The 57,671-nt window shown below is 37.0% G+C and carries 48 protein-coding genes (2 of these 48 cut by a window edge); 18 read left to right on the plus strand and 30 right to left on the minus strand.

Annotation, left to right across the window (positions count from 1 at the left end; genetic code table 11):
• Positions 1-972, plus strand: partial view of an MATE family efflux transporter gene (locus JKA74_RS17380; RefSeq protein ID WP_201432503.1) — the 3' portion only. Its footprint begins 426 nt before the window's first position; 972 of the gene's 1,398 nt are visible here — the last part of the coding sequence; the start codon falls outside the window, past its left edge; its stop codon occupies positions 970-972.
• On the opposite strand, the gene JKA74_RS17385 is transcribed toward JKA74_RS17380, so the two are convergent.
• Complete coding sequence (locus JKA74_RS17385) at positions 969-2,660, minus strand: sensor histidine kinase (protein ID WP_201432504.1); 1,692 nt, start codon at positions 2,658-2,660, stop codon at positions 969-971. The genes JKA74_RS17380 and JKA74_RS17385 overlap by 4 nt on opposite strands.
• A 214-nt stretch (positions 2,661-2,874) precedes the next feature.
• Here JKA74_RS17385 and JKA74_RS17390 point away from each other — a divergent pair, with 214 nt between their 5' ends.
• On the plus strand, positions 2,875-5,283 hold the full coding sequence (locus JKA74_RS17390) for a TonB-dependent receptor (protein WP_201432505.1): 2,409 nt from the start codon (positions 2,875-2,877) through the stop codon (positions 5,281-5,283).
• 34 nt (positions 5,284-5,317) lie between these two features.
• On the opposite strand, the gene JKA74_RS17395 is transcribed toward JKA74_RS17390, so the two are convergent.
• Positions 5,318-7,570 carry a WG repeat-containing protein gene (locus JKA74_RS17395; RefSeq protein WP_201432506.1) on the minus strand — a complete coding sequence of 751 codons (2,253 nt, stop codon included), beginning with the start codon at positions 7,568-7,570 and terminating at the stop codon, positions 5,318-5,320.
• Positions 7,571-7,613: 43 nt separating this feature from the next.
• Here JKA74_RS17395 and JKA74_RS17400 point away from each other — a divergent pair, with 43 nt between their 5' ends.
• The gene (locus tag JKA74_RS17400; protein WP_201432507.1) at positions 7,614-7,949 is read left to right on the plus strand and encodes an MGMT family protein; all 336 of its coding nucleotides are present in this window, start codon (positions 7,614-7,616) and stop codon (positions 7,947-7,949) included.
• A 184-nt stretch (positions 7,950-8,133) separates the two neighbouring features.
• Here JKA74_RS17400 and JKA74_RS17405 read toward each other — a convergent pair whose 3' ends face one another.
• Entirely contained in the window at positions 8,134-9,591 is a 1,458-nt protein-coding gene (locus JKA74_RS17405; protein ID WP_201432508.1) for a sodium:solute symporter, read from the minus strand.
• 124 nt (positions 9,592-9,715) lie between these two features.
• Here JKA74_RS17405 and JKA74_RS17410 point away from each other — a divergent pair, with 124 nt between their 5' ends.
• The 4 genes from JKA74_RS17410 (at position 9,716) to JKA74_RS17425 (ending at position 14,526) form a co-directional block, all read left to right on the plus strand.
• On the plus strand, positions 9,716-10,000 hold the full coding sequence (locus JKA74_RS17410) for an ATP-dependent Clp protease adaptor ClpS (RefSeq protein ID WP_201432509.1): 285 nt from the start codon (positions 9,716-9,718) through the stop codon (positions 9,998-10,000).
• 1 nt (position 10,001) lies between these two features.
• Positions 10,002-10,619, plus strand: coding sequence for a recombination mediator RecR (recR, locus tag JKA74_RS17415; protein WP_201432510.1), 618 nt, complete (start codon positions 10,002-10,004; stop codon positions 10,617-10,619).
• A gap of 297 nt (positions 10,620-10,916) precedes the next feature.
• Positions 10,917-11,891 carry a hypothetical protein gene (locus JKA74_RS17420; RefSeq protein ID WP_201432511.1) on the plus strand — a complete coding sequence of 325 codons (975 nt, stop codon included), beginning with the start codon at positions 10,917-10,919 and terminating at the stop codon, positions 11,889-11,891.
• A gap of 139 nt (positions 11,892-12,030) precedes the next feature.
• Positions 12,031-14,526 carry a M14 family metallopeptidase gene (locus JKA74_RS17425; protein ID WP_201432512.1) on the plus strand — a complete coding sequence of 832 codons (2,496 nt, stop codon included), beginning with the start codon at positions 12,031-12,033 and terminating at the stop codon, positions 14,524-14,526.
• Positions 14,527-14,539: 13 nt separating this feature from the next.
• Here the strand turns inward: JKA74_RS17425 and JKA74_RS17430 are convergent, their stop codons facing one another.
• The 3 genes from JKA74_RS17430 to JKA74_RS17440 form a co-directional block, all read right to left on the minus strand.
• The gene (locus JKA74_RS17430; protein ID WP_201432513.1) at positions 14,540-14,995 is read right to left on the minus strand and encodes a DUF1801 domain-containing protein; all 456 of its coding nucleotides are present in this window, start codon (positions 14,993-14,995) and stop codon (positions 14,540-14,542) included.
• 71 nt (positions 14,996-15,066) lie between these two features.
• Positions 15,067-15,822, minus strand: coding sequence for a LytR/AlgR family response regulator transcription factor (locus JKA74_RS17435; RefSeq protein WP_201432514.1), 756 nt, complete (start codon positions 15,820-15,822; stop codon positions 15,067-15,069).
• Complete coding sequence (locus tag JKA74_RS17440; protein WP_201432515.1) at positions 15,819-16,871, minus strand: sensor histidine kinase; 1,053 nt, start codon at positions 16,869-16,871, stop codon at positions 15,819-15,821. Before JKA74_RS17440 ends, JKA74_RS17435 begins: the two co-directional genes overlap by 4 nt.
• Before the next feature lie 170 nt (positions 16,872-17,041).
• Between JKA74_RS17440 and JKA74_RS17445 the strand changes: the two genes are divergently transcribed.
• Together JKA74_RS17445 and JKA74_RS17450 are read left to right on the plus strand one after the other, a co-directional pair.
• A complete protein-coding gene (locus JKA74_RS17445; RefSeq protein ID WP_201432516.1) occupies positions 17,042-19,450 on the plus strand; it encodes an outer membrane beta-barrel family protein in 2,409 nt (802 codons plus the stop codon).
• A gap of 140 nt (positions 19,451-19,590) precedes the next feature.
• Complete coding sequence (locus JKA74_RS17450) at positions 19,591-19,779, plus strand: hypothetical protein (protein ID WP_201432517.1); 189 nt, start codon at positions 19,591-19,593, stop codon at positions 19,777-19,779.
• 122 nt (positions 19,780-19,901) lie between these two features.
• On the opposite strand, the gene JKA74_RS17455 is transcribed toward JKA74_RS17450, so the two are convergent.
• Entirely contained in the window at positions 19,902-20,096 is a 195-nt protein-coding gene (locus tag JKA74_RS17455) for a PspC domain-containing protein (RefSeq protein ID WP_201432518.1), read from the minus strand.
• 168 nt (positions 20,097-20,264) lie between these two features.
• On the opposite strand from JKA74_RS17455, the gene JKA74_RS17460 reads away from it, so the two are divergent.
• A complete protein-coding gene (locus JKA74_RS17460; protein ID WP_236587884.1) occupies positions 20,265-21,569 on the plus strand; it encodes a 1-acyl-sn-glycerol-3-phosphate acyltransferase in 1,305 nt (434 codons plus the stop codon).
• A gap of 563 nt (positions 21,570-22,132) precedes the next feature.
• Here JKA74_RS17460 and JKA74_RS17465 read toward each other — a convergent pair.
• Complete coding sequence (locus tag JKA74_RS17465; RefSeq protein WP_201432520.1) at positions 22,133-23,035, minus strand: bile acid:sodium symporter family protein; 903 nt, start codon at positions 23,033-23,035, stop codon at positions 22,133-22,135.
• An 82-nt stretch (positions 23,036-23,117) separates the two neighbouring features.
• Here JKA74_RS17465 and JKA74_RS17470 point away from each other — a divergent pair, with 82 nt between their 5' ends.
• Positions 23,118-23,363: a cytochrome b5 domain-containing protein gene (locus JKA74_RS17470; protein ID WP_201432521.1), complete on the plus strand. Its 246-nt coding sequence runs from the start codon at positions 23,118-23,120 to the stop codon at positions 23,361-23,363.
• Here JKA74_RS17470 and JKA74_RS17475 read toward each other — a convergent pair.
• Positions 23,347-24,828, minus strand: a complete 1,482-nt coding sequence (locus JKA74_RS17475; protein WP_236587886.1) for a Na/Pi symporter — start codon at positions 24,826-24,828, stop codon at positions 23,347-23,349. The genes JKA74_RS17470 and JKA74_RS17475 overlap by 17 nt on opposite strands.
• Before the next feature lie 375 nt (positions 24,829-25,203).
• On the opposite strand from JKA74_RS17475, the gene JKA74_RS17480 reads away from it, so the two are divergent.
• Positions 25,204-26,346 carry a hypothetical protein gene (locus JKA74_RS17480; RefSeq protein ID WP_201432522.1) on the plus strand — a complete coding sequence of 381 codons (1,143 nt, stop codon included), beginning with the start codon at positions 25,204-25,206 and terminating at the stop codon, positions 26,344-26,346.
• Positions 26,347-26,383: 37 nt separating this feature from the next.
• Here the strand turns inward: JKA74_RS17480 and JKA74_RS17485 are convergent, their stop codons facing one another.
• The 9 genes from JKA74_RS17485 to JKA74_RS17525 all read right to left on the minus strand — a co-directional run bounded on the left by JKA74_RS17485 (position 26,384) and on the right by JKA74_RS17525 (position 38,287).
• On the minus strand, positions 26,384-27,574 hold the full coding sequence (locus JKA74_RS17485) for a M20 metallopeptidase family protein (protein ID WP_201432523.1): 1,191 nt from the start codon (positions 27,572-27,574) through the stop codon (positions 26,384-26,386).
• Between the two features lies 1 nt (position 27,575).
• Positions 27,576-28,088 (minus strand): SPOR domain-containing protein, encoded by a 513-nt coding sequence (locus JKA74_RS17490; protein ID WP_201432524.1) that lies wholly within the window; start codon positions 28,086-28,088, stop codon positions 27,576-27,578.
• Positions 28,081-31,434, minus strand: coding sequence for a preprotein translocase subunit SecA (gene secA / locus JKA74_RS17495; RefSeq protein ID WP_201432525.1), 3,354 nt, complete (start codon positions 31,432-31,434; stop codon positions 28,081-28,083). The genes JKA74_RS17490 and secA overlap by 8 nt, the downstream gene beginning before the upstream one ends.
• A gap of 66 nt (positions 31,435-31,500) precedes the next feature.
• Positions 31,501-32,280, minus strand: coding sequence for a diaminopimelate epimerase (gene dapF / locus JKA74_RS17500; RefSeq protein WP_236587887.1), 780 nt, complete (start codon positions 32,278-32,280; stop codon positions 31,501-31,503).
• Between the two features lie 123 nt (positions 32,281-32,403).
• Complete coding sequence (locus tag JKA74_RS17505; RefSeq protein ID WP_201432526.1) at positions 32,404-34,227, minus strand: TrkH family potassium uptake protein; 1,824 nt, start codon at positions 34,225-34,227, stop codon at positions 32,404-32,406.
• On the minus strand, positions 34,224-35,219 hold the full coding sequence (locus JKA74_RS17510; RefSeq protein ID WP_201432527.1) for a bifunctional heptose 7-phosphate kinase/heptose 1-phosphate adenyltransferase: 996 nt from the start codon (positions 35,217-35,219) through the stop codon (positions 34,224-34,226). The genes JKA74_RS17505 and JKA74_RS17510 overlap by 4 nt, the downstream gene beginning before the upstream one ends.
• Positions 35,220-35,454: 235 nt before the next feature.
• Positions 35,455-36,657 (minus strand): pyridoxal phosphate-dependent aminotransferase, encoded by a 1,203-nt coding sequence (locus JKA74_RS17515; protein ID WP_201432528.1) that lies wholly within the window; start codon positions 36,655-36,657, stop codon positions 35,455-35,457.
• A 131-nt stretch (positions 36,658-36,788) separates the two neighbouring features.
• Complete coding sequence (locus tag JKA74_RS17520) at positions 36,789-37,505, minus strand: YebC/PmpR family DNA-binding transcriptional regulator (RefSeq protein ID WP_201432529.1); 717 nt, start codon at positions 37,503-37,505, stop codon at positions 36,789-36,791.
• A 206-nt stretch (positions 37,506-37,711) separates the two neighbouring features.
• A complete protein-coding gene (locus JKA74_RS17525; protein WP_236587889.1) occupies positions 37,712-38,287 on the minus strand; it encodes a hypothetical protein in 576 nt (191 codons plus the stop codon).
• Between the two features lie 356 nt (positions 38,288-38,643).
• Here JKA74_RS17525 and hemN point away from each other — a divergent pair, with 356 nt between their 5' ends.
• The 3 genes from hemN to JKA74_RS17540 all read left to right on the plus strand — a co-directional run bounded on the left by hemN (position 38,644) and on the right by JKA74_RS17540 (position 45,252).
• Complete coding sequence (gene hemN, locus JKA74_RS17530; RefSeq protein ID WP_236587891.1) at positions 38,644-40,002, plus strand: oxygen-independent coproporphyrinogen III oxidase; 1,359 nt, start codon at positions 38,644-38,646, stop codon at positions 40,000-40,002.
• Between the two features lie 676 nt (positions 40,003-40,678).
• On the plus strand, positions 40,679-41,497 hold the full coding sequence (locus JKA74_RS17535; protein ID WP_201432531.1) for a 5'-nucleotidase, lipoprotein e(P4) family: 819 nt from the start codon (positions 40,679-40,681) through the stop codon (positions 41,495-41,497).
• A gap of 647 nt (positions 41,498-42,144) precedes the next feature.
• Complete coding sequence (locus JKA74_RS17540; protein WP_201432532.1) at positions 42,145-45,252, plus strand: WD40/YVTN/BNR-like repeat-containing protein; 3,108 nt, start codon at positions 42,145-42,147, stop codon at positions 45,250-45,252.
• Positions 45,253-45,400: 148 nt separating this feature from the next.
• On the opposite strand, the gene JKA74_RS17545 is transcribed toward JKA74_RS17540, so the two are convergent.
• The 9 genes from JKA74_RS17545 to JKA74_RS17585 form a co-directional block, all read right to left on the minus strand.
• Positions 45,401-46,102, minus strand: a complete 702-nt coding sequence (locus JKA74_RS17545) for a sulfite exporter TauE/SafE family protein (protein ID WP_201432533.1) — start codon at positions 46,100-46,102, stop codon at positions 45,401-45,403.
• A complete protein-coding gene (locus JKA74_RS17550) occupies positions 46,099-46,521 on the minus strand; it encodes a FixH family protein (protein WP_201432534.1) in 423 nt (140 codons plus the stop codon). Before JKA74_RS17550 ends, JKA74_RS17545 begins: the two co-directional genes overlap by 4 nt.
• Before the next feature lie 24 nt (positions 46,522-46,545).
• Complete coding sequence (ccoG, locus tag JKA74_RS17555) at positions 46,546-47,952, minus strand: cytochrome c oxidase accessory protein CcoG (protein ID WP_201432535.1); 1,407 nt, start codon at positions 47,950-47,952, stop codon at positions 46,546-46,548.
• 3 nt (positions 47,953-47,955) lie between these two features.
• Complete coding sequence (locus JKA74_RS17560; RefSeq protein WP_201432536.1) at positions 47,956-48,948, minus strand: cbb3-type cytochrome c oxidase N-terminal domain-containing protein; 993 nt, start codon at positions 48,946-48,948, stop codon at positions 47,956-47,958.
• Positions 48,941-49,135, minus strand: coding sequence for a cytochrome C oxidase Cbb3 (locus tag JKA74_RS17565; RefSeq protein WP_201432537.1), 195 nt, complete (start codon positions 49,133-49,135; stop codon positions 48,941-48,943). Before JKA74_RS17565 ends, JKA74_RS17560 begins: the two co-directional genes overlap by 8 nt.
• Before the next feature lie 8 nt (positions 49,136-49,143).
• On the minus strand, positions 49,144-51,270 hold the full coding sequence (ccoN, locus tag JKA74_RS17570; RefSeq protein WP_201432538.1) for a cytochrome-c oxidase, cbb3-type subunit I: 2,127 nt from the start codon (positions 51,268-51,270) through the stop codon (positions 49,144-49,146).
• A 7-nt stretch (positions 51,271-51,277) separates the two neighbouring features.
• A complete protein-coding gene (gene ccoS / locus JKA74_RS17575) occupies positions 51,278-51,472 on the minus strand; it encodes a cbb3-type cytochrome oxidase assembly protein CcoS (protein WP_201432539.1) in 195 nt (64 codons plus the stop codon).
• On the minus strand, positions 51,469-53,901 hold the full coding sequence (locus JKA74_RS17580) for a heavy metal translocating P-type ATPase (RefSeq protein ID WP_201432540.1): 2,433 nt from the start codon (positions 53,899-53,901) through the stop codon (positions 51,469-51,471). The genes ccoS and JKA74_RS17580 overlap by 4 nt, the downstream gene beginning before the upstream one ends.
• A gap of 93 nt (positions 53,902-53,994) precedes the next feature.
• Positions 53,995-54,600: a hypothetical protein gene (locus tag JKA74_RS17585; protein ID WP_201432541.1), complete on the minus strand. Its 606-nt coding sequence runs from the start codon at positions 54,598-54,600 to the stop codon at positions 53,995-53,997.
• Between the two features lie 136 nt (positions 54,601-54,736).
• Between JKA74_RS17585 and JKA74_RS17590 the strand changes: the two genes are divergently transcribed.
• Positions 54,737-55,381, plus strand: coding sequence for a DsbA family protein (locus JKA74_RS17590; RefSeq protein ID WP_201432542.1), 645 nt, complete (start codon positions 54,737-54,739; stop codon positions 55,379-55,381).
• Positions 55,382-55,417: 36 nt separating this feature from the next.
• Here JKA74_RS17590 and JKA74_RS17595 read toward each other — a convergent pair whose 3' ends face one another.
• Both JKA74_RS17595 and JKA74_RS17600 read right to left on the minus strand, forming a co-directional pair.
• On the minus strand, positions 55,418-55,903 hold the full coding sequence (locus tag JKA74_RS17595) for a Dps family protein (protein WP_201432543.1): 486 nt from the start codon (positions 55,901-55,903) through the stop codon (positions 55,418-55,420).
• Between the two features lie 71 nt (positions 55,904-55,974).
• Complete coding sequence (locus tag JKA74_RS17600) at positions 55,975-56,232, minus strand: YtxH domain-containing protein (RefSeq protein WP_201432544.1); 258 nt, start codon at positions 56,230-56,232, stop codon at positions 55,975-55,977.
• Between the two features lie 113 nt (positions 56,233-56,345).
• On the opposite strand from JKA74_RS17600, the gene JKA74_RS17605 reads away from it, so the two are divergent.
• Positions 56,346-56,873: a helix-turn-helix domain-containing protein gene (locus JKA74_RS17605; RefSeq protein ID WP_201432545.1), complete on the plus strand. Its 528-nt coding sequence runs from the start codon at positions 56,346-56,348 to the stop codon at positions 56,871-56,873.
• Positions 56,874-56,878: 5 nt separating this feature from the next.
• Here JKA74_RS17605 and JKA74_RS17610 read toward each other — a convergent pair whose 3' ends face one another.
• Entirely contained in the window at positions 56,879-57,349 is a 471-nt protein-coding gene (locus JKA74_RS17610) for a DUF6438 domain-containing protein (RefSeq protein ID WP_201432546.1), read from the minus strand.
• A 190-nt stretch (positions 57,350-57,539) separates the two neighbouring features.
• Between JKA74_RS17610 and JKA74_RS17615 the strand changes: the two genes are divergently transcribed.
• A protein-coding gene (locus JKA74_RS17615; protein WP_201432547.1) for a T9SS type A sorting domain-containing protein crosses the window boundary here: on the plus strand, positions 57,540-57,671 show its 5' portion. 132 nt of this gene lie beyond the right edge of the window; only the first 132 of its 264 coding nucleotides appear in the window; it begins with the start codon at positions 57,540-57,542; the stop codon falls past the right edge of the window.

Here is a 57,671-nt window from a genome sequence, read left to right on the forward strand (position 1 = left end):
GATCTTATTGCAGAGGGAAAATGGTACACTAAAATTTTATTCGCCAGTAGCGGATCTATTATGTTGCTCTTCCTTATTAATGGGATTTTCAGGGGAGCAGGAAATGCAGCCATAGCCATGCGAGCCCTTTGGATCAGTAATATCCTGAATATGCTTCTTGACCCTTTATTTATATTTGGCTGGGGCTTTATTCCGGAAATGGGTGTGGCCGGAGCTGCCGTTGCCACCACTATTGGTCGCTCAACGGGTGTTATGTATCAATTATATCATCTGTTAAAAGGAACAGGGATTATCCGTATTAGCTTGAATCAGTTAAAGCCTGATTTCTCCATTATTATCCGCTTAATAAAAATTGCATCAGGCGGGGTAGGACAGTTCCTGATTGAATCTGCAAGTTGGATTTTTCTTACCCGTATTATTTCCCAATTTGGCAGCGAAGCTTTAGCAGGTTATACCATTGCTTTGCGCATTATTATATTTACCATACTTCCATCTTTTGGTATTAGTAATGCAGCAGCTACTTTGGTAGGGCAAAATTTAGGTGCAAAGCTACCGGAACGTGCGGAGAAATCTGTTTGGTTGGCTGCCAGATATAATGTGATTTTTTTGTTCTCCGTTTCCCTGATCTTCTACATTTTTGCCCATGAGATAGTAGGAATATTCACTGATGTGGCGTCAGTAAAGGCCGAAGCTATTAAAGCAATACGTTATATTTGCTTTGGCTACATATTTTTTGCTTACGGAATGGTTGTCAGTCATGCATTTAATGGTGCCGGGGATACCAAAACCCCTACAATCATAAATTTTATATGCTTTTGGGTTATTCAGATTCCTCTTTCCTACTATCTGGCTACTAATCTGGGCTGGGAAACAGATGGGGTTTATGCAGCTATTATTACGGCATTCTCCTTACTTGCCATCATTTCAATCATTTGGTTCAGGAAAGGTCGATGGAAATTAAAAGAAGTTTAAGTTTGTGAAGAAAAAAATGAAACAATAAAATTGGATCCTTTACCATGTTCGCTTTCGACCCAAATTTTTCCACCCATTTTATCCACCATACTTTTTACTATATACAAACCTAATCCGGTAGATTCGTCAGTCCCTATTGGCTTGGCCGAAAGCTGTTGATACTTCTTGAACAATCTATTTTTGTCATCTTCAGTAAGGCCCGGCCCCTGATCTTTTACCGAAAATATGATATTATCCCCCTCTCTTGTAACTGTATAGTTGATCTGCGTTCCGAAAGGAGAGAATTTAATGGCATTTGATACTAAGTTATCTATTATGCGCTTCAGATAAGTTCTGTCTACCTCCAACTGCATATTCTTTCCTAAAATCTGGGTAATGAAAATGATGTTTTTCCTGGCAGATAAAAGTTCATATGGCACCAGACATTCATCTATTAAGGAATGGAGATCAACAGTTTCAGGTTTATATTTTTGTTCATCCAATACCATATTCCCGGTATCCAGAAATCCTTTAACAATTTGCAAACCATCTGCAACCACTTGTTTAATCAAATTGATTCTTTCAACTTGTTGTTCCGATAAATTCTCCTGGTGATCTGTCAGAAGCAACTGAACAATAGTGTAGACTTTTGCAAAAGGTGTTCTTAAATCATGGGTTACTTTACCAAAAATATCATTGTTATCGTACTGTTGAATAATCCTGGATTCTTCAGCTTCCAAATCAGTAATACTCTTTTTGCCTGTTGATTTGGATTGGAATTCTGATAAGTTGGCATTTATCTCATCGTAAGCCACATTCAATGTTCTGAACAATGCATTTAATCGTTCATTGGCATAATAAAGTTCGCTTACATTATCAAAGACCCATAAATCACCTTTTTTTCCATTGATCCTGGCGTTTTTACGGATGACTTTAAGTACTTTATTCTCAAACTTCCATATCCAGTCTTCACCAAAGCTGGAAGGAAAAGCACCTCCCAGGCTGAACATATTTTTCCCCATCAAATCAACTTCCGCCTTATTGATGACCTTATCCTTAAGGTGTGCAAATTTTTGGGAAAAGAGTTCAAAACTAATAACAGATTGACCCGAAGACAACTCAAAAAGTTTTAATGCTTCCTTATTTAATAAGGTCGGTCCATTTTCCTCCTCGGAAAAAACAATAGATTGAGGCATTTGATCAAAAATTGTCTCAAACCTCATGCTTTCTTCTTTCCTGCTTGTCATTTGCAAATAACAAGTGCACAATTCCCTAAGTCTTTCAGCAATTAATTCCCAATACAATTTAGCACCATTGTCCAACTCAATGGGCTTGGGGGCTGAGAACCCTACCCAAATATTTATTCCATTATACTCGAAAGGGAAAACCAGATGGTGTTGGTGGATCAAGAAAGGTTTTTCAATTTCAATATGGAAAAAAGTCTTATCAATTTTTTTACAAATCTTGTCTCCAAGAAGTACTTCTTCTTTAACTAATGGATTATCCAGATTCCATAACAGACTTAAGTCATCTTTGTCTTGTTGAATGATCCAACTTTCTTTGGAATTAAATGATTCTTCCAAAAACTTTAAAAGACTTTTTAATGCTAGCCCTATCTCCCCATGATACAAGGCAGGTGAACTTAACTGTATCATTTGTAGCAATTTATGCATGTCATTTTCTGCTACAATATCTGACGCATGATTCATTTTATACCCCATGAACTGGAATTGATTATTTTGTTTGTCCCCTAAAACAATCTAAATATAAGGGAAAATTCAGTCTTTATCGAAAATAAACTAAGGGAAAATTACAAATGTAAGATAAATTACAAAAAAAATAAACTGACCGTTTAAACCAATTTATATTGTCAAATCACCATTCTAATGCCATATTTGCATAAAACCACCTTAACCAATTGAATTGAAAAAAATAATCATATTTTTTATTTTTATTTGTGCTTTTCACTGCCCAATCCTGGCACAAATCATACAAGTTCAGGTATTATCTGAGAAGAATCAACCCCTTCCTTATTCTCAGGTTTATCAGAAAAAATCAGGATTATCGGTGTTGACGGATGTGAATGGCATGGCTGACATTAGTCAATTTGATAAAAATGAATCTTTGGAAATTAGGCAACTAGGCTATAATAAAAAGAAAATATCTTTTACTGAATTGGCAGCATTAAACTTCAAAGTGGTTTTGATCCTGGCTGACCAAATGATGAACGAGTTGGTGGTTTCCGGCAATAGGTGGGAACAGCAATCCAAAGAAATTCCCGCCAAAATAGAATCTATAAAAGCTGCAGAGATCAATTTTCAGAATCCTCAGACAGCAGCAGATCTACTACAGTTGGCTAATCATGTATATATTCAGAAAAGCCAAATGGGTGGTGGAAGCCCCATGATTAGAGGGTTTGCCACAAATCGCTTACTATTAGTGGTAGATGGTGTAAGGATGAACAATGCTATTTTCAGAAGTGGCAATATTCAGAATGTTATTTCTATAGATGCTCAAAACATTGAAGAAACAGAAGTGCTTTTTGGCCCTGGCTCTGTCCTTTATGGAAGTGATGCCATAGGCGGAGTAATGGATTTCCATACTTTAAGTCCTCATTTTAACGAAGAATTTAAGGTAGAAGGACTTGTGAACACAAGGTTTTCTTCAGCCAATCAAGAAAAATCCGGACATGCTGATGTACAGTTATCCTGGAAGAAATGGGCATCCATCAGCAGCTTTAGTTATAGCAATTATTCGGATTTGAAAATGGGCAAAAACGGACCTCAGGAATATCTGAGGGATTCTTTCCAAACTACCCTTAATGGAATAGATACCACTTTGATTAATCCCGAGCCGGAATTACAAAAAAGAACAGCTTATTCCCAATTCAATATGATGCAGAAAATTGCCTATCAGCCTAATAAAAGTAACACCATTCAGTATGCATTCCACTATGGCAAAAGCTCAGATATTCCCAGGTATGACAGGCTAACGGAAAAAAGCAATGATCAGTATAAAAATGCTGAATGGTACTATGGCCCACAAATATGGCAAATGCAGCAACTGAAATGGACTCTTACAGATACAACTCAGCTCTATGATCACCTAAAATTAAACCTATCCTATCAATATTTTGAAGAAAGCAGAAATGACAGAAGGTATCAATCCAATATTTTAAGAAACAGAACCGAAAGGGTAAACGCCTATACAGCCACCATCGATTTTGACAAGAAACTGTCTAAAAAAACCGATTTGTTTTACGGGGCGGAATATTGGCTAAACAAAGTAAATTCAAAAGGAATAGAAAAGAATATCAACAACGAAAATTCCAGTCCGATTCAATCCAGATATCCTAATAATTCCATAATGGATTCATATGGACTCTATACCTTACTAAAATGGAAAATCAGCCCCAAATTAATAACAAATACGGCACTGAGATTTAGTCATTTCCGTATTGATGCACCTCTCAATTCTGACTTTTTTAATTTCCCTATTGAGAGAGCTGAATTATCAAAAGGCGCCTTAAATGGAAGTATTGGGGCAGTTTATCTCCCTTTGCCAACGGTTAAACTTTACAGTAATTTATCCACAGGTTTCAGGGCACCCAACATTGATGATGTGGGGAAAGTTTTTGATTCTGAGCCTGGAATTGTGATTGTGCCCAATGCAGATTTGGCTCCGGAATATGCTTACAGTGCAGATTTAGGAACTACTTTCAGTATTCAAAATCAGCTGAAATTTGATGTTTCCATTTTCTATACTTACCTCAACAATGCTTTGGCCAGAAGGGATTTCCACCTGAACGGGGAAGACAGCATCATGTATGATGGTACGTTAAGCAAAGTAGAAGCTATTCAAAATATTGGTTTTGCAGAAGTATATGGTGTACAAGTTTCAGCGGTGTGGAATTTAAATCCTTTCAAAATATCAGGCGCTTATAATTGGCAACAGGGTATTGAAACGGATGATAATGAATTGACTAATGTGCCTTTGAGGCATGTGCCTCCCAGCTACGGAAATGCTCATGTGACCTACAGTAATAATGGTTTTAAATTTGACTTATATACCTTGTTTAACGGGGAAATTTCTTTTGCACAACTTGCTCCCTCGGAAAGGAACAAAGCCTATATTTATGCCACTGATGATCGCGGAAATCCTTACTCTCCTTCATGGATCACATTAAACCTGAAATCAGAATATAGATGGAAGAATGGATTAAGTGCACAATTCGGAGTAGAAAACATCACGAATAAACTTTACAGACCTTATTCTTCGGGTATATCAGCTGTCGGCCGCAATTTTATTATAGGAATGAATTGGAGTTTTTAATGTATGCTACTTATTCCTTATTCAAGTTAAAGTATTATGGATTTTTACCTTTTAACAAATCTGTAAGAAAAACCTGATGCTTTTCACCTCGTTTCATGCAGAGAAATAAATGCCGCTCCTCATCATAAATTACTTTATCGTATTGATTATCAATAACTGTATGAACATTCTTGTCCAGAATTCTGTACTTTCCATATTTTTTGACCTTGAAATAATCTCCTAAGACTTCTATTGACTCATAAGAAGGATAATTCAAAACTCTGCCATTTTCATCGGCTACTCCCCACTGCTTATTTTTATTTAACAGATAAAAGCCATTAAGCTCTATTATCTGATCATAATCAGCATCAATTTCATACTTTCCTTCAGCATTGATTATACCGTATTTGTCATTCAATTTAACCACTGCAAAACCATTCCTGAAATCGGAAACTTCTGAAAAATAGGGTTGTATTTGTAGCTTTTCACTGCGATCAATAAACCCCCAGTTATTTCTGATCTTCACAGCAGCCAATTCCTCCTGAAAATTCCTCACTGAATCATATCTATTGGCGATCCTTAAAAGGCCTTGATAATTGATAAAACCATAGCTATTATTTTTTATGATAGGAATGTATTCATCAGTACTCAGAAATACCGTATCATAACCAGTTATTTGAAACGTTTTTTGACCGCTAGAATTATAAAAACTTAATTTATCACCATTCCGGAAAAGAATTCCTTTGTCATTATGGCCTGCATAACTTCCGGTGGAAAAATCGGTTATTGCAATTCCTCTTTCATCTACAAGTCTGAACTTCTCTTGCACATCCGTCTCTACTATTATATCACCATAAATATCATAGTGAAGCCTCGCTTCTGCCTTATGGCTTCCCGAAATAATAAATTCCACTAAAAACTTATCTACTCCGTGGTAAATCCCAATACCAATCTTTTTTAATTGGATGTATTCCGGTGAAATGATCCAGTTATTGCTTTCATCAATGACACCCATTCTTTTCCTGAATTTTACCATATAATGAGAATTACCCACTGGCTGTATTTCATCATATAAACCGGGAATAACTTCCTGAAAATTTAAATTATACAAGCCCCAAAAACCATTCTTTCTAACTGTAATGGAATTAGGCATAAAATGAAATGTATCAGCTACTATTGTGGCTCCTGCTTTATTGATTAACTCATATTTATTACCGGAGAATTTTTTCCTTTCTCCTATAAAATAATCCTCATTCCAGTAAACTTCTCCTGAAAAACCCACATTTCTTTTCGAACTATCTTCTGATACTAAATTGATTAACCCTCCTTTTTTGAGGATAAAACAATCTCCGAATACACCCAAAAACTTCCCTTTTAAAGATGACAATACCTCTTCATCATGAAAATGATAGACTTCGGAAAAGCCAGCAGTGTTTTTAATCAATAGTGAATCGTTCAAAAAGAAAACCGTATCGGCAGCTATTTCCTGAACCAAATTAGTTTCCTGATCCAGGATTTGCCACTGATCTAAAGTAGTTGCATAAATATTCTTCCCATTATTCCATTCAATTTCTTTATATTTCAAGGGCAAAAGCAATCTACCATCCTCAGCTATCAAACCTTGCTTGCCATTTCTAAAGAGAATGGCCACTCCATCTTGAAAATCTGAAATACTATCCAGGTTTTGATGAATTACTTCAGGCTTTTTATTTAAAAAAATTAACGACTTTTCTCCTGAATTCTCAGTAAGTTCAAACTTATTTGAACCTAAATGCCTTATCTGAAAGTAATCAAAAGGAAGTAGCTTTTTGCCATCTGAATTCAGGAGTCCAAATTGGATTGTATTATTTTGCTTGCTTGCTGCAATAATAAACTCTCCGGCCGGTAATAAATTACGATAAGAAAACCTGGTTTTAACTTTCCCTTCTTTATCAATTAACCCATAAAAATTAGTACGCGAATATTTACCTTTTATAGATGCGATATACAAATCCTCATTCAAAGGATAGAGGGCAACATATTGAGGTGGGCTTACAGGATTAAGTTCAGCATCAAACAACCCCCATAGTTTATCTTTTTTATAGCCCAGGTAATTGATGTGTGGCCGGGACAAATTATCCGACCAGCCCAATTCATCATAAATAGCAGGCAATACCACCTTGCCATTACTATCTTTTATACCTTTTTTCTGATTTACGGAAAAGATTTTGTGTAATGAATCCGACAACAAAATATTACTTGCCTTACAAAAAGTTTGGTTCGTTACTGATACCAAGCTGAATAAAAAAATAAATAGTAATTTAGCCATATTAGATACAAAAATAGGAAACGAAACGTAGTCAACATAAGATATGAACAAAAACAATGATTTTTTCGATCAGGTTTATCAGGTTGTTCGCTTAATCCCTTTTGGAAGAGTAACTTCTTATGGTAGCATTGCCACGTATTTAGGTGCCGGTAGAAGTGCCAGAATAGTGGGTTATGCCATGAATAGTGCGCACACTATGCCAGATGTGCCGGCCCATAGAGTGGTGAACAGAAATGGACTGCTTACCGGAAAAATGCATTTTGAAACCCCTGATACCATGCAAAACAGATTAGAGGAAGAAGGAATTAAAGTAGTGAAAGACCAAATTCAGGATTTTAAGAAGGTATTTTGGGATCCTAAAACAGAATTAGCTTTGTGAGCTTTTCCCTATTTTACCTTAGCCAAAGGAAAGATATTGGATAAATACTGATTTCTAATATTTCGGTAAATGTAAAAATCCGAATCTATACTTGCTATTTCCTTAATACCTGTAATTTCTGAGGCTACAATTAATGTCGCATCTGCCAAATCCATAGGTACATCATCAAATTTCTTGCATAATTTTATAACGCGCGATAATTTTCATTCTTTACCTTCAACAAAAACAGGCCTATGAAAGTGAGTACCCCGTTTACCACCAATATTTCGAAACCAAATTTATAGCCGTTAAACCACGCTTCAGAATTGATATTGATGATGTAAGATAAGATGGGGGATAAAAAACAAACTATAGGTACCAATTTATCCCTTAGAGAATATTTAGTGACAAGGCCGAAAGCAAACAAACCTAAAATCGGTCCATATGTATAACCTGCAGCTTTAAAAACTGCTGTAATTACACTCTCATCATTTATAGCCTTAAAAACTAAAATCACCAGGAAAAGTATTATTGAAAACCCAATATGTACTCTTATTCTCACCTTTTTTGAAATGGGTTTATCATCCTGCCCCAAACCCAGAAAATCTACACAAAATGAGGTAGTCAGGGCTGTAAGAGCAGAATCTGCACTGGAATAAGCAGCTGCCACTATCCCTAATAGAAACACCACACCTGCAATAGCCGGGAAATGCCCTAAAGCCAGCATAGGATATAAGTCATCAGTTCTTGTAGGTATAGCAATCTGCATTTGTTCTGCATAAATATACAATAAAGCACCCATGCTTAGGAACAGGAAATTAACTATCACCAATACAATGCAAAACCAAAACATATTTTTTTGGGCATCCCGCAATGAACGGCAGGTAAGGTTCTTCTGCATCATATCCTGATCCAAACCAGTCATTACTATTGCAATAAAAGCTCCGCTAATAAACTGTTTAAAGAAATTTTGCCCACTTTGCCAATCCCATACGAATATTTTAGAATAACCTGAAGAGGAAACCCGCTCTGTTAATGAAGTCCAACTCATGTCCAGGCTATCTTTCGCTAAATAAATACTAATTACTACTGCAGAAATCATAAATAACGTCTGAAGCGTATCTGTCCACACAATAGTCTTTATACCTCCACGAAAAGTGTAAAGCCAGATTAAAGCAATTGTGACTGCCACAGTTACGGAAAACGGCCATTCAAATGAATCAAATATAGCAATCTGCAATACACCTGCCACAAGAAATAAACGGAAAGCAGATCCCACAATGCGCGAAAGTAAAAAGAAAAAAGCCCCTGTTTTATAGGAAAAATTACCAAACCTTTGTTGCAGATAAGTGTAAATACTTATAAGGTTCAAACGGTAATACAAAGGCAACAAAACAGTTGCTATCACGAAATATCCTACCAGATAGCCCAAAACTACCTGAAAATAGGAAAATGCTGTGTTACCGACTTCTCCGGGAATGCTTATAAAAGTAACTCCTGACAAGGATGCTCCGATCATTCCGAAAGCAACCAAATACCAGGGAGACTGGCGATTGGCTGTAAAAAATGTTAAATTATCATCACTTTTAGAAGTAAAGTGGGAGATTACCATCAATAAAATAAAATATGATGAAATTACAGTAATGACCAACAATGGATTCATAGCGTTTCTATCGATTCTGGATTCGAAGTTGGTTAATTTTTCGTATTTTTGCGTGATATTAAGCAGTTTAATTATAACAATGCTTTATATAATGGGTTAAACAATAAACAAGACAACTTTTATTATGTCACAACATCAACATCAGGAAAACCAAAGGGAACAATTAGTTGAAACTATTTCGGATGAGGAAATTAATGATTTGATTGTTTACAATGATGAGGTAAATACTTTTGACCACGTCATTAATACATTAGTACGTATTTGTAAGCATAGTGCAGAACAAGCAGAGCAATGCACTTTATTAGTACATTATAAAGGAAAGTGCGCTGTAAAGAAAGGCTCCTATGTAGAATTAATCCCCCTCAGACAAGGAATAGTAGATGCCGGCATTAATGCCGAGATTGAATAATATGGAATTCTCTTCAAAACTCATTGAATCCGCAGTAGCTAATTTTTCCAGACTACCGGGGATAGGTCAGAAAACAGCTTTAAGGCTGGTTTTGCATTTACTAAAACAGGAAGAAGATTTCACTCAGGATTTGTCGAAAGCATTGGTGGATATGAGATTAAATATCAAGTACTGTAAAGAATGTCACAACATTTCGGATGATGACATTTGCAATATTTGTAGTAATACAGTGAGAGATCAATCCATTATTTGCCTGGTGGAAGATACCAGAGATGTATTGGCTATTGAGAACACTTCTCAGTATAATGGTTTGTATCATGTATTGGGAGGGATTATCTCCCCAATTGAGGGAATTGGGCCAGATGACCTAACTATTGATAGTTTAATTAATAGAATTTCAAATCCTGAGTCTGAAGTAAAAGAAATTATTTTAGGCCTTTCCCCCACCATGGAAGGTGACACCACCGCTTTTTATATCACCAAAAAAGTAAAGCCATTCGGCATAAAAACCAGCACCATTGCAAGAGGAATTCCAATTGGTGGCGAACTGGAGTATGCTGATGAAATCACCTTAGGAAGAAGCATCGTTACCAGAACAGCCTACTCCATTGAAGATTGATATGTGCAAATCAATCCCATTGCAAAATCGAATTCTGTAACTCCTTGCCCGTCATTGAAGTTTGTATTTAATTAATTGCAAAAGCTTTTTCCAACAACCGCTACTGTTTTGGGGGTATTGAAAAAAAATTCAAAAGTGATACAAAATATTTCCACCACTCTTCTAATCTTTCTAATCATTTGATTTACAGCTATATAAATCAACAAATACCTGAGTCAAACCATAGCAGCTAACTAACAGAAATAATTTTTGGCATCAATCTTGGAAGCAGACTTTATACATCAAACAATTAAAGTCATGAAGAAGCCAATTTTACTTTCGTTCAGTGTGCTAGTAGCTTTGTTCATCTTGAACCAGCCTAAAGCATCAGCTCAGAATTTTCATATCGTTGCTTCTTTTGGAACTACACATGCATGGAATGTTCCTGCAGCTATAGAATATGAAATTTACGATTACTATCCATATCATAACTGGGTGCACGTAAATAGAGTAGTTCGTGGAAGAAGAGTATTTTATAATATACTTTTGGAGAGAGATGGCTTTTTCACAGAACTACAATTTGGTAGATATTCCAGAATCTTAAGAATTCAACATTATGTTGATTATCCTTTATACGATCATTATTGTTCTGCACATTGCGGATATCATGAAAGATATTATGTAAACCAGAGAGTTTCGAACAATTACTATTACTATGGTGGCCATAACCATTATGTATACAGCCCACAGCCAAAATATATGAGGGAACCGGTGAGGCCACAAAGCGTACGATATGCTGACAACCATTATAACAGGTCAAACAGAGCTGTTGCTGATAATAGTAGAATTGTGAGCAGTGCCCGTAATAGCAGACCTGAATCGATTAGAAATGCTGATAATGATCGTTCTGATAGAACAAGAACTGCCAATGCTAACCCGAGGTCTAATAGCCAAATCCGGAGCTCTGGCACTACCCGTTCATCTGGTAGCACCAGGTCAGTAGGCAATTCATCATCAGAAAATGGCAGAACTATTAGTTCTACACGTTCAAGTGGTAATACCAGAAGTGTAAGTAACACTCCTGCTAATTCAAACACACGTTCAACGCCTGCAACAAGAACTGTAAGTAATTCGAATGACCGAAGAAGTGCTGGCACTGTAAAAAGCACAAGCAGAACGAGTAACAGTTCTCATAAATCTGTTACAAGATCAGCCGATAGCTCGAGATCTGGAAAAAGTTCAGGCGCTGTATCAAGAAGTAACAGTAGTCGAAGTTCAGGAAGAGGGAATTAATAAAATTAGGTTTAGATTATATTGAAAAGAGTCATTCAGTTGAATGACTCTTTTTTTATGTCTAAAAAATTACCACTTATACAAACTTAACTTGTAGACTTAGATTTAATTAGCGTATTTAATAGTCAAATACAATAATATGAAAAAACTTTTTCTACCTATCCTTATATTTCTTTCCACAACTGTTGTTTCAGCTCAGGAAATCCAGTCCCCATCACAGTTTTTAGGTTATGAACTTGGAGAAAACTTCACCCGCCATCACCAGGTGGTAGCTTATTTTCAACATTTAGCTAAGAACTCTGAGCAAATAGTGATGCAAAAATATGGAGAAACCTATGAAAACAGGCCTTTGTATTATGTGATAATTTCCTCTAAAGACAACATAGAACAATTAGAGGTTATCCGTACTAATCAGCTAAAAACAACAGGCTTAGTACCTGGCAATGCAGAAACCAACAATAAAAGCATTGTGTGGTTGAGCTATAATATCCACGGAAATGAATCTTCTTCTACGGAAGCCTCTATGGAAACAGCTTATTCACTACTTACAGGAGGAATGGAGAGTGAAGAATGGCTGAAAAATACTGTGGTTATTCTTGATCCTTGTGTAAACCCTGATGGAAGAGATCGTTATGCCAACTACTACTGGCAATATGGAGCAAAAAATTATGACCCTTCCAGAGATGCCGTAGAGCATAGAGAAGTTTGGCCGGGAGGCAGACCTAATCATTATTTATTTGACCTCAACAGAGATTGGGCCTGGCAAACACAAAAAGAATCGGAAGCAAGAATAAAAGCTTACCATGAATGGATGCCTCATATTCATGTAGACTTTCATGAGCAATATGTGGATAATCCCTACTATTTTGCCCCGGCTGCAGAGCCTCTCCATGAAGTCATCACACCATGGCAACGCAATTTCCAGACTGAAATCGGAAAAAATCATGCAAAGTATTTCGATAAAAACAACTGGCTCTACTTTACCCGTGAGAGATTTGATTTGTTCTATCCAAGTTATGGGGATACATATCCTACCTTTAATGGAGCTATTGGTATGACCTACGAGCAAGCCGGTGGTGGTATGGGCGGATTAGGGGTATTGACTGAATATGGTGACACCCTCACTTTAAAAGACAGAATAGCACATCACTATACCACGGGAATGAGTACTGTGGAAATTGCTTCCAAAAGTGCTGAGCGTTTGAACAGTAATTTCAAATCGTATTTTGATAAAAATCGTAATAACCCGACTGATCCTATCAAAGCATATGTAGTGAAATGGTCCACAGAAAAAAGTGCAGATATAAATGCTTTAAAGTCTTTTCTGGACAAACAAAAAATCGAATACAGTGAAGTGGGAAGTCAACAAACCTTAAAGGGATACGATTATTTTAAGAGAAAAGAAAGTAGCTTTACTACCCACACAAATGATTTGGTCATTTCCTCCTACCAACCCAAATCCACTTTGATTCAAGCTTTATTTGATCCTAAGCCCAATTATAGTGACTCCCTCACCTATGACATTACAGCCTGGGCTTTGCCTTATGCTTACGGACTAGAAACTTATGGAGTAAAAACCAGAATTAATGCCAATAAAACCAATGATGAGGAAAAAGGAAATTTTGAAGTAAAAGAAGCTTATGCTTACTTAATTCCCTACCAAGGCTTTACCCATGCACAGCTTTTGGCTAGCCTATTAAAAGAAAAAGTGAAAGTAAAAGTAGCTAACAAACCCAGTCAGTTTGCGGGAAAATCTTTTGATAGAGGTACTTTGATTATTACTGAAAGGAATAATGAAGCTATTGGAAATCTTTCTGAGAAGTTGAGTGAAATCAGTAAAAAACACCAGATTGCCATCCAACCAATAACTACAGGTTTTGCAGATAAAATATATGATGTAGGGTCAGCTGAGTTCACCTATCTTAAAGCGCCCAATATAGCTGTAATTATGGGAGATGGTGTTTCTTCATTGGCCTACGGAGAAGTATGGCATTTTTTCGAACGCCAATTGAATTACCCAATTACCAGTATCAGAACAGATGATTTGACTAGGGTCGATTTCAGTAGTTATGATGCAGTCATTTTACCTTCAGGTTATTATAATGATGTAAAGGATTTTCTTAAAAAGGACTTATTAGATTTTGTAAAAAATGGAGGGAATGTAATCAATCTTGGAGCCTCCAATCGTTTATGGGCAGATTCGGATGCCAGTTCGCTGGAAAGCAAGCCCATTGAAAAAGATACTTTGGAGACTCAATTAAAAGAATATGCAAATGCTGAGAGAAAGGCGCTGGAAAGAAGCATTTTTGGTGCTATTTATGAAGTTCAGCTGGACAACACACACCCTTTGGCTTATGGATATGCAGGGAAATATTTCTCATTAAAAACTTCGGAAGAAGCTTATAAGTACCTTGAAGAGGCTTGGAATATTGGCTATTTGAAGAAGGATAATTATTTGGTAAGCGGATTTGCGGGCTATAAGGCCAATAAGAACCAGGCAGAAAGTTTGGTTTTTGGTGTGGAAAATATGGGAAGAGGAAAAATGATTTATTTAATAGATGATCCTTTATTCCGTGGTTTTTGGTACCAGGGAAGATTACTTTTTGCCAATGCAGTTTTTATGCTGGGCGAGTAAAATAAAAACTATGTCAGGATTTTAAACCTTTTTCATAAAGTTGAACCCACTCCTCAACAGTCATTTTAGAGGCCAATTCTGCTATGAGCTCATACGGGATATTTTTCTGGCTTTTTAAACGAATACAGCTTTTTCCCATATCCAATTTAGTGGGAACCTGATTTTTATACTCTGTTTGAAACCAAGTCAATAATTCCGGGGAAGAATAAATGCCCATGTGATACAAAGCAATAAAATTCTTTTGAGAAGCAAGACTTATAAAAGGCAGAGGATCCTTTGGATTTACATGATAACCGTCCGGGTACAAACTATGAGGTACTACAAAGCCAGGCATCCCGTAAGTCATTGTTTCTTCAAAGCCTGATGGTAAATTTTCCCTTAAGATTTCACGCAATTGAGTCATTGCTTTCTTTCTGTCTTCAGGCAAGCTTTGGTAATATTCATCAGGAGTTTTTGCTTTGGATTGCATACTGTTACAATTTTACTCAATATACTTTATCTTGTTAAAAATGACAAAACATAAATAGCATCATAAAAAATCTAGACATTAACCCATTCCTTAAAAGGAGTAGCCTTTGCCTGGCTTACAACACAATCAGTCTGTTGTTTTGGTATCAAATGTACAAATAACTTACCCTTAAAATAAGGCTCTATTTCGGCAATGGAACTAATATGAATAATATATTGACGATTAGCCCTGAAAAATTCGGATGTATTAAGAACAGCTTCTAACTGTTCGAGTGTTTCATTGATTAGAAGTTTCTCTCCTGATTTATGAATCAAATAAGTAAGACCTTCGGAAGAATAAAAATAAGCTATCTCTTCCGCAGGAACTATTCTCATATTTTGCCCTTTTTTGACTAAAAACCTGCTTCTCCCCTTCTCTCGGTTGTCCTGTAATAAAGCATCGACCCGCTTATGTTGTAAATTCAAATCAGTAGAATTTTGGCTCTCGAATTTATCTATGGCTTCTTCCAGTTGATTTTTCTTAATCGGTTTCAGCAAATAATGAATACTATGCACCTTAAAGGCCTCAATGGCATATTTGTCAAATGCAGTAGTAAAAATAACCGGTTGAATAACATTCACCTGCTCAAATATTTCAAAACTATTACCATCAGACAAGTGTATATCACAAAACAAAAGATCAAAATGCATTGACTCATTTAAGAATGTGGTGGCCTCTACTACCGATTCCAGCTTTGCAATGCAACGCCATTTTGGACGTATTTCTTTTATTTTCTTTTCTAGTAATTGAGCAGCTAAAAATTCATCTTCAATAATCACGTAATTCATACCTCAACTCTTTTGATCAATGGTACTTTCACTGTAAAATCTTCCACTTCATTTTCAATGATTACTGCTTCTTTGCTTTGAAGCTGATATCGCGATTTTATATTTTTTAAGCCAATACCAGTAGATGTAGAAGGTTCGTTTCTTTTTTGCTTATTGTTTTTAACAACTAAATACCCGTTCGATGAGTGGATATCAATACAAAGCGGTTGGTTTTTATTAAAACCATTATGTTTGATAGCATTCTCCATCAGCATTTGGCTCACCCCTGGTGGAATCAGTAGCTTTTTATCTTCCTTCTTTATATCAATTCTAATTTCAAGATGACTCTGAAAGCGGGTTTGAAGCAAAGCTTTGTAACTTTCCATTACCTGCAATTCTTCTTCCAAAGTAATCAGGTCTTTATTAATGTTTTCAAGAAAAACCCTGTAAATATTAGAAAGCTTCTCCAAAAACTCCTGCGCCTTAGGAGGATCTAACTCTATTAAAGAATCTAAAATATTAAAACTATTGAATAAGAAATGAGGATTAATTTGATTCTTTAAGGCCATTAATTGAGCCTGACTATTCTCTTTTTGAAGTTTCTCACTTTCAATTTCTATTTCTTTTAGTTGATGATGAGTTTGAATCCGCTCCACGAAATAATAATATACCAAAGCCACTATTAAGTGAAGTGCATAAATTAAACGCGTACGACCATCCGGCTGTTGAAGCATAATGTCATTTCCATAACGGATTTTGGTCGGAACTATAAATAATATATAGTTTAAGGCAATACCAACAACAATAACTAACAGTAATTCTAAAAATCGAATCAGCCATGTTTGCTGACGTCTATAACTTATTCCGTTAAAATAAGAGGAAATATAAGTGAGTACTAAAAATGTTACGCTCATATATAAAGCCACAAAGAGGAATTCTACTGAGAGCATTTCAAGCGGATTATGGAATTCCCCATTCAAAATATACGCCATTATATAATATAAAATATAAGAAGTGAGGATCGCTTGAAGCAATCTCTTCCCATTCTTTTTATTAAATAATTTTTCCATACATATGAATATTTTGAATTGCTAAATTAGTGAGTTTTCTGGAATACTTCATTTGGCTTTTATTCCATTTCATATTGAAATACTCCGGCTTCATCCAAAAGTATAGCTCAAAACACATCCTCTAGGGGCAAATTTGTATCAAATCAATTACAAATTTAACCCCCGAAAAAATGAAAACTTTAAATTTAACAATCGGAATTGTAGCAATAATGCTATTCACTGTATTGCATATCCAAGCACAAAGCATTAGCGGTAAAATAACAGACCAGAATAAAGAAGCTGTACCTTTTGCCAATGTGCTATTACTTAATCTCCCTGACAGCAGTTTAAATACCGGTGTCACTTCAGATATGGAGGGGAAGTTTCAACTGCCCTTAAAAGACGAAGGAAATTTCCTAATGAAAATTTCTGTGATGGGGCTGGAAGAATATTACAGAGATATTTCTCATGAAGAATCTTTAAGTGGATTTTCTTTAGGAGAAATTAAGCTATCGGAAAAAACAGAAATGCTTGATGCCGTAGAAGTAAAAGGAAAGCGACCACAATTCATTACCTATGCGGATAAGATTGTGATGGATGTGGAAAACACCAGCCTACATGATGGTACCACAGCTTTAGAAACATTAAGTAAATCTCCGGGCGTTTGGATGGACCAGGATGGAGAGCTTTCAGTCAATGGCAAGAAAGGAGTAAGGGTTTTATTAGATGGAAGGCCTGTTTATTTAAGTGGATCGGAATTGAAGTCTATGCTTGAAGGGATGTCTGCCGAAACCATTAAGAACATCGAAGTAATTAACAACCCTTCCTCTAAATATGACGCGGAAGGAGCTGGTGGTGTAATTAATATCAACTTTAAGAAGAATGCACAAAGAGGTGTAAATGGTGCGGTTTTTAGTAATTATCGCTACAATGGTGCCCATACTAATACCGCAGGGCTTAATCTTAATGGAAAAAAGAATCAAATCACCTATTTTGTGAATGCAGATGCAGGATCACGCCCATTCCTGAGAGATATGACAGCCAGAAGAACAGTAGAGGCGACTGATTTTGAGCTTACACAAACCGTAAAAGATAGACGGAAATTATTAAATGCCAATCTGCATGTAGGTGTTGATTATCAAATGAATGATAAAGCACAAATAGGCCTCAACTATAGGGGAATAGGTAAACTCCGCGATAATAATTGGGACACAAGAAATAATGTACGGGAAGGGAGTGCACAATGGAAAGTAAACGCATTTAACAATACTAAAACGGAGGAATTGAACCATACCGTAAATGCGTTTTTTCAATATCAATTCACGGAACATAGCAAACTTAATGTTGATGGAAGTTTCGCTGACTTAAACACCTATGGAACTTCCACTTTCAAAAACTATTTTACAATGGAAAGTTCGGAAACCTATGAAAAGCTAAGTACCGAAAACCCTTCAAGCTTCGATATCTACAGCATTCAAACCGATTATACGCATGATTTGCCTGAAAATGACATAAAATTAGAAGCCGGATTCAAATACAGTGTAGTAAATTCAGATAATGATCTTGAATTCTATATCAATGAGGGTGATGATAGATTCAATGATCCTGATCGGACAAACAATTTTGAATATCGGGAGCAAATCAGTGCAAGCTATATAGATATTAATAAAAAGTTTTCCAATAAAACTACAGTAAAAGGAGGAATGCGTATAGAGAATACACAAATGCTAGGAACTTCCCTACAATCAGAGCAGGGAATCAATAGAGACTTTACCAGCTTCTTTCCAAGCATCTTCATACAGCAAAAATGGACTGATAATTACGAAACAAATTTTAGCTATTCAAGAAGAATTAGCCGACCCAGATATATATTTCTTAATCCAAGTATTATGTACACTGATCCTTATTCCTACATACAAGGTAATCCGGCTCTGAAGCCTATGTTTACGGATGGCATTTCCTTTACTCAAGTAATCGCTCAGCAATTTAACATAACAATAGGCTACGATATAGGAAAGGATTTCATAGGAGAATTACCTTTAGTGGATCCGGAAACCAATCAAACTGTTTTCAATATTGGGAATATCGACCAAATGCAAAATGCTAACCTTAGCATATTAGCTCCTGTACAAATCACTGATTTCTGGCAGTCAAATTCACAGGCCATTTTTTCTTATCAGAAATTTAAATCAACTGTTGAAGGAGTGGGCCAGTTAAATGCCAAAAGTATGTTCAACATCAGAAGTACACATAACATTAGCTTGCCCAATGATTTTAAGTTAGAGGTACTAGCCTCCTATCAAAGCCCGCACGTATATGGACTTTATAATATGGATGGATTCTGGTTTATGGATATGAGCATCAAAAGGTCTTTCTTAAATGATAAACTAGATGTTTCAGCAAGTGTAAATGATATTTTCAGAACTTATAAATATAATGGTTCATCCAATATCAACGGAAATGAAACGGCTGTAGGCCAATATCAATATCAACAAGGCTTCCGCTTAAATCTTCGTTATAAGTTTAGTTTAGGTGACAAATTTAAATCAAATCAGAAGCAGATAGATTTGGAGGAGTTACAAAGAGCGGGGGGAGCGTAATTGAATTTTCATGATTACTCCCTATTCAGCCCGGACCAATGGTCCGGGCTTTTTTGTATTTGTTTATTCGGTAAAGAAACCATTTCGAAGATGTTAAAAAACGAACAACTTATTCATAATCCGTATATTGCAATATGGAAATGCGATTTCAAAGTAAAGAAGAAAGTAACAAACAGCAAAGAGAAGCCTTTCTCAAATTGGCTCCTATAGACCGTTTTTATGCCTTCCTGGAATTGAGTGAATGGATGAAAGATTTCCCTACTAAATTTGAAAAGGATAAGAACCGAAACAAAAATAACTTTGAAGTTATAATTCACAGAAATGAATAAAATCTGGAAAGAAAACATAGACAGTTTTTACAACTCTCGGATCTTATTGAAAATAAAAAAAGAGCTGCAAGACCCAAAGATTTATTAGATATTCAGCATCTCAGGGAAATAAATAAAAGGGATTAAATCATTCCTTGCTTTGGCATCACAAGCCATAATATGATGTATACCAAAATCCCGGGAAATCCTATACTAAGGATTGAGAGTAAAATATAAAGTAAACGTACTTTAGTTGGATCCCAACCCAGATGATTGGCTATTCCTCCGCATACACCTGCAATTATTCTATCGTTCGATCTTTCTAGTCTTCTTCTCATAATTAGTATTTTATAATATAAAGCCAAAATGAATGCCAAATGACGAAATGTCTATTTCTATGATATAGAGACGTAAATCAAAAGGAAACTGTACGTATCTGTACAAGATATTTTCAAAATCGGACAATGAATTAAATTATTATATTTGCGGCTGAACAAAAAATTCGAATGATCTACCAAGTAAAAAAATTAATCTTCAGAGGCATGAGAAGGTTAGTGTCTGCCGCATATGCCTTTGGTTTCAGACACATTATCATTACAGGCTATCCGAAAGTGAAAAATGCCAAGCCTGCACTCTTTGTAGCCAACCATCAAAGTACTTTTATGGATGGTATTCTCATGGGAATTACTGCTTATAAAGCCAATCCATATATATTGGTGCGTGCTGATATTTTTAAATCCAAATTTGCGAAGATTGCACTCGACCTGATACGGCTGTTACCTATTTATAGAAAAAGAGATGGTCTGAGCAATGTTTCGCAAAATGATACTGTTTTTGAAAAATGTTTTCAGGTATTTGATCAAAAAGGAGTAGTAGCTTTATTCCCTGAGGGTAACCATGCCATTGAAAGAAGTTTAAGACCTCTACAAAAAGGAGCCGCAAGAATTGCCATAATGGCTGAAGAGAGAAATGATTTTCAATTGGATTTGTCTATAATTCCTGTTGGCTTGCATTATGAAAACCATGCAGAACGCTGGCACGATGTCTACATTCATTATGGTGAACCATTTTCAGTACTGCCTTACAAGGAGATGTACAAAGAGAATCCTCAGAAAGCCTTTAAAGAGCTGACAGATCAAATAAGGGAAGGTATTGAAAAAGAGATACTGGATATTAAATGGAAAGAAGAATACCCTCTTTTCGAGCAATTGAGGCAACTATTAAAACCTTATGCCCATGATTTGTCATCAAATGTGAAATCATTAGTCCATGCAGAAAATGACTGTTTAGAGAAAATCAGATTACAATTAGTAGACAATGAGACTAAATTAATTTCTTTAAAGAAGAAGGTAATTGATTTTTTCCAGCAGGCAAGAAGCGTTGGCTTAACTGAAGATTTTCAAATAGTGAAACCAAACATATTGATTCTCATTATACAATTAGTGGGATTAATCCTGGGTTTCCCATTTTGGTTGATTGCTAAAACAATTAATGCGATTCCTGAATACATAATAGAAAATAAAATAATTAAAGGAGTGAAAGATCCTACCTGGCATATTTCTTTGCGTGTAGGTGTTTCCACTTTTCTTTACCCTATTTATTATGGCCTGCTGTGGATAATTTTAAGTTTGATTTTTGACTGGATAATTGGAGGATTGGTTGTCTTTTCTTTGCCACTATTTTCAGTTATTTATTATGAAGTAGAGTATCTGAGGAAAAAAATCAAAAATCATTACCTACTGTTTAGAAATAAGCAACTATTAAAACAAGAAAAAGAAATTGTTGATGAACTGAAATCTCTTATCAGGTAAGGCATATGCTTATTGATTGAGCCATAAGTGCTGATTGTAACTATTTTGTGGCCTTACTGAATCGTAGCTTTTAACGGAAAAGTTTCGTGTCTTCACGAAACTTGGCGATCTATGAAATATTGGTGAGTAAAATGTATTGAACCTTTCCGCTGACTGCCCTGCTCGCCTTCGTACTGTGCCCTCACAGACGAGCGTTGGATTATTTGTTGTCAACCTCAATTATCTGTCATTAGTGATTGCCTTTCCAATCAGCAAGCAGAATGTTTCGTGGAGACACGAACCTTGGCGATCTGTGGTGCTAATTGACAGACAAATGGAAGCAGCTCCTGTTAGATGATAAAGGTCGGAGAAAAGATGAATGCCGTAAAGCTTAGCTTTACCGAACTCCCTCTCTATTGGAGTGGGCTTGGGGTGAGGCTAAAATGTAATCCCACAAAAGCAGCACTTAGGTCAGACCAAAGGTCAGTACCGGGCTTGGCCGGGATACAAAGCAGGTCCTAATATGCTTATTGCGGAGCCAATCGTGATTTAGGAAACTCAAACAAGAACCGGAGCAACACTTTCTAGGAAGCAAACATTCTTTTCCCTGACCAATAGTATGCCATGGAAAGCCCTGCAAGAATATGCCAGATACCCCACCAACCAGCCACTATAGCCATCCCTCCAATTCCATCAAAGAAATTGAATATAAGTACCAGGCCTAGTCCTGAATTTTGTATGCCTGTCTCAATGGAAATAGCTTTTTGATCACTCAGTTCCAACCCGAACAATTTCCCTATCCAAAACCCTGCTAAAAAGGCCAGGCCATTATGAAATAATACAATTACGAAAATAATATGAATGTACTCAATAAAATAATTAGCGTTTTTCATGAATGCTATCACTACAAAAATAGCAAAGAACAGAATTGAAGCAACATTAATCGGTTTCTTGATCCGGTTGGTCAAAGCAGGAAAATAATGATTGAATAACAAACCAATTGCCACCGGGACTACTATTAAAATAATAATGGTATAGAACATATCCCATACATTGATGGAAATACTACTTTGCAGACTGGAAGTTTCGCTAAGAAAAGAAGCCCAAAAAGCAAAGCTCAGAGGAGTCATAAAAATGGCAGCTGAGGTAGTTAAAGCTGTTAGGCTTACTGAAAGAGCGGTGTTGGCCCCGGCTAACTTACTCACAAAATTACTCACATTGCCTCCCGGACAAACAGCTACCAGAACCATTCCAAGGGCAATGCTAGGCTGGGGATCAAATAGAAATATGAGGACCATAGTAATTAAAGGAAGTACCAGCCATTGAGAAATCAACCCAACGGCAGAAGCCTTCGGGTTGTATATAACTCTCTTAAAATCTGCTAATTTTAGATCCAACGCCACCCCAAACATAATAAAGGCAAGCAGGAAGTTGAGCAATAACAAACCCTCTGCATTGAAATTCAATGTTACTTCATCCACATTCATCCGGCCAATATAAATAAATAAATTAGACAGAAATAAGGTTTATGCGTGCTTTCATGACAATGTTTATAAATTTGTATGAAATATGCTAAAAAATCAAGTATTCACTCTGCAACAACTGGCATTAAGAAATGGCCAGGACAAACCTGACATCTGGATTGCTTATAAAGGTATTATCTATGATGTTACTGATTCGAAATTATGGAGAAATGGGACACATTATGAACACTGGGCAGGCCAGGATTTAACTGCTGAATTGAAAGATGCGCCACATACGGAAAAAGTATTTGAAAGATTGACTGTAATAGGAAAGCTTAAAGTGCAGGATTAACCTGAATAATCCTTTCCTCATAAATTAATGAATCATTCACAAACACCTCCTTCATCACTAAAATATTTTTTTCCACATCTATTAAAAATTGAGTACTTGAACCACTGCCATCCTGTTTTACCATTTCATACAAATACAAAGAATCCAGCTTAGTTTCATTAAAGGAAAAATTTTTCGAAATGTTTTTCAAACAAATTTCATACTCTACACTTCCTACATATCCGGACAGGCAATCATTTATCTTCCCGACACGGAATGTCAATGTATCAAAAATGATTCTTTTGTTTTTACGGCTAACTTCAAAAACTTTTGAAGGAGTATTTTTCACCTGTTCTTTAGTACTTAATTCATCATATACAAACCAATGACTTAATGGATTGCCTTCTGTACTCTTAATAGTTACTTTTTTAAAATAGGAATTTTCAACTCCATCAGTTGAAATCCTGTAAGTTAATTCCCTATTGGTTTGACTTTCATTATTAAATGAAATCAGCAGAAAAGGGATAATAAAAAAAGTCAGGATAATATAAACAAATCCTGTAATCCGATAATTCATCGCCATTCTACCGAATTCCTTGGCCACAATAACGGGCAGCTGTCTTAGCCAGGGAAAAGGAAGAAAGATTAAAACCCCTATCAGGTTAAAGAACAAATGAACCAGGGCAATGCTTATTGCAGCCTCCGATTTAAATATTGCCGCTATCAGGGCTGTAATGGTAGTACCTATATTGGCTCCCAAAATAAAAGTAAAAGCCTGCTTTAAACTCACCTTGCTGGTGGCCACAAAAGGTACGATCACTGAAGTAGTAACTGAGCTGGATTGCACCCCTGCCGTAAGGAACAATCCCCAGAAGAATGATTTATATGGCCCGCCAAAAAAATATCTTTTCAATATTTCTTTTGAGCCTCCGGTAATTGATCGGTATAAAAATTTGGAAAGTACTTTAATAGAAATCGCCAAAAAAGAGAAAGCAACTATTGCCAAAACCAAAGGATAGGGGAATAAGTCGCTTATAAAAGTAATAATAGGTTTAGTGAATACAGAATAGCTTAATTCTGTTTGCAAATTAATAAAGGTTGTGCCCACCAAACGAGAGGAAAATCCTGTAGCTAAATTTGACAATAAACCATAGTAATATTCGAGAGGGAAAAGTATAATAACCACAAAAATGTTGAAGAAATCGTGCACAACCCCTGCAGAAATGGCCTTCCTAAACTCATTTCCTTTTGTAATGAAACTGAGCGACACTAATGTACTGGTAAGTGTAGTGCCAATATTGGCTCCCATGATCATTGGTATTGCTTCAGACAGACCTATTGAACCGGAAGCTACCACTGCCACAATCATGGCAGTACTTGTGCTACTACTTTGAATCACTGCGGTAATTAGTAACCCAATAAACAGCCCTATAAATGGATTGGAGGTCAATGTTAGGATAGAATCAACTATATCCCGGTTAAGCAATTTGAACGAGTGGCCTATAAAATCAATTGAAAATAAGAATAAAAATATAGATAGAAATATCAGCAAAGACCGCTTGAGAATCTTAAGTCGATTATTTTCAATATTTCCTTTTAATGTATCGATTATTTTATAGCGCTAAATGAAAACACAAAATTACTTTAAACTTCTCAAGAACTATACTTTTAAACGTGAAGCAATTGTTAAGAATTTTTAAGATGCTGAATTCATTTTAAGTTAACATTCAGGCTTCTTTGCACAAACGTATGAACATTTTCCGGATTTTATAGAATTAGTAAACGAAAGCTTAATAATTACTTAACCTCTTTTTGCTAAAGGTATCACTAGCTTTATGAGCAAAAATAATCCAATAGGGGGATGAGTAAAAACACATTCGAAAAATACAACAGAAACAGATTATCTGAAATTGCTTACTTTCTTTTTGAACTGGCCCGGAAAGAAAAAACATTTCTTATACTAATTGTTGTTCTAACTTTTCTGTGTGGTATAGTTACTCCTTATCCTCAAATAGCCATGTGGCTAGGGTTTTGTATGGCCGCATATTCTGCCATTGCCAACGATAGCATTCAAACTATCGGAACTTTTATAGCCTCTAACAGCAAGAAAAAATGGTGGATTTTGTGGCTGTACATAGGTATTATATTTCTTGCAACAGTTTTTTATAGCTGGTATGTTTTTGATGGGGATGTAAGTCATCAAAGATTAGCTTCTAAAGGATTTGATGTCGCTCCCTCTTCATTTAGTTTCCTTCAGTTGGCTGCTCCTATTCTGCTGTTAATTCTTACCAGACTCCGGATGCCGGTTTCTACCTCAGTGCTACTGCTTAGTGCTTTTTCAACTCAGGCTGATTCCATAGTCAAAGTGCTTACAAAAAGCTTTTCAGGTTACATAATTGCTTTTATATCCGCCATACTTATCTGGTTTTTGGTTTCAAAATATGTTTCCCGGTACTTTAAAGGAAGTAAACCTTCCAAATGGTGGATGCCTTTGCAATGGATAACAAGCGGAGCATTATGGTCGATCTGGATTTCACAAGATGCTGCAAATATTGCTGTTTACCTGCCAAGAAGCTTAAGTGCCTGGCAATTTGTAGCTTTTTCCGGGTTTATTTTCATTGGTCTGGGCGTATTGTTCTATTTGAAAGGAGATAAAATACAAGGCATTGTAAACGAAAAATCCGGTGTTACCGATGTCCGGGCGGCTACGCTTGTAGATCTTATTTATGCCCTACTTCTTTACTATTTTAAAGTAATCAGTACTATTCCCATTAGTACAACCTGGGTTTTCATAGGCTTACTGGGTGGTAGGGAATTGGTCATTGCACTAAGCAAAAGAAGAAAAAGTAAACGATCTAAAAGTATTAAAAAAGCAACTAAGCTTTTAAGAAGAGATGTACTTTACGCCAGCATTGGACTGGTGCTATCTATCATGCTGGCCCTTGCCATTAATGATGATGTAAGAATTGAGCTAATAAATGAGTTGAGGATGCTATTTGAATAAATAAAAAAACAGTCTTCCTCTTCTTCCTGAAATATCATCAGGCTTTGAGCTCCTGAATAGCCAGCCAGCTCATTAATCCCATACCTGTTTCCAGGGCAGCACTATCAATATCAAAAGTAGGGGTATGAACAGAGGAAGTAATCCCTTTTTCTTCATTTCTTACTCCTAATCTATAAAAACACGCATCTATTTCCTGGGAATAGTAGGCAAAATCTTCAGCAGCAAGCCACAAATCCAAATCCACTACATTTTCTTCCCCTAAAAATTTAACTGCATTTTCCCTGGTTCGCTCGGTTAATTTGGGTTCATTTACTAAAAATGGATACCCTTTACGGATTTCAAATTCACATTTAGCCCCCATACTTTCAGCCATACCTTCAGCCATTTTCTTCATCTTTTGATGGGCTGAAGCTCGCCATTCTTCATTCAAAGTACGGAATGTTCCTTCTATATAAACTTCATTAGGAATCACATTGGTGGCACCTTCTGCAATCACTTTACCGAAAGACAATACCGATGGTATTTTAGGGCTGGCATGCCTGCTTACAATTTGCTGCAATGCTACCAATATATGTGCTGAAATGATAACCGGATCTACATTCATTTCCGGCATGGCACCATGTCCACCTTTACCAATCACTTTCACATATAATTCATCTGCACTGGCCATATACATTCCGCTCCTAAAACCAACTTTTCCTACGGGGATCAAAGGCATTACATGCTGGCCGAGAATATTATTCACTTCAGGATTTTTCAAAACGCCTTCTTTAATCATTATTGAAGCTCCTCCGGGGAATTTCTCCTCAGCAGGTTGAAAAATCAACTTAAATGTCCCTTCAAATTGATCTTTAAGTTCATTTAAAATCTTGGCAGTACCCAACATAGATGAAGTATGGACATCATGACCACAAGCATGCATCACACCAATGTTGGTACTTTTATAAGGTACATCATTTTGCTCTGTAATAGGCAAGGCATCTATATCTGCTCTTAATGCTGTTACTTTTTTATCAGGGTTTTTCCCCTTAATGAGAACTACAATACCGTTGTCAGCCACTCCTGTTTGATGGGGTATTCCCCAATCATTCAGTTTCTTTGAAATAAATTTGGAAGTTTCGTGTTCCTGAAAAGAAAGCTCAGGATGTGCATGCAAATGCTCTCTTGTTGCTTTTATTTCTTCAAAATGGGCCTTTGCCAACGATTTGATGCGTTCTTTTAAATCCATATCAATTCACTCTTATTCTCGTGGGCACCGAAATAGCCCCTGGGAATTCCGGCTTCAATTTGAGCAAAGTCCTTTGTACCTCCAGCCTTTCTGTAAAACTACCAACCCTTACCTTATAGACAGGCTGCTGATACTCTACTGTTGTTTTAATTTCGGGTAACAAATTCATAGCTGTGTCTCTGGCTGCATAAGCATCAGAACTACTGCTTCCACTATAAATCTGGATGGCATAACCATTCACATATTTTGTTTCAGCATTATTCTCTGCTAATATTTCCAATTTCTCATTAATAGTAGATGTCACGTCATTTTCAGGAGATATGTTTTCCTTTGTTTCCCGAAATTGATTCGACAATTCACTTTCATCCATATTTATGGTGTCTACTTCAGGTCGGAATTCGCTTAAATCATCCGAGAAGCTTTTGCTTGCCGTGGAAGTTTTTGAGGTGGTTGCGCAGGCAGATACCACAATGACCAACATTACGAGCCCTATAAAATTTCTTAACTTATCCATCTAATAATACACATTTATTGCTCTTAATATCCTCTTCTACTGTCTTGAACTTCACATCTTTCTTAACGCTTCCATCAGTGTATTGAACAGATACCCGGTCATTTCTACCTACAATTTTCTCGGATTTCACAGGCATTTGCTTTTCTACAGGCGGTCGGTTTCTGTTGCCTCCTCCACTTAATACCGAGCTGGATTCCGCTTTACTTTCCTGCAACTGTTGTCTTTGCCTTTGAGTTTTAGCGGCCTGCACCTGACTACTGTCCTGAACCGGTAAATCCATTTTCATCAGGAAGGAAACAGTATCTTCATTCAGTTTTCCGATAAATCTCTTGAACAATTCAAACCCTTCAAACTTATAAATCAATAAAGGATCTTTTTGCTCATACACAGCATTTTGAACAGATTGCTTCAAGTCATCCATTTCTCTTAAATGCTCTTTCCAGTTCTCATCTATAATGGCAAGGGTAGAAATCTTCTCCATTGAAAGAATCATCTCTTTACCATCCGTTTGGATATTTTTCTCAAGATTAGTGGCCACACCAATTTGTTTTTTCTTATCAGTAAAAGGAATTAAGATATCCTCTACTGTAGCCCCTTTGGTTTTATGGATTTCTTTAAGAATTGGTAAAGCCTTTTGCCTGATCTGGTCATTTTTCCCTTTGTAGGAATCATATACCTTGTCATACAGTTTCCTGGTAAGCTCCTGCTCGCTGGATTTGGTGAATTCCTCCTCTGAAATATCAAAATCTATTCCTAGGGTACTCAACACTGATAAACGCAGGTTATCATAACCATCTACAGCCTTAGCACTTAGAATGATATCTTCAGCGGTATCAAACATCATATTCATAATGTCCAACTGTAACCTCTCTCCAAATAATGCATTTCTCCTTCTCTCGTAGATTACTTCCCTCTGAGAATTCATTACATCATCATACTCCAGCAATCTCTTTCTGGTTCCAAAGTTGTTCTCCTCTACTTTCTTCTGTGCCCTTTCAATGGATTTGGAAATCATAGAATGCTGAATTACTTCACCTTCTTCCAATCCCATTCTATCCATTAGTTTGGCTATCCTGTCAGATCCGAATAGCCTCATCAGGTTATCTTCCAAAGAAACAAAGAACTGAGAAGAACCAGGATCTCCCTGACGGCCGGAACGACCTCTCAACTGCCTGTCTACCCTACGTGATTCATGTCTTTCTGTACCAACAATGGCCAAACCACCTGCTGCTTTAGATTCCGGGGTTAATTTAATATCCGTACCTCTACCTGCCATGTTGGTAGCAATTGTTACTGTACCCGGCTTTCCGGCTTCAGCTACTACATCTGCTTCCCTGGCATGTTGCTTGGCATTTAATACCTGGTGCTTTATTTTACGCATGTTCAACATACGGCTGAGTAATTCAGAAATCTCTACAGAGGTAGTACCTACCAGTACCGGCCTGCCGGCATTGCTCATTTCAACAATTTCCTCAGTAACTGCATTAAATTTCTCACGAACAGTTTTATATACTTTATCCTGGCGATCGTCTCTTACAATTGGTTTGTTGGTAGGAATAACCACTACATCCAATTTGTAGATGTCCCATAGTTCCCCTGCCTCAGTTTCAGCAGTACCAGTCATACCTGCCAGTTTATGATACATTCTAAAGTAGTTCTGCAAAGTGATTGTAGCATAAGTTTGTGTGGCATCTTCCACCTTTACATTCTCTTTTGCTTCAATGGCCTGGTGCAACCCGTCAGAATATCTTCTACCTTCCATCACACGGCCAGTTTGCTCATCCACAATTTTCACTTTGCCGTCTACCAAAATATATTCAGTATCTTTTTCAAATAATGAGTACGCTTTTAGTAATTGGTTAATGGTGTGGATTCTTTCTGCCTTGATGGCGTAATCTTTAATGATTTCATCCTTATTTTTTAGAATCTCGGTATCTGAAAGAGAAGAATCATTTTCAATTTTAGCTATTTCCACACCTATATCCGGGAGGATAAAGAACGATTCATCTTCTCCATCTTTGGTGATCAAATCAATTCCTTTTTCAGTAAGGTCTATGTTGTTGTTTTTCTCCTCGATAACAAAAAACAATGGCTCATCAGCCTCGGGCATTAATTTGGAGTTGTCTGACAAATAAATATTTTCTGTTTTTTGCAAGATTTGGCGAATACCAGTCTCACTCAAATACTTAATCAAAGGCTTATGTTTAGGGAAACCACGGAATGCTCTAAAAAGAGCCAGACCGCCATCCTTCTCATTACCTTCTTTTATCAACCGCTTGGCATCCAATAGATATTGGGACACTACTTTTCGTTGTTCAGCAACCAATCTCTCCACCCGGGGTTTCATATCATGAAATTCATGTACATCTCCCTTTGGAACCGGTCCTGAAATAATCAAAGGAGTACGTGCTTCATCAATCAACACTGAATCCACCTCATCAATCATGGCAAAGTGATGCTTTCCCTGTACCAACTCCTTGGTTTCACGTGTCATATTATCACGCAGGTAATCAAATCCAAATTCGTTATTGGTTCCATAAACAATATCCGACTGATAAGCTTCTCTTCGTTCCGGGGAATTAGGTCTGAAATTATCAATACAGTTACAAGAGATACCATGAAATTGATAGATAGGAGCCATCCATTCTGCATCACGTTTTGCCAGGTAATCATTTACCGTAACAATATGTACACCTCTTCTGGCTAAGGCATTCAAGAATGCAGGTAAAGTAGCCACCAAAGTTTTACCTTCACCTGTGGCCATTTCAGCCACTTTCCCTTTGTGCAATACTACGCCACCAATCAGCTGCACATCATAATGCATCATATTCCAGGTTACATCAGTACCTGCTGCTTTCCATGAGTTGTTCCATATGGCCTTATCACCACTTAAATTAACATGCTCAAATTTGCCGGCCATTTTCTTATCAAACATGGAAGCGGTCACTTCCAACTGTTCGTTTTGCATAAACCTTCTTGCTGTATCTTTTACAATAGCAAAAGTTTCCGGCAATACTTCCAAAAGTACTTCTTCGAGCTTCACATTCCTTTGCTCTTCCAAAGCGTCAATTTCATTAAAAATCGCTTCCTTCTCGTGCAAATCAAGCTCATTATTCTCATTCACCTTCGTATGAAGGTCAGCTATCTGATCATCTATTTCTTTAAGGTAAGCATCGATCCGGTTGCTTACCTGGGTGGTTCTATCCCTTAATTCATCGTTAGATAAATCGGCTAATTTGGCAAATTCAGCATTAATCTGCTCTACCACGGGTAGTACTTCTTTTATATCTCTGCCGGATTTTGTTCCGAACATTTTGGTGAGTCCTTTTGCTATATAATCAAACATTCTTTATTCAAATATTAATTGAAAATTTGCGCTAATTTACACGCTTTTTTACTAAATCTATGGTTTTTAGAGGTTGATTTGTCCGCTAAACACTTTCTTTGCCGGGCCCTCTAAAAAAACGTTTCGGGCTGTGCCGTTTTCCAAATCGAACTTCACTGTTAAATCGCCTCCTTGAGTGCTAATTTGCACTGGTGAAATCCCGCCATGCAATACATGCGCTATGGCACAAGCTGTAACGCCTGTGCCGCAGGACAAAGTTTCATCCTCCACTCCTCTTTCATAGGTCCGCACGGCTATTTGGTGCTTTCCCAACTTTTCTACAAAATTCACATTGATGCCCTTTTCCTTATGCTCTTCACTGTAACGAATAAAAGCCCCTTCTTCTTTCACTGCCTTTTGATTTAAGTTGCTCGTGAAAACAACATAATGCGGTGATCCTGTGTCAATGATGAAATGCTCCGGGAAAGCCTGTGTTTTCTCCGGGGGTACATCCTTCATACTTAAGCTAACAATGTTATTGTTAATAGTAGCCGTATGTACACCATCAGTGGAAAGGAAAGTAGTGTGATTTTCAATGATACCAAGTGCCTGAGCAAACACAACGGCACATCTACTACCGTTACCGCACATACTTTGTGAGCCATCAGGATTGAAGAATATCATTTCAAAATCGTATCCCTTATGATTCTCTATCAGAATCAAGCCATCAGAACCTATTCCAAATTTACGATCGCAAAGCTTTCGGGCATATTGCTTGTCATTTCTATCAATCAGTTGACTCCGGTTATCCACCATAACAAAATCGTTGCCGGTTCCCTGATATTTATGAAAAGGAATTTCTATCATATGACTCATTTAGCGAAAATAGCACCAAAATTAAACTTATGCCAATATGACATAAAAGGATGTGTTATTAAAAAGAAGTGGGGGCGAAAATAAATGCCCAAATCAGTGAGGGATTACAGGTATTTAGCCTACCATTAAATGTGCTTTCGGATATTTATAACCTTTGGTAGAAGTACGACTGCTTAACGCCAAAGCAAAAGTAAGCGTACCTACCCTTCCAATAAACATGGAAAGGATAATGACAATTCTGCCTGCCAAAGAGAGATCCGCTGTAATACCGGTGCTCAAGCCTACTGTGGCAAAGGCAGAAACCTGCTCAAATATAAGCTCTGACAATGCAATATTACTATCCGTAATTGTAAGGGTAAATATTGCGATCAAATTAATAGATGCTGCAAAAAAGAAAATCGAAAGCGCTTTAAACAATAACTCTTTGGGAATAAATTTTCTATCTATTTCAATTTTGGCCTTCCCTCTCAAAGTGGCCATTACTGAAGTAATCAATAAATAAAAAGTAGAGGTTTTAATACCCCCACCTACTGAACCGGAAGAAGCACCAATAAACATTAAAAAAGCAATCAATATCAAAGTAGGTGTTCTTAAAGCACCAAAATCAACTGTATTAAAGCCGGCTGTTCTGGCAGTTGCCGATTGGAAAAAACTGGTAATCATTCCTTCCAAAAGGTTTTGCTCTACCAAAGTGTTATTCCTTTCCAATAAATAGAATACTAACATACCTGAAGCAAGGAGAACCAAAGAAGTGTAAACTGCTATTTTTGTACTTAATTTCCAATCCTTCCAAGGGCTTTTTAACCTTGCTCTCAAGCTGGAAATACTGAATAAATCCTGCATGGCAGAAAAACCAAGCCCGCCCAATATCAATGTAAGTGCTATTACCAGGTGTAGGACATAACTGCTAGCCACTCCATTTTCAAACAACCCATTGGAAAAAAGGCTGAAACCTGCATTACAAAAGGCACTTACTGCATGAAAAGCCGAAAAGAATAATTTCTGACCTACCGATGTGAAAACTACATCCTCCCCCCAGGTAAAGAAGATTAATATAAAGGAGATGAATTCAACCATAAATGTGATCAAAATAATTTTCCTTAAAAGCCCTTTGGCTGAGAATAAAGATTCACTAATCAAAAAATCCTGTAACATCAGCTGTTGTTTAATCCCAACACCTGCCTTTAAAAATGTTCCAAAGAAAGAAGCAAATGAGATGATACCCAATCCACCCAACTGAAATAAAATCAAAATGACAAACTGCCCTTTTAAAGTGAAGTAAGTAGCCGTATCTACTACAATCAATCCTGTAACACAACTGGCACTCACTGAGGTAAATAAAGCATCGATAAATGACATTGACCCCTCCTTTACAGTCATTGAAGGTAACATAAGCATACCCGTTCCCAATAATATTAATAAAATGAAACTATAGATAAAGGTACGGGCCGGCCTGGTCTTTAGTGTTGATAAAAGAGCACTGGCTTGAATTATTTCATAAGTAATAATTATTATGAAAAAGAAAGTAATAAAGGTCAAATAAGCATCTTCATAACTTTTGAATTCCATATTAGCTATAAAAAAACCTATGATCTTATTATCAAAGAAATAATTACTAACACCATTAATTATTATAATAACAATCAGAATACTTTCCAAAATATGATTTTTCAGGAATTCATATCTTCGAAATGAATAAATAAAGCGGGTAACAAAAGTTAAGAGGTAAATGAAAAGTACTACATCAAGTGCTAAAAATATCTGTTGCAGATCATTTTCCTCAACATCAAAGCCAAAAACGTATAAAAGCAATAAAGTGGCTGCTAACCATATAAATGCTTTGAGAGAGGAAACTGTATTTAAAACAGGATTTCTACTACTATAAATGGCATTGTTCAGCCATTCTGCAAATTCATTTTTGAGTCTAGAAAATCTCACAGCTTGAGCTTGTTCTTTAAAGCTTCTTCTAACAAACGTTGCTTGCCAATTGGCACTACTCCTAATTCCTCACAGACTATTCCTCCACCTAAATTAGCCAAAGAAGCTGTAAAGTAAGGAGATAATTTTAATGCCATACATAATCCCGCTATACTGACTACGGTATCACCGGCACCGGACACATCAGAAATGCTCCTTTTGTGAGCGCTGACCAGATGATCTTCCTTTTCGCCTTGAATATAAACTCCTTTTTCTGATAAGGTAGTCATTACAAAACCAGCATTCAAGAGTTCCCTTAAGCGGGATGTTTGGGTCTGTAAAGATACCATATCATCCTGTTCAAATATAGTGTTCAGTCCCTCTTTCAGTTCTTTCAAATTAGGTTTGAACAAGTCCACTCCTTTATAATGGAAGAAATTGTTCCTTTTAGGATCTACTATCGTTGGAACTTTCTGCTCTTTAGCAGCTTTGATAGTTTGCTCAATAATGGAGGCCGTGATGGTTCCTTTGTCGTAATCTTCAAAAATAACGGCATCCACTTCAGGTAATAATTGAAGGATTTGCAACTGCAAGCTTTCCTCCTCAGCGGCATTGAGTATGCTCAACGATTCTGAATCTACCCGTAATAAATGCTGAGATCCCACTAACACCCTTTCTTTTACAGTGGTAATTCTGTCTTTGCTTTTCACCAATCCACGGGAAGATATTCTCCTTTTTTCCAACAAGTTGATAAAAATCCCGCTGTCATCATCATCTCCTAAAACAGAACATAATATAGGCTCCGCTCCCAAGGATTGAAGGTTGAGAGCCACATTGGCGGCTCCTCCCAATCTCTTTTCCCTGCTTTTTACATTTACAATCGGCACAGGGGCTTCAGGCGATATCCTCGAAACATTGCCCCACACATAGGAATCAATCATTACATCACCAATCACCAATATCTTTAATCGGTCAAAGGCCTTAAATATATCTTCTATGGATTGTAATGACATTTTACTTATTCTAATTATGGTGCTTAGTTTAAAGCCTTTTTGTTTATCCTTCCAATGCAATTAAGATAAGCTTTTATTGATACCTCAACCTTTTGTCCTTCTCCGATGGGAGAAGGAAGGTTGACTTATCTTAATAGCATTGAATCCTCATGTTTTTTAGGAAGGAATCAAGACTAAACGAAATACTTCTTTAATTCTAATTACTGCAGACAAAGTCAACAGCAATCAACAAAAATTATTTTAATTCACTTAATACTTTTTTCATTCTGATCATGGCTTCTTTCAATTCATCATCGGAAGCTGCATAGGAAATACGGATGCAATCAGGAGCCCCAAAAGCACCACCTGTTACTACAGAAACATGGGCTTTGTTCAACATATAAATAGCCAGGTCATCTGCATCTTTGATAATAGTTTGACCATCAGACTTGCCAAAGAAACTGCTGATATCCGGGAAAATATAAAACGCTCCTGTTGGCACATTGGTGATAACCCCAGGCATTTGGTTGAGTAAATCAAGCATCATGTCCCTACGTTTCTGATAGATTTTGGTCATTTCAAAGGTAGGTTTTAAATCCTCAGTAATGGCTGCCAATGCCGCACGTTGTGCAATAGAGGAATTACCGGAAGTAATTTGCCCTTGTATTTTGGTAGCTGCTTTGGCAATTGGCAAAGGCGCAGAAATGTACCCTACCCTCCATCCGGTCATGGCGAATCCTTTGGAAAAACCATTCACTGTAATGGTTCTTTCCGCCATTCCCGGAAAAGAGCCTATGCTCACATGGCCTTCATTGCCAAAATTAATATGCTCATAAATTTCATCAGATATCACCAATAAATTTTCATGGGCTTTCACTACTTCCGCAATGCTTTCCAATTCTGCTTTACTAAAAACGCTTCCTGTTGGATTGCATGGAGATGAATATAAAACAGCTCTTGTTTTAGGTGTGATAGCCGCTTTTAATTGTTCAGCCGTTGGCTTGAAATCATTTTCTAAAGTACCTGTGACAAAAACCGGAGTAGCTTCTGCCAATTTCACTAATTCAGCATAACTCACCCAGTAAGGAGCAAATACAATTACTTCATCACCTGGGTTAAGCAATGCCATCATTACATTGGCAAGCGACTGTTTGGCTCCGTTAGAAACCACAATTTGTTCAGCTGAACTGGGAATGTTGTTTTCTTTCTGCAATTTAGCAGCAATTGCTTCACGTAAATCCTGGTAACCTGACACTGGTGGGTAGGCAAAATATTTACCGCTGTCAATCGCAGCTTTTCCAGCTTCCTGAATATGTTTGGGCGTTTTAAAATCGGGCTCACCTAAGCTCAGACTGATGATATCAATCCCTTGTGATTTTAATTCCCTTGCTTTGGCAGCCATTGCTAAAGTGGCTGATTCGGACATGTTATTGATGCGATCGCTTAATGGATAGTTCATGTTTATTTGTCTTGATGCGCTAAAATTAAGTATTTAGAATATGATGTGCTAATGTATTTGTATTTTCAGTTAGAAAAGAAAAAAGCCTCTAAATAATAAGAGGCTCTTCAATTTATTGTTGAGAGCAGACTTTAAGCAATATTGGTATAAACCGCCTGCACATCATCATCCTCTTCAATTTTATCAATGAGTTTTTCTATATCTGCCAATTGCTCATCGGTAAATTCTACCGGGTTATTGGCAAATCTTTTCAAAGAGGCATTTTTCACATCTATGTTAAGTTCTTCCAGCTTTTTGGACAAGGTGCCAAAATTGGTATAGTCACCATACACATAAAGATGCCCATCATTTTCTTCAATTTCCTCCATCCCGGCATCAATCAATTCCAGCTCAAGCTCTTCAATGTCCATTTCGTCAGTCTTTTCAAATTCGAAAACTGCATTTCGGGAAAACATAAATTCAAGAGAGCCATTAGGCACCAGGGCCGCTCCTACTTTATCTTTGTTGAAATATGATTTAATATTGGCTACTACTCTATTGTTGTTATCACTGGCACATTCTATAAATATCAATACACCATGTGGCCCTTTTCCTTCAAAGGTAACTTCAATATAATCCTCGGCATCCGCTCCGGTAGCTCTTTTGATAGCGGCATCAATATTGTCTTTCGGCATGTTTTGTGCCTTGGCATTCTGAATGGCAGTTCGCAAAGAAGCATTCATTTCCGGATCGGTACCTCCTTCTTTGGCTGCCATAGTGATGGTTTTGGCCAATCTTGGAAATAAACGGGACATCTTATCCCACCTTTTTTCCTTGGCTGCTCTGCGGTATTCAAATGCTCTTCCCATAATTAGCGTTTATTTTGATGCAAAAATAAAAATTACAGGCAAACTAAATACTATTTGTTGAGGATTTGTTAATGACTGTGTTTAATTAAGATTATGAAGAAGTGGTTTATCTAATAGATAATTATTATGAACCTTCAAGGGCACTGAAAAGTTATAATTAATTTTTTGCGCTTATTATCAATTTCAGTTGGAGGAATAAATTTAGATTACAGTTGATGTTTAGGGCATTCTGTAGTTTTGTATTGATTTTTTAATTCACCCTTAATTATACTTTTATAAAATTCATCTTTTGAAAGATTACCAATAATACAATCTTCTAATTTATCAATCTTGAAACCTAAATTTACCGCTACAGATTCAGAAGCTTTATATTGTTTAGGCCCTAAACCCCTTGATATTGTTATACTTTGATTATTTCTATTTTTAGTGAATAAATGTGGTAATATATCTTCTTTCATAGCTCTAGTTAAATGACCTTTCTTTCTATATTTAGATAGAATGTACCAATGTAAATCTTCACACATATCTAATACTGCACCAATACATTGGCCCGTTTGATTTCTTATAAAATACATTTTATAAGATTTATTATACTTATTTAATATATTTCCTCTTCCAATTTTATCTGGAGTAAAATGTAAAAATTCAACATATTTACTTAACTCTATAGAAGATAAGATCTCTTTTGTTTGTTTAGCATTGAACAAGGCAATATACTTTTGGATCATTTCATCACTCATACTTATATATAACGCTTTTATTAATCTTATAATGACTGTCAATCACCTTTATTAAAGTCGACACCTCGGAATTATTCTTAAACTAATTTAATATAATAAACTCAGTTAATCAACCGTGCTGATTTCACTGAATCACTTTGCAAAGGTCAGAATAACCTGACCTTCAATACTTTATTTATACCATTCGCCTAGAAATTCCTCCATATGCACATTTTTCCATGTAGATTTTGGCACGCCTCTCATATCACTGTACGTACGAGTCTTTAATTTTTCTACCCTTTAATTATTTAAATACCCCTACCATTTCCTCACTTCAAAATATCAGCTTTATACATGACTTAAGTCAGGGTTTTCCTTCGCTCACACTAGTAGTTTTGTGTATACTAAAAAAGAGAAAGATGATTAGCGAACTAGTTAAAAAATATAACAAAGCCATCCCCCGCTATACAAGTTATCCTACAGTGCCACATTGGACGGAATCAGCCCCCGATCCGAAAAAATGGCTATTTCATGTAAATGAAGCTTATTACCAGCAAGAAGAAAAAGGGATCAGTTTATATATTCATCTTCCTTTTTGTGAAAGCCTGTGTACATATTGTGGATGCAACAAACGTATCACTAAAAATCACTCTTTAGAAAACCCATACATCACAGCTTTATCAGCTGAATGGGAGCTTTATGTGGAAGCAATAGGAGAAAAACCAGTTATTAAAAATCTCCACTTAGGTGGCGGAACTCCTACTTTCTTTGCACCGAAAACGCTCGAAACTTTGTTAACAGGCATATTAGAGAAGGCCGAAATAGCCAAAGATCATGCTTTTAGCTTTGAAGGTCACCCTAACAACACAAAATATGAGCATCTGAAAACCTTAGCCAAATTAGGTTTCAACCGTGTTTCATACGGTATTCAGGATTTTAATCCTGTAGTGCAAAAGGCCATTCATAGAATGCAGCCCATTGAAAATGTTGAGAATGTCGTAAAATGGTCAAGGGAGCTAGGCTATGACTCCATCAATTTTGACTTAATCTATGGGCTGCCTTTTCAAACAGCCGAAACCCTGGCAGATACAATAGAAAAGGTAAAGGATTTTAAACCTGAAAGAATTGCTTTGTACAGCTATGCACATGTGCCATGGAAAAGTAAAAGCCAAAGAGGCTATGATGAAAGCCATTTACCCAATCCTGAACTGAAATTAAATATGTATTGGCAGGCCAAAAGCCAGCTCAATGCAATGGGTTATGTAAATATTGGAATGGATCATTTTGCTATGCCGGATGATGAGTTAAGCTTAGCCAAAGAGGATGGTTATCTTAATCGTAATTTCATGGGCTACACTACTGATAAAAATGAATTGATGATTGGCTTGGGTTGCTCCTCTATCAGCTCCACAGGATTAGCTTTTGCACAAAATGAAAAGGTGGTAGAGAAGTACCAGGATAGTATAATGGAGGGAGTTCTTCCATTAATTACAGGTCATTACTTAACGGATCATGAGGTCGAAATAGCTTCTCTCATGAAAAAAATAAGCTGCCTGGGTAAAGCATCATTTCTGAGCTCTGTTTTATTGACCCATTTATTCGAAAATGTTACCGAAGAACTCAAATCAATGGAAGAGGACGGCTTATTAGTACTAGGTAATTACTCGCTTACGGTAACAGAAAAAGGAATGTTATTTGTGAGGAATATTTGCAGTTTGTTCGATCCTAATATTCAAAATAAAGCATCGGACAAACCTCAGTTCAGCCAGAGTATTTGATTTTAATTCTAAGTGTCATCCCGGAAATTCCTGTAGCCTTAGCGGAGGCGATTATCCTGGGTCTCCTGATAACCAGAGTTCGATTGCTATAAAATGCCGTCATGCCGGAAAATTAAGACTTACTTTCCCAAAAAGTCTTAATTTTCCGGTATCTCATGCTAAAATATTAATTAGATCACGGACATTTTACTCCTGCATCAGAAAATTCTGAGAAGGTGATCATCATTGGTTATTGCGAGCATTGAATGCTGACTTCAGGGCAGAATTATGCGTGGCAATCTTTTCAAATGTATTATTTAGTTTAGGAACTTTGAGGTATTTATTAAGAGTCTCCAATAAATTTACACTGATTAAAATCATTTAAAATACCTTCCGCTTAGGCAAACTTTTCAGCTTTCCTCGTGTTTTTACAAATATGAGAAAGTTGATTTTTCCTTTAAGCTTAACAACGTTTCTGTTGTTTTTTTACCTGCTGGCGATAGCATTCAACTTCCCCTACCCAATTATATCGCTCTTATTTGGCATTTCTCCTATTGTACTTATATGGATGGTTATAAGGGTGCTGAAAGACGGGGAACATAGCGGTAAAACTTTTGATGAAGATTTCTATGAGTATTGAACTTCTGTATCGCATTTTACTTAGTTTTGTGCCATATCTTCAGAAAACCGAAATATTATGCGCTTACTTCAAAAATCTCTTCTTTTAAACCTGTTAACAATAGTATTTTTTTCCTGCCAAACAGCCAAAGTTGTACCTTATAAAGAAGCTGAAAATGAATTATCCACTCAATTAGGAAATGCTACACTGTGGTTTCAGAAATCAGCCGAGATGGATGCTACTTTTTTACAAGCATACGGTTATGGTAAAATGTTATTATCATTAAAAATGGACACCTTTAAGATCGAAGGTAAAAAGCCAGCTGTCATTTTAGATTTGGATGAAACGGTTTTGGATAACAGTCCTTATGAAGCACGCCTTTTTCTTGAGGGGGAGACTTATGCATCGGACTCATGGAATGAGTGGTGCGAAGAAGCAAACGCCAAAGCTCTTCCCGGAGCAGTAGATTTCTTAAACTATGCAAAAGAATTAGGAGTGGAAATTTTTTATATTTCCAACAGAAAAGCGGTGGTTTTTGAAAGTACTTTAGAGAATCTTAAAGGCCTAAACCTTCCCAACGCAGATGCGCAACACCTCCTGTTAAGAACAGCAGGAAGCGATAAAACCGAGAGAAGAAACCTAGTAAAAGAAGAGCATATAGTATTACTTTATGTAGGTGATAATTTAACGGACTACAGTGAAGAGTATGCTGGTCGATCTGAAGATTTAGGCAAAGATCTAGTGCATAACAATAAGGAAGAATTGTTGTACAACTTTATTATGTTGCCCAACCCTATGTATGGCGAATGGGAATCAGCGATCTACAATAATGATTTCGGCAAATCAGATGAAGAGAAGTTGAGAATGAGAAGAGAGGTTCTGGATACTAGAAAATAGTAGTGTTTAGCAGCAGTTCTTAGCTAAAACCAATACCCTAAAAACTAGAAAAGGCACTGAATCAACACTCAGCACTTTTTTTAGGATTAAAATTATCGGTACTACCATAAAGTTAGTGGTAATTATGATGTTTATTTAAAGGATTGGCCTTATTCGTTTTAGGGATTTTGAATTTATAATTGGATAAGAAACAAAATGTTTGACCGAAGGGAGTTTTTTTGTTTCCCAATTAGAAATCCAAAATGCCGTTAAGAAATGAATACAGCCATGCCTGTCCCGGCCAACCGGGAACTTTTTGTTTCTTTTGAGTCAAGTCAAAAGAAAGTAAAGAAGCTTGCGAAGTAGCAGAAGTAACAACGAACAGAGCATTCTTGATACGTTATTTATTTTGAGTATCCTAAATGTAGTTCTCCATCTAAAATCGTGGTAGAACCAAATTATCTAATCTTTGGCAATTGTGTGATTGTCAAATCCCTCCTATTCGCTACAATATTCCTTCAGTATCCGCCACTCATAAAATTTCCTTCGGCTGTTACTTCTAAATGGATTATATTCAACCCGCAAGGGATTACACACTGTTGAGAAAATACAAATCATGTATTAAGCCTACTGTTTTATGGTAATTCATTTATTAAAATATTAACTCAATGCAAAAAATCAAACTCCTTCTTCTCGCACTCACATTATTCATTTGTAGCGAACTGGCCCACGGTCAAAAAAAATCGAAAGACAAAACCACCAGCTATTCAGAAAAACTATATGATGCCCTGCAATGGCGCGGAATAGGCCCCTATCGTGGCGGAAGGTCTGCAGCTGTTACCGGTGTACCCGGTCAACCCAATTTATATTATATGGGTGCTACCGGTGGTGGCGTTTGGCGCACTAAAGATGGTGGAAGTACCTGGGAAAGTATTTCTGATGGCCATTTTGGAGGTTCAATTGGTGCGGTAAGCGTGGCAGAAAGCGACCCGAATGTAATTTATGTAGGTGGTGGCGAAAAAACCGTAAGAGGTAATATGTCATTTGGCTACGGTATGTGGAAATCAGTAGATGCAGGCAAAAACTGGGAGCAAATAGGTTTGAAAAACAGTCGCCATATCAGCAGGGTCCGCATCCATCCGCAAAATCCGGATATTTTATATGTAGCCGTTATGGGCGACATCTTCAAAAGCTCTGAAGAAAGAGGCGTTTATAAATCTGTTGATGGCGGCAAAAGCTGGCAACGTAAACTATTCGCCAATGCCGATGCAGGAGCTGTGGATTTGATTTTAGATCCCAACAACCCCCGCATCATGTACGCCTCCACATGGAATGTACGAAGATCACCTCACAACTTCTCCAGTGGCGGGCCTGGTTCCGATATTTGGAAATCAACCGACAGCGGAGAAAGCTGGGAAAAGCTTTCAGAAAACAAGGGGTTGCCAACTGGTGTTTGGGGTATTTCGGGTATTACTGTATCACCAAAAAACTCCAACAAAGTTTGGGCTATCATAGAGAATGACAAAGGTGGCGTTTACAGATCGGATGATGCCGGTAAAACCTGGCAAAAAACCAATGACGATAGAAGCTTGCGACAAAGAGCATGGTATTATACCCGTATTTATGCCGACACACAGGATGAAGATATAGTTTATGTAGTCAATGTAGATTACCACAAATCTAAAGATGGTGGCAAAACCTTCACCGCTGCACGTGCCCCTCATGGTGATCATCATGATCTATGGATTGCTCCTGAAGACAATCAGCGAATGATTATGGCCGATGATGGTGGTGCCCAAGTTAGCTTTGATGGTGGAGAAAACTGGAGCACCTATATGAACCAGAATACTGCTCAGTTTTATCGGGTAACTACAGATAATCATTTTCCTTTCAGAATTTATGGCGCGCAACAGGATAATTCTACAGTTCGGATTGCCCACAGAACCACAGGATCAGTAATAGGAGAAAGAGACTGGGAAGAAACAGCAGGTAGTGAAAGCGCCCATTTAACTGTTGACCCGGAAAATGATAATATTGTTTATGGCGGAAGCTATGATGGTTTCCTGACCAAGTACAATCATGACACGGAAGAAATAAGAGCTGTAAATGTTTGGCCTGATAACCCAATGGGACATGGAGCTGAAGAGATGAAATATCGTTTCCAGTGGAATTTCCCGATTTTCTTTTCCCCACACCAAAAGAATAAGATTTATACTACTTCCAATCATTTACATGTTTCCACTGATGAAGGACATACCTGGAAGACCATAAGCCCTGACCTTACCAGAAATGACCCATCAAAATTAGGCTCTTCAGGAGGGCCTATCACAAAAGATAATACGAGCGTGGAATATTATTGCACCATTTTCGCAGCAGTGGAATCTCCTTATGAGGAAAATGTAATCTGGACCGGTTCCGATGATGGCTTGATTCACATTACAAAAAATGGCGGAGACGATTGGGAAAATGTAACACCTAAAGATATGCCCAAATGGCTGATGATCAACAGCATTGATGCAGACCCTTTCACCAAAGGTGGGGCTTACGTGGCAGGAACTTTGTATAAATCCGGAGATTATCAGCCTTATCTATACAAAACCAAAGATTACGGTAAAAGCTGGACCAAAATAACTACAGGTATTCCGTCTGAACATTTTACCCGGGTTGTAAGGGCTGACCCTAATAAAAAAGGAATTTTATATGCAGGAACAGAAAGTGGCATGTATATTTCCTTTGATGATGGAGATAGCTGGAAGCCTTTTCAGCTAAACCTGCCAATTGTACCTATTACTGATTTAACCATTAAAGATTTTCACTTAATTGCAGCCACTCAAGGAAGGGGATTTTGGTTAATTGATGATTTAACTGTACTACATCAATTGAGTAATAGTATGGCTGATTCAGAAACATTCCTTTTTCAGCCGAAGCCAAGCTACAGAATTGGGGGAAGAAGTGGGGAATCCAAAACAGCCGGTACTAATATGCAATCAGGAGTAATGGTGCATTATTTTATTAATGATACCTCCTCTGCAGATACTGTTAAGCTTGTATTTAGTGAGATTTCCGGTAAAGAAATTGCCAGTTTCACTTCACATCCTGATAAAGAGAAGAAAGAATCGAAGCTTAGTGTAAAGCCCGGCAGCAATCAGTTTATTTGGGACATGCATTATCCTGATGCCGAAGGTTTTGAGGGAATGATACTATGGTGGGCTTCTTTAAAAGGACCTAAAGCTTTGCCTGGAGAATATACAGTGAGCCTGATCAGAAAGGGTGAAAAACTAAATCAGAATTTTGAAATTTTAAAAGACCCCCGATCTTCTGCTTCTAAGCAGGATTTACAAGCTCAGTTTGAGTTCATGAATGAAGTCATTGAAAAGCTAACGGAAACTAATCAAGCAGTAAAGGATATAAGAATTGTTCGGGCACAAATAAATGATGTGCTGAACAAAACAGATGAAGAGGCTATACAAACTTATGGAAAAAGTCTTTTGGAAGATATAAAAACTATTGAAGAAGCTTTATATCAAACAAAAAACAGGAGCGGACAAGACCCGCTGAATTACCCGGTGAGATTAAACAACAAGTTGGGGCATTTGAATTCCTTAACAGCTATGGGCGACAATCCGCCTACTGAGTCGGCTATAGAATTTAAGAAAGAAGTAACAGAAAGAATTGATAAACATTTAACAAGGTGGAATGAGATCAAAGATAATTCTTTAAAAACCTTCAATAGTTTGGTGCAGGAAAATAAAATAGAAGCTGTTAAGCTGGATTAAGAGATATTTTAATTATCAATTTTAGACAAAAAGCACCGTAATATTTGCGGTGCTTTTTTTTTATAAAGTGGCTTAATAATATTTTAACCTTCGGTTAAAATCATCAGATTCCCACCTGCGTGGGAATGACGGCAACCCTCATCTTTTTTCACCCCTTGCCACAGATAGGAATGTCAATACTCCTATGCTGCTGTCCCATATCAGGCATGGGGATATGGATAAATTCAACTCCTAAACCTCTTAAAAAAAGGAAAGCGGCAAGTGTAAATGCCAAAGCAGGTTTTAAATTGACGGTAAATCTATTCAGTTTTTTAAAAGTAAACTGCCCAGCCCAAACGCTGGCCACTATCCAGGGAAGTGTTCCTAAACCAAACACCAACATATAAAAAGCAGATTGCATGACTGAGTCTGTAGCTACCGAACTTAATAAAGCCATATAAACCAACCCGCATGGTAATAGACCATTCAACAAGCCTATTGAAAACCTGGAGCCGGTATCACTTCTCCCAAGAAATTTCCTGAAGCTGTTCTTCAGCCATTGATAAGGATAAGCCTCCCAACTATTTAGACGATTGAAAATTCTGAATTTTGAAGGGACAACATAAAAATAAATAATCAGTACAGCCATCAGTATGGATAAAGCATTTTGCCAACCCAATAAAGACAAGCCTTCTCCGAACAATGCTAAAAGCACTCCTAACAGCATATAGGTAACAATCCTTCCCAACTGATAAGCAAAAAAACTTACAGTTCGTGCTTTGTTCTTAAAGACACCCAACATCAAGGGAGTACACATTACTGTGCAGTGCATCCCTCCAATTAAGCCTATACTAAGTGCTGCCCAAATCATTGCTTTTTAATAAATATTCGTTCCTCTTTATGATAAAATTTACCATCTTTCTCCCAGCTCATATCTACCTGCCACAGCCCGTGTTCAAATTTCTCGATGGGCACCATGTTATTTTCGGCAAGGGCTATTTCAAAATCCATTTTGGAATCTGAAGGGCGGAAAAAGACCACCTTACCCTTTACTTCATCAGCACCTTCAAAATATACATACAGATTATCTTTTTGTTGCTCAATATTGATAGGAGGCTCCCAATTTTGAGCATTTTTCACTTTAGCCATATGTCCCTGGTATGCAATTTCTTCTTCATAATAATCTTCAGCCACCAGGTTCACTTCCTGATTAAAACTGATAGTGACTAAAGTGATTATCAACAACACAAAAAGGCTAAATACTACTACAATCTTATTTCCCCAATTCATCTCTTTTATTTTTATGTCTATAATTTATTTCTGAAAGCTTTTAGGTCCAGGAAATCTCGATTTGATAGTTTGCACCACTTCATCGTCCTTTTTAACAATCAATTTAAACTTATCACCTTTTTCATTGAAAACCCGTCTTGGCATTTCTACGAAAACATATACATCTGCCTTTTCCTGCCCTTCCAAAACTTTCATTTCTCCTGCAGGGAAAAATAGTTTAGCTCCTTGAGGTGTAACTTCAAAACTTAATTTCATAGGATCAAAGGACTTATTAATCATCTGTAATTGATACATATTACTAATGATAGAATCATTTTTCATCTGATAAATGGAGCCTGGTGTTCTTGTTAAAGTAGTTTCCACAGATGCTCTGCCCACCAGTAAAAATCCCATAATCCCTAGCAAAACAACCAAAACGACTGAGTAAGCCAAAACTCTTGGTGTAATCAATGATTTCTTTCTCTCCTCTACCCCTTCATGTGAATCAAACCTAATCAATCCTTTGGGTTTATTAATTTTGGTCATCACTTCATCACAAGCATCAATGCAGGCTGTGCAATTCACACATTCCATCTGTGTGCCATTTCTGATGTCAATACCGGTAGGACAAACCTGCACACATAAAGTGCAATCTATACAATCTCCTTTATCTGGTTGAGGTGTTCCTTTTTTAAGTTTGCCTCTGGGCTCTCCTCTTAACCAATCGTACATTACCACAATTGATTTCTTATCGAGAAAAACTCCCTGTAATCTACCGTAAGGACATACAACAGTGCATGCCTGCTCTCTGAAATAGGAGAAAACAAAATAAAATATGCCAGTAAATACCAATAAACCAGTAAAGCCGCCCCAGTTTGCCCTCGGTCCTGAAGAAATGATATTCTGCATTTCCTGGATACCAATTAGGTAGGCCATAAATGTGTGGGATACCCAAAAGGAAATCAGTAGAAATATCCCTTGCTTAGCTGTTTTCTTCCATACCTTTTCAAAATCCCATGGCTTGGCATTTAATTTCTTTTGTCTTCCGGCATCTCCTTCAATCCAGTATTCAATTTTACGAAACACCATTTCCATAAAAACCGTCTGCGGACAAGCCCAACCACACCAAACCCTACCAAATACCACTGTAAAAAGCAGGATAAAAACCACAAATATCAACAATAGGAAAATCAATAAATGTGTATCCTGAGGCCAGAAAACACTGCCTAATATGACGAATTTACGATCAAAAACATTAAATAATAGCAAAGGATGCCCACCTATTTTAAGGAAGGGTCCGGCAAAAAATAAGCCTAAAAGGAGCCATGCCATAACTCTTCTGTAGTTATGTAATGGCCCTTTTGGTTTTTTAGGATAGATCCAATTCCTCTTTCCTTGCTCCCCTACTGTAGCTAACTGTCCCCTGAAATTTTCCTGATCTAAATTGTTCATATTTTATTCGTTTTCCTGCAATGAGTCTGGTAGTTTTTCAACAGCCTCATCAATTCGTTCTTCGGCCTTTTCTACCTTTTCCTCTTCTCCTTGCGGATTAACTTGCCTTGGCTTTAACTCCCCCTGAGGCTCTTTAGGAGCCGCAGCTGGTCGCCCCACTAAGCTTAATACATAATTAGAAACATCTTGAATCTGTTTAGGATTCAGGTTGCCTTTCCATGGGATCATCCCTTTAGCAGGTACTCCTTCATAGACAGTAGTAAAAACACCCTTAATATCCTCCCCGTGTATCCAGTATTCATCTGTTAGGTTGGGACCTACTCCTCCTCCACCATCTGCAGCATGGCAAACGGCACAATTAGCCATATAAATTTGTTTGCCAGCAGCAATCACCGCTTCATCAGTTTCCAATTTTGCTGTTTCTGCCGTAATGCTCATTAAGCCGGCTTTGGCGCGCACCTCTGCCCGCAATGCGGCTTCTTCAATTTGTGCTTCATATTCTGTTGTCTGATTAGGAATAATATCAAAAATTAAATAAGCAGGCACATAAAATACAGCAAATAAGAAGGTCCCTATGAAAACATACTTCAACCAGGGAGGCATACCATAATCCATCTCACGAATTCCATCATAATTGTGATCTAACATCATATCACCCTGCTCTTCTACAGGTTTCAGTTTTCCGGTTACCCATTTTTGCTTAAACTGCTCAAAAAAGCTTGGCCTTTCCACTCCTTTTTCAACTGCTTTTTTATTGAGGATAATATTGGCTGTTTTCAACATTAAACTGGTCAGTACTACCATTAACAATATAAGTACAATAACCAATGCACCAATAATAAGCAATAACCTGCCTTGCTCGGATTCCATCAAAGTAGCAATCATTGATTTTGGTTCCAATATTTCTACTGCCTCCTCCGTCTGGGCATATAATCCTACACTTCCTATCAAAAAAATAGGAAGAACTAGCAGCATCCTTTTTAATATATTATTCATGTCCTTCAGTTTTTTTAGGTTCCACTTCTGTATCACTGAATGGCATTTGTTCCATTCTTTTGATATAGTTTTTATCAGCTCTTACCACCCACCATATTAGGCCAACAAAAAAGGCAAAGAAAATAGATAAAGAAATCAGTGGGTAGATTTGAAAATTATCAAGTTGTTCGAAATAGTGTTTAAACATGGCTTTATCTATTTATTTTCTGAAACTTCCATTTTTATATCAGTACCCATTCTTTGCAAATAGGCTATTAAAGCCACAATTTTTTGCTCGGGCAAGGATTCAATACCATCAGCCTTCAGGTTAGAAACAATACCTTTGGCTTGTGCCAATGCATTTGCTTCAGCCTCCTCATCAAAACCTTCAGGGTAAGGAACCCCTAACTTTTGCATCACCCTGATTTTGGCAGGAATTCCCGCCAGATCATAGGTTTCACTAATTAACCATGGATAAGGTGGCATAATGGAGCCCGGAGCCATTGAACGCGGATCGTACATGTGGTTAAAATGCCATGAATCGGGATATTTCTCCCCAATTCTATGCAAATCTGGCCCTGTTCGTTTAGACCCCCATAAAAACGGATGATCGTATACAAATTCCCCTGCTTTTGAATATTCTCCATAACGCTCAGTCTCATCCCTGAAGGGACGAATCATTTGAGAATGGCAGCCTACACAACCTTCACTGATATAAATATCACGTCCTTCCAATTCCAAAGGAGTATAAGGTTGTACAGAGGCTATGCTGGTAACGTCTTTATTTTTCAGTAAAAACGATGGAATCAACTCAAAAATACCACCTAATAAAATAGCCACAGTAGTTAAAATGGTGAAAAAAATTGGTTTTCTTTCCCATACATGGTGCCAATATTCTTTGGCCTTACTTTGTATTTTCTCCAATGCTGGGGCTTCAGCTGCCTCGTTAGCAAGGAATGTTCCCTGTTTGGCTGTTTTCATCAGGTTATAAACCATTACAAATACACCAGATAAGTAAAGTAAACCACCAAAAGCTCTTAACATATACATTGGAATGATCTGCAAGGTGGTAGATAAGAAGTTAGGGTAAGCCAATAAACCATCAGCAGTAAATTCTTTCCACATTAAACTTTGCGTAATGGCAGATACATACATAGGCAAGGCATAAAACAAAATACCTAAAGTACCCAACCAAAAGTGAGTATTAGCCAGTTTATTAGAAAAAAGCTTTGTTTGCCACATTTTTGGAATCATCCAATACAGCATCCCGAAGGTTAAGAAACCATTCCAGCCTAAGGCACCAATATGTACGTGGGCTACAATCCAATCGGTATAGTGAGCTATAGCACTTACATTCTTTAATGATAACATAGGTCCTTCAAAAACCGCCATACCATAAGCAGTAATAGCAACCACCATAAATTTCAAGATGGCATCTTCTCGCACTTTATCCCATGCCCCCCTTAAGGTAAGTAATCCATTTACCATACCACCCCATGATGGAGCAATCAACATAATTGAAAAAGCAGTACCTAAAGCCTGAGCCCATTCAGGTAAAGAAGTATACAATAAGTGATGCGGGCCTGCCCAGATATAAAGAAAAATTAAGGCCCAAAAGTGCACAATGGACAATTTATAGGAATAAATAGGTCTGTTGGCTGCTTTAGGAAGGAAATAATACATCAACCCTAAATAAGGCGTAGTTAGAAAGAATGCCACCGCATTATGACCATACCACCACTGAACCAACGCATCCTGCACACCTGCAAATGCTGAATAAGATTTCATAAAGCTTACCGGCAAAGCAAATGAATTAACAATATGCAAAACAGCCACAGTAACAAAAGAAGCAATGTAGAACCAGATGGCCACATACATATGTCGCTCCCTTCTTCTTAAAATGGTACCAATCATGTTAATACCAAAAACTACCCAGATCAAGGCAATGGCAATATCAATTGGCCATTCCAACTCAGCATACTCTTTAGAGGAGGTAAAGCCCATGGGTAAAGTAATTACCGCAGCAACAATGATTAATTGCCATCCCCAGAAATTGATCCAGGAAAGTGTGTCATTAAACATTCTTGTTTTGAGTAAACGCTGCATGGAATAATACACCCCGGCAAAAATAGCATTCCCCACAAATGCGAAAATTACAGCATTGGTATGTAGAGGCCTTATTCTCCCATAAGTGGTGTATTGCGAGCCTAAATTGGCTTCAGGTAAAAATAACTGAGTGGCCACTAAAAGGCCCACCAGCATGCCAATAGCGCCCCATACTACCGTAGCTATGGAGAAGTATTTGACTACCTTGTTGTCGTAATGAAATTTCTCAATTCCCATGTGATTGTTATTTATTGTTTATAGATTTTACATTATTGGTTTTTTTGTCACTTTTTTGAGTGGGTGTGTCGTCCCAAAGCATTCTGTAAGAGGGAGTAGAAGCATCATCAAATTGGCCTGCTTTAACGGCCCAAATGAAAGCTCCTAAAAATCCAAGAGCTACCACTAAGCTCACCACTATTAATACAATGAGTATATTCATAACTTTAAATCTTTAGCATGGTGTAAACCTGACTTTTTGGAGAGGTACTTTACTCCAAGTGTGCCAAGCATCACTACCGAAACAGAGCTTACAGGCATTAAAACAGCTGCTATCACAGGGGAGAGCATAGCCTGAACAGCAAAGCTTAAACCCACTACATTATAGGAGAAAGACAGTACAAAACCCGCCAAAACCATATAGTAGCTTCTCTTTGAAAATTTCATAAACAGAGGCAGTGAAGTAAATTGATTGCCCAACATTATGGCATCACAGGCCGGACTAAACTGACTGGTGGATTCCGTTACGGCCAATCCAAAATCACTTTTCATTAAAGCTCCGGAATCATTTAGCCCATCCCCGGCCATCAAAACCTTGTGATTTTCTTCCTGCAACTTTTGGATAAAATCCCTTTTCTGACCCGGCAACTGCTGGAAATACATATTATCAGGGGCAATCCATTTTTTCAGGTAATCTTTTTCAGAAGGGTTATCTCCTGAGAGTAAATGCAACTCAAAGTTTTGATTAAGATTACTCAATAAATCCCCCATTCCTTTTCTGAAAACATGCCTTACTGAGAAAGAGCCAACTGTTTGTCCATCCACCGAGACAAAAACCACAGAACTATTATTCTCAGAAGAAGCAACTTCCTTATCTGGTTCAACAAAAGACTGCTTCCCTATTTTTACAACTTTTCCATTTACGGAAGCGGAAATTCCCTGTCCTGCAGTTTCTTTAAAATCAGTAATATTCTGTTGCGGGTAGAATGGCAACCAGTTATAAATAATTCTGCTTAACGGATGCTTGCTTTGATTCAGCACCGAACTGATAGCAGCCAATATTTTGTGATCAGGAAGCGTACCTTCAAAAGTTACTTCCGCTTTATCAGGATAAGTAAGTGTGCCTGTTTTATCAAAAACTACGGTATCAATAGCAGACATTTGTTCTATGGAATGGGTGTTTTTCACAAAGAATCCATGCTTCCCCAGCACCCGCATGGCAGTACCTAAAGTAACAGGCGTAGCCATGGCCAAAGCACAAGGACATGCAATAATCAATACTGAAGTGAAAGCTTTCAAAGCCTGATCAGCTGTGCCAGCCATCATCCAGTAAATACCTGCAACAACAGCTATCACTAAAACAATTGCGGTGAAATACTTACTGATTCTGTCTGCTGTATTTTGCACTTTGGCTTTTGAGTGATGCTGAAGTGATTCATCGTCCCATAATTGCGATAAATAGCTTTGGGATGGTCTCTTTTTAACCTGAATTAAAACAGAAGCTCCTTTCAGCCTGCCCCCTGCATAAATCAATTCTTCTTTCTGTTTAGATTCCGGCATGGATTCCCCTGTCACAAAACTATAATCTATTAATGCTTCGTCTGACAACAGTAAACTATCGGCCGGAATAATTTCTTCATTTCTGATGCGTAATACATCAGATGGCAAAACACTGTTAAGCAGTACCTGTTCTTCTTTATTTTGAGCAATCCGGGTAACAGAAAGCGGAAAAAATGATTTCACGTCTCTATCGAATCTTAAATGATCAAAAGTTTTTTGCTGATAGAGTTTCCCTAGTAAAAGGAAAAAGAGCAACCCCGCCAGAGAATCAAGATAACCCAAGCCGGATTGGAAGAATATGATGTAATAGCTATAAGTGAAAAGTGCAATGATGCCTATGCTAATGGGAACATCCATGTTTATTTGCTTTTGCCTAATTGCTCCCCAGGAAGATTTGTAGTAATCCTGCGCAGAATATAGAAGCACAGGCAAAGCCAAAACTGCATTAAGATACGGGAATAGGGATTCTATTCCACTTCCGTTGAAAATATCCATGCCGAAGTATTCCGGTAGGCTAAACAGCATACTGTTGCCAAAAACAAAACCTGCAATTCCTAATTGCAACCAGATTCTTCTATATGGGTTTGTTTTATGATCCTTTTTATCTAATTGAATATCAGGCGTATAAGCTAATGAATCCAGAAGCTTTACTAACTCCAACAAGGAAACTTTATGATGGTCAAAAGAAATATTAACAGTTTTCTTATTAAAATCCACTCTGCTGGATTGTATTCCATCGTTCAGTTTATAAAGCTTTTCCAAAAGCCAAATACATGCGCTGCAATGTATGGCAGGAATATAAAAGCGCACCTTACTGACGGATTCATTTTTGAAATCAAGGAGACTATTGGCAAAAGCCTCATCATTGAGGAAATTGAAAGAATTTTGTTGGCCTTTTCTCCGACTTACGCCTGGTTTATCTGCTACACAATAAAAGTTAGAAAGGTCATTTTCCTGGATAAGCTCAAAAACCAATTTACAGCCCTCACAGCAAAAGTAGCTTTCATTGCTCTCAATGATTTGTTCATCACAGGGCTCACCACAGTGTTGACAGCTTACAATTTTCTCCTTTATAACAGTATGATTCATCATTCGTAAGAATTATTCCTTGATACAATGTTAAGGCTCGTTTGCCCTAAAAAACATGACATAGATCATGTTCTGAGCATGAGATTAATCAAATTCTCATGGCTGGAAAATAGCTGGCAATAACATATTGTAATTAGAAAGTCGGGAAGCATATTGGATATAATCAGGCAAATCTTTTAATGGGAGCATCAGTAGGCCTACTTCATCTGTTGTAGCAAATTCATGAAAATCCGCTACAGTATGCAAATTCAATTTAATAAAGCCCAAAGGCTCGAAGTATTGCTTTGTCAACTCAACCAAATCATGTTCTTTGCTTCTGTTGGCTTTAGTTAAAGCATAAGGTGAAATAACATTGGCCGGGACTTTCCTTTCTTTTAAGAAGGGTAACAAAGCAAGTATTGATGGCTCAAAATTGTCTGACCCGGTAAATTTTATTAAAACTTTACGGGTGATTCTTTTCCCCTGATGGTAAAACAGCACGGGTTTTCTCCAGCTTGAAATACTCTTATACAATCCAGCCGAATCAACCTTCACCTTTTTATTGAACAACTCTGATAAAGGCAATATCAAAGAATCTTTCGTCTGAAACTTTGATAAACAATTTGTACACCCCCCACTTTTACACGAATAGAGTGACCTTGCCAGCTCCCAGTCGTTTAATAAAAAAGGATCTTTATTTTCGATATGGACTATCTTACTCATAATCTCTCTTTCTTTAATTAGGACAAAATTGAAAGAATTTTCGCTGCCCTGACCTGAGATTGATAAGCTTGCTACATGATAAAAGTCATAGTTTTAAGAAAAAAACTATTTTTACTAGAGAAACGTATGTAGGTACATGAGAAAAATAAAATTACTCTATTTCTATGATCCGTTGTGTGGCTGGTGCTTCGGCTTTAGCCCTATAATAAAAGCTTTAGAACAGAAATATGCCCCTGAAATATCATTTGAGGCCATAAGCGGAGGAATGATTTTAGGAGAAAGAATTAAGCCGTTAAGAGAAATGCATGCCTATTTAAGAGATGCCATGCCGAGATTGGAAAAGATGACAGGAGTGAAATTTGGGGAGGATTATATGAAAGTTTTTGAAAAAGGAGACATTGAACTTAATTCTGAAACTCCCTGTATGGCCATGACAGTTTATAAGTCTATATCTTCAGGTTCCTCAATAGAATTTGCATCCGCACTTCAAAATGAGTTGTATGTTTATGGGAAAGATTTAAATATTCCTGAGAACTATAAAGGTCTGGTAGAAAAATTTAACCTGGATTGGGATGTTTTCAGCAAAAAAATGAAGAGCGATACATATAAGAAAAAAACCTATGAGGAGTTTGAATTTGCACAAAGAATGGGAATAAATGGCTTTCCTTCAGTAGTGCTTCAGATTGAAGATCAGGGATATCTAATCGCGAGAGGTTACCGTGCTGAGTCCGAAATGAAAAAAGTAATTGATGAGATCATAAAAAAAGAGAAAGCGGATTAACACTTTCTCTTTTTATAAAAAATCGTTTTTGAGTTTTTACTTCCCAAGGAAAGAGCTAAGCATCCAATGGTGTTTTTCCATATCCTGGATAAAAGTATTTAACATATCCTCAGTACCTACATCACCAATGTCAATGGCTGCATTCATAGCATCCGTCAGATAAGAAAGTAAAATTTCATAATCTTTTAATATTTCCTTCACCATATCATCAGAAGGCACATCGGTTTTAGCCTCTTTAATATTTGAGTGCTCTAGGTAATCGCTCAAATTACTTAAAGGAGTCTGTCCAAAAACCCGAATTCTTTCTGCTATTTCATCTATACTCTCCTTAGCTATGTCATAGCGCTCTTCAAATTGCTCGTGCAAATCAAAGAAATCAGCACCTTTCACATTCCAATGAAAGTTTCTTAACTTCTGATAATGTAAATGGTAATTGGCAAGTAATGTATTCATCGCTTCCACTAAGCGCTTAGTTTCCTTTTGATCGAAACCCAATTTCCTATATCTTTTTGTACTAGTCATAAATTTTATTTACTCTTTAAATAAAGATGGTTACTTCCTCAATAAAATAGTGTTAAAAATTCACAAGAATATTAATTCTTGTAATTGACCGAACTCTTAAGGTGGTCTATTGTTTCCTTTCCTTTGGAAGTAACATTTTCCATTTCCTTGTTGACTGTGCTTTTTAATTCGTCAATCTTCTTTAATGACTCCTTATAAGACTTGTCCATGTTTTTCTTCAATTGTTTTCTGGTTTTATCACCTTTTTCCGGTGCGTATAACAAACCTGCAACTACACCTGACAATAAACCTAAACTGAATCCTGTTAATATTTTCATTCCGCTATTCATAACTTCTTTTTTTAGATGATTGATAAATTTCTTTACACTATATAACTCATTAGATAAAATTTTGTTACATATTACAACAAATAAATCTTAGATTTGTTAATATAATTATCATTATGTCAGTAATATCATCAAATATCAAGTATCTAAGAAATAAAAAAGGAATAAGCCAAACAGCCCTGGCGGAAGCTGTTAATCTAAAGAGAGGCAATATTGCTTCTTACGAGAAAGAACTTGCCCAACCCAGTATAGAAAACCTGATGAAGCTTTCAGATTATTTCAAGGTGGATATCACTCAATTTATTAAACAAGATCTTAGTAAAGAAGATGCCACGGATAATACCCATTCTGAGGGAGTTATTATACAAGAAAGACACTTATTTCAAGGGCTGAAAGATAGAGTAACTGCTTTGAAAGGTTCCTCGCATCATGATCCTCGGATTCAAAACCTTAGAAAGCAGAATGATGAAATCTTCAAAATGGTACATGGCTTTAAGGCATACCATAAACACAGGATGCAATCAATTGATCCAAATAATGAATCTATAAAGAAGATAGCTTCCGATTATGATAATATAATTGATTTATTGGAAACAGTTTTGAATAGCAATAAGGACCTCATCAAGTTATTAGATAAACAATAGAACGATTATTCTTTTTGCATTCCAAAAATATCATGATATACAAATGGCAAGATAGCTCTATTTAATTCTGCCAAAGATTTAGGTTCCAATCCATATTTATAGACAGCTATGTTGTTCCCTTCAAAATTATAATAATACTCTTGAGAAGGCAGGTCGCTCATATCAGATACATAGCGTGGATTTAACTCATTCCACTTCACCATTTTAATTAAGCCCATAAATGCATCAAATTCACCGGCAGATAACTTTTTCTGATTAAGCCCCTGGAGTTTTGTATTTTCTTCGCCTTTAAAAACCAAAGTAGAATCTGCATAAAGCGCTATCTCATATACAGGACAGGGTCCCATACAGCTTGAAGAACTCATGCTGAACAATAGCTCATTATCCTGTTCTGAAGCATTTGCTGATAGCCGTTGCTGCTGCTTACAGGAAACTAACAGTAAGATAATGAGCAATAAACGAAAATTTTTTATCATTATTTCTTAATATTGAAGTAGCAAATAACTCCCACCTATTAGATCATAGCAGATCAAGAATGTTCTTTAATTGCTGCCTATTTAATTTAAATTCTATTGTGAACAGTATACTCTGATTACGCTCTTGTAAATATTAAGTTTATTGTCTCAGCCCAAATATCCCGAAAAGCAAATCCAGCCATAATCTGAAATGACTAATGCTCAATCATTTTTTAGATGTTCTCCTACTCTCGATGGTAACAACCAATTGAAACTTTCTTTTGAAAATGAATTTTTAGGGAATTATAAAGTAGTTATTTACAGTCTTACAGGAGGAATTGTA

Source organism: Marivirga aurantiaca (assembly GCF_016679925.1).
Classification (GTDB): Bacteria; Bacteroidota; Bacteroidia; order Cytophagales; family Cyclobacteriaceae; genus Marivirga; species Marivirga aurantiaca.

What these genes read in the sequence shown, in the direction of transcription:
- secA (WP_201432525.1), bottom strand. Translation starts at nt 31,434, where the DNA reads ATGTTTGATTATATAGCAAAAGGACTCACCAAAATGTTCGGAACAAAA.
- JKA74_RS17485 (WP_201432523.1), bottom strand. Translation starts at nt 27,574, where the DNA reads ATGGATTTAAAAGAACGCATCAAATCGTTGGCAAAGGCCCATTTTGAA.
- JKA74_RS17545 (WP_201432533.1), bottom strand. Translation starts at nt 46,102, where the DNA reads ATGATTTGGGCAGCACTTAGTATAGGCTTAATTGGAGGGATGCACTGC.
- JKA74_RS17590 (WP_201432542.1), top strand. Translation starts at nt 54,737, where the DNA reads ATGAGAAAAATAAAATTACTCTATTTCTATGATCCGTTGTGTGGCTGG.
- JKA74_RS17610 (WP_201432546.1), bottom strand. Translation starts at nt 57,349, where the DNA reads ATGATAAAAAATTTTCGTTTATTGCTCATTATCTTACTGTTAGTTTCC.
- JKA74_RS17385 (WP_201432504.1), bottom strand. Translation starts at nt 2,660, where the DNA reads ATGAATCATGCGTCAGATATTGTAGCAGAAAATGACATGCATAAATTG.
- JKA74_RS17425 (WP_201432512.1), top strand. Translation starts at nt 12,031, where the DNA reads ATGAAAAAACTTTTTCTACCTATCCTTATATTTCTTTCCACAACTGTT.
- JKA74_RS17560 (WP_201432536.1), bottom strand. Translation starts at nt 48,948, where the DNA reads ATGAATAATATATTAAAAAGGATGCTGCTAGTTCTTCCTATTTTTTTG.
- recR (WP_201432510.1), top strand. Translation starts at nt 10,002, where the DNA reads ATGGAATTCTCTTCAAAACTCATTGAATCCGCAGTAGCTAATTTTTCC.
- JKA74_RS17585 (WP_201432541.1), bottom strand. Translation starts at nt 54,600, where the DNA reads ATGAGTAAGATAGTCCATATCGAAAATAAAGATCCTTTTTTATTAAAC.
- JKA74_RS17400 (WP_201432507.1), top strand. Translation starts at nt 7,614, where the DNA reads ATGAACAAAAACAATGATTTTTTCGATCAGGTTTATCAGGTTGTTCGC.
- ccoN (WP_201432538.1), bottom strand. Translation starts at nt 51,270, where the DNA reads ATGGGAATTGAGAAATTTCATTACGACAACAAGGTAGTCAAATACTTC.
- ccoG (WP_201432535.1), bottom strand. Translation starts at nt 47,952, where the DNA reads ATGAACAATTTAGATCAGGAAAATTTCAGGGGACAGTTAGCTACAGTA.
- JKA74_RS17470 (WP_201432521.1), top strand. Translation starts at nt 23,118, where the DNA reads ATGCTAAAAAATCAAGTATTCACTCTGCAACAACTGGCATTAAGAAAT.
- JKA74_RS17480 (WP_201432522.1), top strand. Translation starts at nt 25,204, where the DNA reads ATGAGTAAAAACACATTCGAAAAATACAACAGAAACAGATTATCTGAA.
- JKA74_RS17465 (WP_201432520.1), bottom strand. Translation starts at nt 23,035, where the DNA reads ATGAATGTGGATGAAGTAACATTGAATTTCAATGCAGAGGGTTTGTTA.
- hemN (WP_236587891.1), top strand. Translation starts at nt 38,644, where the DNA reads ATGATTAGCGAACTAGTTAAAAAATATAACAAAGCCATCCCCCGCTAT.
- JKA74_RS17550 (WP_201432534.1), bottom strand. Translation starts at nt 46,521, where the DNA reads ATGAATTGGGGAAATAAGATTGTAGTAGTATTTAGCCTTTTTGTGTTG.
- JKA74_RS17600 (WP_201432544.1), bottom strand. Translation starts at nt 56,232, where the DNA reads ATGAATAGCGGAATGAAAATATTAACAGGATTCAGTTTAGGTTTATTG.
- JKA74_RS17420 (WP_201432511.1), top strand. Translation starts at nt 10,917, where the DNA reads ATGAAGAAGCCAATTTTACTTTCGTTCAGTGTGCTAGTAGCTTTGTTC.
- JKA74_RS17605 (WP_201432545.1), top strand. Translation starts at nt 56,346, where the DNA reads ATGTCAGTAATATCATCAAATATCAAGTATCTAAGAAATAAAAAAGGA.
- JKA74_RS17535 (WP_201432531.1), top strand. Translation starts at nt 40,679, where the DNA reads ATGCGCTTACTTCAAAAATCTCTTCTTTTAAACCTGTTAACAATAGTA.
- JKA74_RS17440 (WP_201432515.1), bottom strand. Translation starts at nt 16,871, where the DNA reads ATGGAAAAATTATTTAATAAAAAGAATGGGAAGAGATTGCTTCAAGCG.
- JKA74_RS17405 (WP_201432508.1), bottom strand. Translation starts at nt 9,591, where the DNA reads ATGAATCCATTGTTGGTCATTACTGTAATTTCATCATATTTTATTTTA.
- JKA74_RS17435 (WP_201432514.1), bottom strand. Translation starts at nt 15,822, where the DNA reads ATGAATTACGTGATTATTGAAGATGAATTTTTAGCTGCTCAATTACTA.
- JKA74_RS17455 (WP_201432518.1), bottom strand. Translation starts at nt 20,096, where the DNA reads ATGAGAAGAAGACTAGAAAGATCGAACGATAGAATAATTGCAGGTGTA.
- JKA74_RS17595 (WP_201432543.1), bottom strand. Translation starts at nt 55,903, where the DNA reads ATGACTAGTACAAAAAGATATAGGAAATTGGGTTTCGATCAAAAGGAA.
- ccoS (WP_201432539.1), bottom strand. Translation starts at nt 51,472, where the DNA reads ATGAATATACTCATTGTATTAATAGTGGTGAGCTTAGTGGTAGCTCTT.
- JKA74_RS17580 (WP_201432540.1), bottom strand. Translation starts at nt 53,901, where the DNA reads ATGATGAATCATACTGTTATAAAGGAGAAAATTGTAAGCTGTCAACAC.
- JKA74_RS17445 (WP_201432516.1), top strand. Translation starts at nt 17,042, where the DNA reads ATGAAAACTTTAAATTTAACAATCGGAATTGTAGCAATAATGCTATTC.
- JKA74_RS17515 (WP_201432528.1), bottom strand. Translation starts at nt 36,657, where the DNA reads ATGAACTATCCATTAAGCGATCGCATCAATAACATGTCCGAATCAGCC.
- JKA74_RS17510 (WP_201432527.1), bottom strand. Translation starts at nt 35,219, where the DNA reads ATGTCATTACAATCCATAGAAGATATATTTAAGGCCTTTGACCGATTA.
- JKA74_RS17395 (WP_201432506.1), bottom strand. Translation starts at nt 7,570, where the DNA reads ATGGCTAAATTACTATTTATTTTTTTATTCAGCTTGGTATCAGTAACG.
- JKA74_RS17520 (WP_201432529.1), bottom strand. Translation starts at nt 37,505, where the DNA reads ATGGGAAGAGCATTTGAATACCGCAGAGCAGCCAAGGAAAAAAGGTGG.
- JKA74_RS17450 (WP_201432517.1), top strand. Translation starts at nt 19,591, where the DNA reads ATGCGATTTCAAAGTAAAGAAGAAAGTAACAAACAGCAAAGAGAAGCC.
- JKA74_RS17430 (WP_201432513.1), bottom strand. Translation starts at nt 14,995, where the DNA reads ATGCAATCCAAAGCAAAAACTCCTGATGAATATTACCAAAGCTTGCCT.
- JKA74_RS17540 (WP_201432532.1), top strand. Translation starts at nt 42,145, where the DNA reads ATGCAAAAAATCAAACTCCTTCTTCTCGCACTCACATTATTCATTTGT.
- JKA74_RS17410 (WP_201432509.1), top strand. Translation starts at nt 9,716, where the DNA reads ATGTCACAACATCAACATCAGGAAAACCAAAGGGAACAATTAGTTGAA.
- JKA74_RS17565 (WP_201432537.1), bottom strand. Translation starts at nt 49,135, where the DNA reads ATGTTTAAACACTATTTCGAACAACTTGATAATTTTCAAATCTACCCA.
- JKA74_RS17490 (WP_201432524.1), bottom strand. Translation starts at nt 28,088, where the DNA reads ATGGATAAGTTAAGAAATTTTATAGGGCTCGTAATGTTGGTCATTGTG.
- dapF (WP_236587887.1), bottom strand. Translation starts at nt 32,280, where the DNA reads ATGATAGAAATTCCTTTTCATAAATATCAGGGAACCGGCAACGATTTT.
- JKA74_RS17460 (WP_236587884.1), top strand. Translation starts at nt 20,265, where the DNA reads ATGATCTACCAAGTAAAAAAATTAATCTTCAGAGGCATGAGAAGGTTA.